At 69.8% G+C, this 48,482-nt stretch carries 40 protein-coding genes; 23 read left to right on the top strand and 17 right to left on the bottom strand.

Annotation, left to right across the window (positions count from 1 at the left end; translation table 11 throughout):
* Positions 1-143: 143 nt before the first annotated feature.
* The 5 genes from ACFWDI_RS36035 to ACFWDI_RS36015 form a co-directional block, all read right to left on the bottom strand.
* A complete protein-coding gene (locus ACFWDI_RS36035; protein ID WP_385310688.1) occupies positions 144-3,275 on the bottom strand; it encodes an efflux RND transporter permease subunit in 3,132 nt (1,043 codons plus the stop codon).
* 156 nt (positions 3,276-3,431) lie between these two features.
* Entirely contained in the window at positions 3,432-4,118 is a 687-nt protein-coding gene (locus ACFWDI_RS36030; RefSeq protein WP_385310686.1) for a response regulator, read from the bottom strand.
* Positions 4,115-5,335, bottom strand: coding sequence for a sensor histidine kinase (locus tag ACFWDI_RS36025; RefSeq protein ID WP_385310684.1), 1,221 nt, complete (start codon positions 5,333-5,335; stop codon positions 4,115-4,117). The genes ACFWDI_RS36030 and ACFWDI_RS36025 overlap by 4 nt, the downstream gene beginning before the upstream one ends.
* Before the next feature lie 122 nt (positions 5,336-5,457).
* Positions 5,458-5,736 (bottom strand): hypothetical protein, encoded by a 279-nt coding sequence (locus ACFWDI_RS36020; protein WP_385310681.1) that lies wholly within the window; start codon positions 5,734-5,736, stop codon positions 5,458-5,460.
* Between the two features lie 9 nt (positions 5,737-5,745).
* Entirely contained in the window at positions 5,746-6,528 is a 783-nt protein-coding gene (locus ACFWDI_RS36015; protein WP_385310679.1) for a PspA/IM30 family protein, read from the bottom strand.
* A gap of 305 nt (positions 6,529-6,833) precedes the next feature.
* Between ACFWDI_RS36015 and ACFWDI_RS36010 the strand changes: the two genes are divergently transcribed.
* Both ACFWDI_RS36010 and ACFWDI_RS36005 read left to right on the top strand, forming a co-directional pair.
* Positions 6,834-7,433, top strand: a complete 600-nt coding sequence (locus ACFWDI_RS36010; RefSeq protein ID WP_385310677.1) for a DUF3043 domain-containing protein — start codon at positions 6,834-6,836, stop codon at positions 7,431-7,433.
* A 41-nt stretch (positions 7,434-7,474) separates the two neighbouring features.
* A complete protein-coding gene (locus ACFWDI_RS36005) occupies positions 7,475-8,227 on the top strand; it encodes a methyltransferase domain-containing protein (RefSeq protein WP_327323105.1) in 753 nt (250 codons plus the stop codon).
* A 579-nt stretch (positions 8,228-8,806) separates the two neighbouring features.
* Here the strand turns inward: ACFWDI_RS36005 and ACFWDI_RS36000 are convergent.
* On the bottom strand, positions 8,807-9,016 hold the full coding sequence (locus ACFWDI_RS36000) for a hypothetical protein (RefSeq protein ID WP_326649434.1): 210 nt from the start codon (positions 9,014-9,016) through the stop codon (positions 8,807-8,809).
* 91 nt (positions 9,017-9,107) lie between these two features.
* Here ACFWDI_RS36000 and ACFWDI_RS35995 point away from each other — a divergent pair, with 91 nt between their 5' ends.
* The 4 genes from ACFWDI_RS35995 to ACFWDI_RS35980 all read left to right on the top strand — a co-directional run bounded on the left by ACFWDI_RS35995 (position 9,108) and on the right by ACFWDI_RS35980 (position 14,253).
* Entirely contained in the window at positions 9,108-10,307 is a 1,200-nt protein-coding gene (locus tag ACFWDI_RS35995) for a bifunctional adenosylcobinamide kinase/adenosylcobinamide-phosphate guanylyltransferase (protein ID WP_385310673.1), read from the top strand.
* Positions 10,308-10,622: 315 nt separating this feature from the next.
* Positions 10,623-11,684 carry a nicotinate-nucleotide--dimethylbenzimidazole phosphoribosyltransferase gene (gene cobT, locus ACFWDI_RS35990; RefSeq protein ID WP_327328283.1) on the top strand — a complete coding sequence of 354 codons (1,062 nt, stop codon included), beginning with the start codon at positions 10,623-10,625 and terminating at the stop codon, positions 11,682-11,684.
* An 80-nt stretch (positions 11,685-11,764) separates the two neighbouring features.
* On the top strand, positions 11,765-13,540 hold the full coding sequence (locus ACFWDI_RS35985) for a phosphatidylglycerol lysyltransferase domain-containing protein (protein ID WP_385310670.1): 1,776 nt from the start codon (positions 11,765-11,767) through the stop codon (positions 13,538-13,540).
* The gene (locus ACFWDI_RS35980; protein ID WP_385310669.1) at positions 13,537-14,253 is read left to right on the top strand and encodes a hypothetical protein; all 717 of its coding nucleotides are present in this window, start codon (positions 13,537-13,539) and stop codon (positions 14,251-14,253) included. The genes ACFWDI_RS35985 and ACFWDI_RS35980 overlap by 4 nt, the downstream gene beginning before the upstream one ends.
* Here ACFWDI_RS35980 and ACFWDI_RS35975 read toward each other — a convergent pair.
* Positions 14,202-14,957 carry a hypothetical protein gene (locus ACFWDI_RS35975; RefSeq protein ID WP_385310667.1) on the bottom strand — a complete coding sequence of 252 codons (756 nt, stop codon included), beginning with the start codon at positions 14,955-14,957 and terminating at the stop codon, positions 14,202-14,204. The two genes, ACFWDI_RS35980 and ACFWDI_RS35975, sit on opposite strands and share 52 nt — an antisense overlap.
* A 117-nt stretch (positions 14,958-15,074) precedes the next feature.
* Between ACFWDI_RS35975 and ACFWDI_RS35970 the strand changes: the two genes are divergently transcribed.
* Positions 15,075-15,848 (top strand): adenosylcobinamide-GDP ribazoletransferase, encoded by a 774-nt coding sequence (locus ACFWDI_RS35970; protein ID WP_385310690.1) that lies wholly within the window; start codon positions 15,075-15,077, stop codon positions 15,846-15,848.
* Here ACFWDI_RS35970 and ACFWDI_RS35965 read toward each other — a convergent pair.
* Genes ACFWDI_RS35965 through ACFWDI_RS35945 form a run of 5 tightly spaced genes read right to left on the bottom strand, consistent with a single transcriptional unit; the run spans position 15,845 to position 22,379 of the window.
* The gene (locus tag ACFWDI_RS35965) at positions 15,845-16,651 is read right to left on the bottom strand and encodes an endo alpha-1,4 polygalactosaminidase (RefSeq protein WP_385310665.1); all 807 of its coding nucleotides are present in this window, start codon (positions 16,649-16,651) and stop codon (positions 15,845-15,847) included. The genes ACFWDI_RS35970 and ACFWDI_RS35965 overlap by 4 nt on opposite strands.
* Complete coding sequence (locus ACFWDI_RS35960) at positions 16,648-17,280, bottom strand: spherulation-specific family 4 protein (RefSeq protein ID WP_385310664.1); 633 nt, start codon at positions 17,278-17,280, stop codon at positions 16,648-16,650. Before ACFWDI_RS35960 ends, ACFWDI_RS35965 begins: the two co-directional genes overlap by 4 nt.
* A gap of 11 nt (positions 17,281-17,291) precedes the next feature.
* Positions 17,292-18,803 (bottom strand): hypothetical protein, encoded by a 1,512-nt coding sequence (locus ACFWDI_RS35955; RefSeq protein ID WP_385310662.1) that lies wholly within the window; start codon positions 18,801-18,803, stop codon positions 17,292-17,294.
* Complete coding sequence (pelF, locus tag ACFWDI_RS35950) at positions 18,800-20,275, bottom strand: GT4 family glycosyltransferase PelF (RefSeq protein ID WP_385310661.1); 1,476 nt, start codon at positions 20,273-20,275, stop codon at positions 18,800-18,802. The genes ACFWDI_RS35955 and pelF overlap by 4 nt, the downstream gene beginning before the upstream one ends.
* Before the next feature lie 37 nt (positions 20,276-20,312).
* On the bottom strand, positions 20,313-22,379 hold the full coding sequence (locus ACFWDI_RS35945; protein WP_385310660.1) for a hypothetical protein: 2,067 nt from the start codon (positions 22,377-22,379) through the stop codon (positions 20,313-20,315).
* 277 nt (positions 22,380-22,656) lie between these two features.
* Here ACFWDI_RS35945 and ACFWDI_RS35940 point away from each other — a divergent pair, with 277 nt between their 5' ends.
* From ACFWDI_RS35940 to ACFWDI_RS35910, 7 genes are all read left to right on the top strand, one after another.
* A complete protein-coding gene (locus ACFWDI_RS35940; protein ID WP_385310658.1) occupies positions 22,657-24,186 on the top strand; it encodes a leucyl aminopeptidase in 1,530 nt (509 codons plus the stop codon).
* A 284-nt stretch (positions 24,187-24,470) separates the two neighbouring features.
* On the top strand, positions 24,471-25,859 hold the full coding sequence (lpdA, locus tag ACFWDI_RS35935) for a dihydrolipoyl dehydrogenase (protein WP_385310657.1): 1,389 nt from the start codon (positions 24,471-24,473) through the stop codon (positions 25,857-25,859).
* A gap of 53 nt (positions 25,860-25,912) precedes the next feature.
* Positions 25,913-27,685, top strand: a complete 1,773-nt coding sequence (sucB, locus tag ACFWDI_RS35930; RefSeq protein WP_385310655.1) for a 2-oxoglutarate dehydrogenase, E2 component, dihydrolipoamide succinyltransferase — start codon at positions 25,913-25,915, stop codon at positions 27,683-27,685.
* 169 nt (positions 27,686-27,854) lie between these two features.
* A complete protein-coding gene (locus tag ACFWDI_RS35925) occupies positions 27,855-28,478 on the top strand; it encodes a GntR family transcriptional regulator (protein ID WP_385310653.1) in 624 nt (207 codons plus the stop codon).
* 358 nt (positions 28,479-28,836) lie between these two features.
* The gene (gene aceE, locus ACFWDI_RS35920; protein ID WP_385310652.1) at positions 28,837-31,506 is read left to right on the top strand and encodes a pyruvate dehydrogenase (acetyl-transferring), homodimeric type; all 2,670 of its coding nucleotides are present in this window, start codon (positions 28,837-28,839) and stop codon (positions 31,504-31,506) included.
* A gap of 108 nt (positions 31,507-31,614) precedes the next feature.
* Positions 31,615-32,433 (top strand): MerR family transcriptional regulator, encoded by an 819-nt coding sequence (locus ACFWDI_RS35915; RefSeq protein WP_385310650.1) that lies wholly within the window; start codon positions 31,615-31,617, stop codon positions 32,431-32,433.
* Between the two features lie 46 nt (positions 32,434-32,479).
* Positions 32,480-33,445: a helix-turn-helix transcriptional regulator gene (locus tag ACFWDI_RS35910; protein ID WP_385310647.1), complete on the top strand. Its 966-nt coding sequence runs from the start codon at positions 32,480-32,482 to the stop codon at positions 33,443-33,445.
* A gap of 5 nt (positions 33,446-33,450) precedes the next feature.
* Here ACFWDI_RS35910 and ACFWDI_RS35905 read toward each other — a convergent pair whose 3' ends face one another.
* Complete coding sequence (locus tag ACFWDI_RS35905; protein WP_385310646.1) at positions 33,451-34,380, bottom strand: SDR family oxidoreductase; 930 nt, start codon at positions 34,378-34,380, stop codon at positions 33,451-33,453.
* Between the two features lie 111 nt (positions 34,381-34,491).
* On the opposite strand from ACFWDI_RS35905, the gene ACFWDI_RS35900 reads away from it, so the two are divergent.
* Positions 34,492-35,013, top strand: coding sequence for a DUF4240 domain-containing protein (locus tag ACFWDI_RS35900; RefSeq protein ID WP_362676359.1), 522 nt, complete (start codon positions 34,492-34,494; stop codon positions 35,011-35,013).
* Positions 35,014-35,068: 55 nt separating this feature from the next.
* Here the strand turns inward: ACFWDI_RS35900 and ACFWDI_RS35895 are convergent, their stop codons facing one another.
* Positions 35,069-35,590 carry a GNAT family N-acetyltransferase gene (locus tag ACFWDI_RS35895; protein WP_385310644.1) on the bottom strand — a complete coding sequence of 174 codons (522 nt, stop codon included), beginning with the start codon at positions 35,588-35,590 and terminating at the stop codon, positions 35,069-35,071.
* Between the two features lie 36 nt (positions 35,591-35,626).
* Here ACFWDI_RS35895 and ACFWDI_RS35890 point away from each other — a divergent pair, with 36 nt between their 5' ends.
* Positions 35,627-36,526 carry a TIGR01777 family oxidoreductase gene (locus ACFWDI_RS35890; protein WP_385310642.1) on the top strand — a complete coding sequence of 300 codons (900 nt, stop codon included), beginning with the start codon at positions 35,627-35,629 and terminating at the stop codon, positions 36,524-36,526.
* A gap of 192 nt (positions 36,527-36,718) precedes the next feature.
* Positions 36,719-38,032, top strand: a complete 1,314-nt coding sequence (locus ACFWDI_RS35885) for an NAD(P)/FAD-dependent oxidoreductase (protein ID WP_385310640.1) — start codon at positions 36,719-36,721, stop codon at positions 38,030-38,032.
* A gap of 100 nt (positions 38,033-38,132) precedes the next feature.
* Here ACFWDI_RS35885 and ACFWDI_RS35880 read toward each other — a convergent pair whose 3' ends face one another.
* Positions 38,133-39,578, bottom strand: coding sequence for a regulator (locus tag ACFWDI_RS35880; RefSeq protein WP_385310639.1), 1,446 nt, complete (start codon positions 39,576-39,578; stop codon positions 38,133-38,135).
* Positions 39,579-39,852: 274 nt separating this feature from the next.
* On the opposite strand from ACFWDI_RS35880, the gene lipB reads away from it, so the two are divergent.
* The 4 genes from lipB to ACFWDI_RS35860 all read left to right on the top strand — a co-directional run bounded on the left by lipB (position 39,853) and on the right by ACFWDI_RS35860 (position 42,940).
* Positions 39,853-40,647, top strand: coding sequence for a lipoyl(octanoyl) transferase LipB (lipB, locus tag ACFWDI_RS35875; RefSeq protein ID WP_385310637.1), 795 nt, complete (start codon positions 39,853-39,855; stop codon positions 40,645-40,647).
* A gap of 102 nt (positions 40,648-40,749) precedes the next feature.
* A complete protein-coding gene (lipA, locus tag ACFWDI_RS35870; protein ID WP_385310636.1) occupies positions 40,750-41,715 on the top strand; it encodes a lipoyl synthase in 966 nt (321 codons plus the stop codon).
* Between the two features lie 285 nt (positions 41,716-42,000).
* Positions 42,001-42,210 (top strand): hypothetical protein, encoded by a 210-nt coding sequence (locus tag ACFWDI_RS35865; protein WP_385310634.1) that lies wholly within the window; start codon positions 42,001-42,003, stop codon positions 42,208-42,210.
* Between the two features lie 19 nt (positions 42,211-42,229).
* Positions 42,230-42,940, top strand: coding sequence for a DUF4191 domain-containing protein (locus ACFWDI_RS35860; protein ID WP_385310632.1), 711 nt, complete (start codon positions 42,230-42,232; stop codon positions 42,938-42,940).
* On the opposite strand, the gene ACFWDI_RS35855 is transcribed toward ACFWDI_RS35860, so the two are convergent.
* Positions 42,822-44,936 carry a recombinase family protein gene (locus ACFWDI_RS35855; protein WP_385310630.1) on the bottom strand — a complete coding sequence of 705 codons (2,115 nt, stop codon included), beginning with the start codon at positions 44,934-44,936 and terminating at the stop codon, positions 42,822-42,824. The two genes, ACFWDI_RS35860 and ACFWDI_RS35855, sit on opposite strands and share 119 nt — an antisense overlap.
* Before the next feature lie 731 nt (positions 44,937-45,667).
* Positions 45,668-45,895, bottom strand: coding sequence for a hypothetical protein (locus ACFWDI_RS35850; RefSeq protein ID WP_385310629.1), 228 nt, complete (start codon positions 45,893-45,895; stop codon positions 45,668-45,670).
* Positions 45,896-46,144: 249 nt separating this feature from the next.
* Between ACFWDI_RS35850 and ACFWDI_RS35845 the strand changes: the two genes are divergently transcribed.
* Together ACFWDI_RS35845 and ACFWDI_RS35840 are read left to right on the top strand one after the other, a co-directional pair.
* A complete protein-coding gene (locus ACFWDI_RS35845; protein WP_327323132.1) occupies positions 46,145-46,348 on the top strand; it encodes a cold-shock protein in 204 nt (67 codons plus the stop codon).
* A 528-nt stretch (positions 46,349-46,876) separates the two neighbouring features.
* A complete protein-coding gene (locus tag ACFWDI_RS35840; RefSeq protein WP_385310626.1) occupies positions 46,877-47,863 on the top strand; it encodes an IS481 family transposase in 987 nt (328 codons plus the stop codon).
* The last annotated feature ends 619 nt before the right edge of the window (positions 47,864-48,482 follow it).

Genomic DNA, 48,482 nt, shown 5'->3' with positions numbered 1-48,482 from the left:
CTTCTCTCTTGGTTGTGGGTTGTGGCGGTGAGGGGGGGGCGGTGGTGCCGGGGGGGGCGGCGGTGGGGGGGGCCCCCCACCACCCCCGGGGGGCCCCCGGGGCGGGGGGGGGGGCCCCACCCCTGTGTCGCGTCCGGAACGGCTCAGACCTGGGCCGGCTCCTGGGCCGCGTGCTCCGAGTCCGCCTCGCTCTGCGGGGCGGGGAACTTGGACGCGCGCTTCGCTGCCTTCTTCTTGGCGCGGCGCTCCTTGCGGAGTTCCACCATCGCGTACAGCGTCGGGACCAGCAGCAGCGTCAGCAGCGTCGAGGTGATCAGACCACCGATCACCACCACCGCCAGCGGCTTGGCGATGAAGCCGCCCTCTCCCGTGACGCCCAGGGCCATCGGGAGCAGCGCGAAGATCGTCGCCAGGGCCGTCATCAGGATCGGGCGCAGCCGGTGGCGGCCGCCCTCGACGACCGCTTCCACCACGCCCAGGCCCTGGGCCCGGTACTGGTTGATCAGGTCGATCAGCACGATCGCGTTGGTGACCACGATGCCGATGAGCATCAGCATGCCGATCATCGCCGGGACACCCATCGGTGTACCCGTGACGATCAGCAGGCCGATCGCGCCCGTCGCCGCGAAGGGGATCGAGACGAGCAGGATCAGCGGCTGGACCAGCGAGCGGAACGTCGCGACCAGCAGCATGAAGACGATCGCGATCGCCGCCAGCATCGCCAGGCCCAGCGAGGCGAAGGCATCGTCCTGGTCGGAGGAGACACCACCGATGGTGGCCGTGGCACCGTCCGGGAGGTCCAGCGACTTGAGCTTGCTCTGGAGCGACGCGCTCACCGCGCCCGTGTTGTCACCGGTCGGCTTCGCCGTGATCGTCGCGGCCCGCGAGCCGTCGATCCGCGTCATCGAGACCGGTCCCGGGACCAGCTTCACATCGGCGATGTCACCGAGCTTGACCGGACCCAGGGCGAGGTTACGAAGGTCCGACAGCGTCTTCGCCGGCTTCGCCGAGGTGATCACGACATCGCGCTCGGTGTCGTCCAGGATCGCCTTGGCCGACGGAGTGCCGCGCACCGCCTGGCCGACGGCCAGACCCAGCGTGGTCTCGTTGAAGCCCGCTTCCGCCGCCTTCTCGTTCGCCTTGACCGAGATCCGCGGGATGCTCTGCGCCAGGTCGCTCTGTACGTCGGTGACGTCGTCAAGCTTCGCCACCTCGGCCCGTACCGCCTCGGACGCCTTCTTCAGCGTGTCCGCGTCGGACGCCTTCACCACGACGCTCAGGTTCTGGTTGCCGAAGCCGTCGCCCGCCGCGATCGTCGTGTCGCCGATGCCGTCGAGCTTGCCGAGCTCCTCGTCGATACGGTCGCGGGTCTTCTCGTACGACGACGCGTCCTTCAGGGTCAGCTGGTAGGAAGCCTGGTTGGCACCCGTACCGCCGCCGAAGGCCGCCATGAAGCCGGAGGAGCCGACCGTGACCTGGTAGTCCTTGATCTCGTCGATTCCGTCGAGGACCTTCTCGACCTTCTTCGCGGAGGCGTCCGCCGCCTCCAGGCTGGTGCCGGGGGCCAGCTCCTGCTTGACGGACATGACCTCCTGCTCGCCCTGGTCGAAGAAGTTCGTCTTCAGCAGCCCGGCCATGCCGAAGGTGCCGAAGAGCACGACGAGCGCGAGGACGACGCTGGTGAGGCGGCGGCGGGTCGCGAAACGCAGCACCGGGACGTACATCCGCTGCAGCGGGCTGCGCGCCTCCTTCTCCTCCGCCTTGCGCCGGGCCTCGTCCGGGTCGATGCCCCGTACGGCCTTCGGGGCGCGCAGGAACCAGTACGACAGGACGGGGACGACGGTCAGCGAGACCAGCAGTGAGGCCAGCAGGGCCGCGGTGATGGTCAGCGAGAACGAGCCGAAGAGCTCGCCGACCATGCCGCCCACCAGGCCGATGGGCAGGAACACGGCGACGGTCGTCAGCGTCGAGGAGGTGACGGCGCCCGCCACTTCCTTCACCGCGGTGATGATCGCCGCCTGCCGCTCCTCGCCGTAGCCGAGGTGCCGCTTGATGTTCTCCAGAACCACGATCGAGTCGTCGACGACCCGGCCGATCGCGATGGTCAGCGCGCCCAGGGTGAGCATGTTGAGCGACAGGTCACGCGTCCACAGCACGATCAGCGCGAGGACGACCGAGAGCGGGATGGAGACCGCCGTGACCAGCGTGGAGCGGAGCGAGGCCAGGAAGACCAGGATCACGATGACCGCGAAGAGCAGTCCGAGCGCGCCCTCGGTGGTCAGACCGGAGATCGACTTGGAGACGGCAGGGCCCTGGTCGGAGACGACGGTCAGCTGAGCCCCGGAGCCGAGGTCCTTGCGGAGCTCGGGCAGCTTGTCCTTGACCGCGTCGGAGATGGCGACGGCACTGCCGTCCTTGTCCATGGTGGCGAGGACGGCGAGGCTCGGCTTGCCGTCCGTACGGGTGATGGAGACCCGCTGGGACTCCTCCTGCTTCACCGTGGCGATGTCACCGAGGCGTACCGGCTTGCCCTTCTCGGGGGACACGCGCAGGTCCTCGATCTGCTTCAGCGTGGTGAAACCGCCGCCGACCTGGACCGTACGGCTCTTGCCGTCCTCGGAGAAGGAGCCGGCCGGCAGCGTCGCGCCGCCCGCCTTGAGCGCCTCGGCGAGCGCCATGCTGTTCAGCCCGGCCGAGGCGAGCTTCTTGTCGTCGGGGGTGACGGAGACCTGGAGGTCCTGGACGCCGTCGACGGTGACCTGGCCGACGCCGTCGATGTCCTCGATCGCCGGGACGACGGTGCGCTCCAGCTGGTCGTTGAGCGCCTGCTGGTCCTTGTCGGAGGTGATGGCGAGGACGACGGTCGGGATGTCGTCCGTCGAACCGGCGACGACCTGCGGGTCGACGTCGTCGGGCAGCTGGGTACGGGCCCGGTTCACGGCCTGCTGCACATCGGCGACGAGTTGCTTGGTGCCGTCCCCGTAGTCGAAGCTGGCCATGATCACGGCGTTGCCCTCGCTCGCCGTGGAGGTGATGCCCTTGATTCCGTCGACGGCCTTGATGGTGCTCTCGAGCGGTTCGACGACCTGCTTCTCGACCACATCGGGGGACGCGCCCTGGTACGGGGCCAGCACCGACACCATCGGCAGTTCGATGGAGGGCAGCAGCTGCTGCTTGAGCTGCGGAATGGCGATCGCTCCGAAGGCGATCGCGACGATCGACATCAGGCCGATCAGGGCTCGTTGCGACAGGCTGAATCTGGACAGCCAGGACATGGGGTCTCTCTTCTGTGGCTTACGCGGCAGGAAGGACAAGAGGGCACAGCCGGGCTGCCCGTTTATACGATCAGCCATCGAGGAGGCCCAACCCTCGACCCCAGGTCCAGTTCCTTGTCGCGCGCATACCGCAGCTGGAGTACGCGAGACTCCGGCTCACTCCACCCTTGGACGTACCAGGCCCGATTCGTATGCGATTACCACCAATTGGGCACGGTCGCGGGCGCCGAGTTTCGCCATCGCACGGTTCACATGCGTCTTGACGGTCAGCGGGCTGACCTCGAGCCGTTCGGCGATCTCGTCGTTGGAGTGGCCGCCGGCGACCAGGACGAGGACTTCGCGCTCGCGCACGGTGAGCGCCGAGAGCCGCTCGGAGTGCGCCCGGGACTCCTGCCCGTCGTCCGAAGTGCCGCCCTGCGCGAGGAACTTGGCGATCAGGCCCTTGGTGGCGACCGGCGAGAGCAGCGCCTCCCCCGCAGCGGCGATACGGATGGCATTGAGCAGTTCGTCCGGTTCCGCTCCCTTGCCGAGGAAGCCCGATGCGCCTGCCCGCAGCGACTGCACGACGTACTCGTCCACCTCGAAGGTGGTGAGCATGACGACGCGTACGTTCGCGAGTTCGGGGTCGGCGCTGATCATTCGGGTGGCGGCGAGCCCGTCCGTCCCGGGCATCCGGATGTCCATCAGGACGACATCGGCCTTGGCGGAACGGGCGAGTGCCACCGCCTCGGCGCCGTCCGCCGCCTCCGCGACAACATTCATGTCGGGTTCGGAGTCCACCAGGACCCGGAACGCGCTGCGCAGCAGCGCCTGGTCGTCGGCGAGCAGCACCCTGATCGTCATCTGTCCTCCCCCGTGCCGGTCTTGACCGGCAGTATGGCCTGCACCCGGAAGCCGCCGCCGTAGCGGGGGGCCGCGGTGAGGGTGCCGCCGAGTGCGGTGACCCGCTCGCGCATACCGAGCAGACCGTGGCCGCCGCCGTCCGCCGGCCCTTCGGCCCCGGCGCCGTTGTCCAGCACGGTGACCTCCACGGTGTGGCCGACCCGCACCACGCTCACCTCGGCCTTCGCATCCGTGCCCGCGTGCTTGCGCACATTGGTCAGCGCCTCCTGGATGATCCGGTACACCGCGAGGTCGACGGCCGCGGGCAGCCGGATCCCGTCGTCGGCACGGGCCACTTCGACCGGCAGACCGGCCTGCCGGAAGGTGATGACCAGCTCATCGAGGACATCGAGGCCGGGAGCCGGTTCGGTGGGGGCCTCCGGATCGCCGGACTGGCGGAGCAGACCGACCGTGGCGCGCAGTTCGTTGAGTGCGGAGCGGCTGGCCTCGCGCACATGGGCGAGGGCCTCCTTGGCCTGGTCCGGCCGTCTGTCCATGACATGCGCGGCGACGCCGGCCTGGACGTTGACCAGGGCGATGTGGTGCGCGACCACATCGTGGAGATCGCGGGCGATCCGCAGGCGCTCCTCCGCGACCCGGCGGCGGGCCTCCTCTTCGCGGGTGCGTTCGGCGCGCTCGGCCCGCTCACGTATCGCGTCAACGAAGGCCCGACGGCTGCGTACGGCGTCTCCCGCGGCGCCCGCCATCCCGGTCCAGGCGAAGATGCCGAGGTTCTCCTGCGTGTACCAGGGGGTCGAGCCGAAGAACATCGCGGCGCCGGTCAGCACGGCCATGGTCAACAGGCCGACGCGCCAGGTGGTGGGGCGGTCGGTGCGGGAGGCGACGGTGTAGAGGGCGATCACGGCACTCATCGCGACCGGTGCGGCCGGATCGCCCACGACGAGCTCGACGACCGAGACCGCGGTGGTGAACACGAGCACGGGCATCGGGTTGCGCCGGCGGAAGACGAGAGCCCCCGCGACCAGGACCATCAGCACCAGGCTGCGCGGCTCGGGCGTACGGCTGCCGAAGGCCGGACCGTGCGGCCCGTTCGGATCGGCGAAGGAGCCGACGACCATGCAGATCAGTACGGCCAGGGCGAGCGCTCCGTCGAACGCCAGCGGATGCGCGCGAAGCCAGCGCCGGGTACGGGCGAACCCGGTGGCGAGTGAGGTCACATCCAGCAACGGTACGGCGTGCCGCGACAGCCGCGAACACCCGCGGGCACAGCGGAAGAGAGCAGAATGCCCCGCCCCGGATCGATCCGGGGCGGGGCGTTCGGCTGTTGGAGTGCGAGCGGTCAGCCGGGGATGAGACCGTCGTCGCTGAGCATCTCCCGTACGTCCTCAAGAGTGGCGTCCGAAGCCGGCAGGATCAGCTCGGACGGCTCCAGCGCGTCGTCCGGCAGGGGTTCGCCGAGCTCGCGGACCCGGTCCAGGAGCGCGTTGAGAGTCCTGCGGAAGCCCTCGTCGTCACCACGCACCATTTCGGCCATCAGCTCGTCGTCGAGCTTGTTGAGTTCGGCGAAGTGGCTGTCCGCCAGCTTCACCTGGCCCTCCCCCATGATCCGTACGATCATGACGAGTCCCTACTGCTTGTCGAACTTGTTCGGGGTGTTCTGCTGCGGCGCGGCGTCCTGCTTGCCCGAACCGCCTTCGATCGCCTGCTGCGAACTTGAGCCGCCCGCGAGCTCGGCCTTCATCCGCTGCAGTTCCAGCTCTACATCTGTACCACCGGAAATCCGGTCCAGCTCGGCGGCGATGTCGTCCTTCGCCATCCCGGACTGGTCGTCCAGGGCGCCGGAGGCGAGCAGCTCGTCGATCGCGCCGGCCCGTGCCTGCAACTGCGCGGTCTTGTCCTCGGCCCGCTGGATCGCCAGGCCGACGTCGCCCATCTCCTCGGAGATGCCGGAGAAGGCCTCGCCGATCCTGGTCTGCGCCTGGGCCGCGGTGTAGGTGGCCTTGATGGTCTCCTTCTTCGTACGGAAGGCGTCGACCTTGGCCTGCAGCCGCTGGGCGGCGAGAGTGAGCTTCTCCTCCTCGCCCTGCAGCGTGGTGTGCTGTGTCTCCAGGTCGCTGACCTGCTGCTGCAGGGACGCGCGGCGGGACAGCGCCTCGCGTGCCAGGTCCTCGCGGCCGAGCGCCAGCGCCTTGCGGCCCTGGTCCTCCAGCTTGGACGACTGTCCCTGCAACTGGTTCAGCTGCAGCTCGAGCCGCTTGCGGGAGGTCGCCACATCGGCGACTCCGCGGCGCACCTTCTGCAGCAGTTCGAGCTGCTTCTGGTACGAGTAATCGAGGGTCTCGCGCGGATCCTCGGCCCTGTCGAGGGCCTTGTTTGCCTTCGCGCGGAAGATCATCCCCATACGCTTCATGACACCGCTCATGGGCTTCGCGCGCCCCCTTCTGACGGACTCAGCTTCAGCACTCCAACAGAACCCACATTACGGGCCCTGCATCCATTACCGCACTGTTCCAGCGCGGATACGCTCCTCCCCAAGGACGACTGCGTACGGCTTCGATCCGGCGCAAGGAGTAGGTGGCCGTCAGGGAAACCACGGGCGACGTCCGCTCTGTCCGGCTTGTGGCCGGCTTCTGTCCCCTACAGACGCACGGTGTTGCGGGATCGTTCCCCACCGGCGTTCGGTCCCCGCATTTTCACCCCGTACCCTTGGGCTTTGTGTTTGGTAGCCGTTCCAAGGAAGAGAAGTCCCCCACCGGCAAGGTGCAGGCAGACCTCTCCAAGCAGCCCCGCGACCCCGAGGCCCCGAAGGGCCGCCCCACGCCCAAGCGGAGTGAGGCCCAGACCCAGCGTCGCCGTGCCTCCAGCACGGCGCCGACCGACCGCAAGGAGGCCGCGAAGCGCCAGCGTGAGGCCCGCCGCGTGGACATGGCCAAGCAGCGCGAGGCCCTCGCCAGTGGCGACGAGCGCTATCTGCCGGCCCGTGACAAGGGACCGGTCCGCCGCTTTGTGCGCGACTTCGTCGACTCCCGCTTCTGCATCGCCGAGTTCTTCCTGCCGCTCGCGGTGGTGATCCTGGTGCTGAGCATGGTCAGGATCGGCTCGCTGCAGAACATCGCGCTGCTGCTCTGGCTCGGCGTCATCGTGCTGATCGTCATCGACTCGATCGGTCTGGCGATCCGCCTGAGGAAGCAGCTGAACGAGCGCTTCCCGAACGCGTCCAAGCGCGGCGCGATCGCCTATGGCCTGATGCGTACGCTCCAGATGCGCCGACTGCGTCTGCCGAAGCCGCAGGTCAAGCGCGGAGAGCGGCCCTGAGCACGGAGGTCTCCGGCTTCGGAGGCGCTTCGGCCGACTGGTTGGCCGGGCTCGGCGGACTGCGCAACACCGTCCGCCAGGAGCTTGTCGCCCGTCAGCTCGACGAACAGATCGCCGCCCGCTACCCGGTCGGGCAGCGGCTGCGCATCCTCGATGTGGGGATGGGGCAGGGCACCCAGGCGCTGCGTCTCGCCCGGGCCGGGCACACGGTGACCGGTCTGGAGTCCGATCCCGCGATGCTGAAGGCGGCACACAACTCGCTGGCCACCGAGCCGGCCGGAATCCGTGAGCGGGTCCGGCTGATCGAGGGCGACGGCCGGGACACCGGGGTGCATTTCCTGCCCGGCAGCTTCGACGTGGTGCTCTGCCACGGGGTGCTGATGTACGTCACGGAGCCGGACGCAATGCTGGCCGGCATGGCCAGGATGCTGGCGCCGGGCGGTCTTCTCTCGCTGCTCGTACGGAACGCGGACGCGCTGGCCATGCGGTCGGGGCTGGCCGGGGACTGGTCGGCCGCGCTGACCGCGTTCGACACCGATGCGTACACCAACCGGCTCGGGCTTCCGGTGCGCGCGGACCGGCTCGAGGCGCTGACGGCGACGCTGGCGGGGATCGCGGCGCCGCTGCACGCCTGGTACGGGGTGCGGGTCTTCACCGACAACGTCCCCAATGAGGCCGAGCTGCCGGCCGCCGAGGAGCTGGAGCGGTTGCTGGCGGCGGAGGACCGCGCGGGACGTACGGAGCCGTACCGCGGTGTGGCCGCGCTGCTGCATCTGTGCGGCGTACGCGGCTGAGCCGTGGCCCCAGGCCCCTGGGGCACGTGGGGGCCGACGCCCCCACACCACCCGAGCGGCAGCTCCGCGCCGCAAACAACACTCGCGGAGCCCACTCCCCGAGCCGACAGCTCCGCGCCACAGGCGCAGGCGGCCCACCCGGGCGGCAGCACCGCAAACCACAAGCGCTGGGGCCCAGCCCCAGGCAGCGGGCGAGAGCGTTGCGGGCTGCCCCCAGAGCACCGGCTCCGCGTCGCGGCCCTTCACGCCCCCGGCACCGGGCGCCCGAGAGGCCCGGTGCCCGGGCCTGGCAGGCGGACGCGCGGGGGTCGTTCGGGACGTAAAGCATCGCAACTCGCGCGAAGCGCGGTGACCACGCGGCGGGCCGCATATCGGATGCAGCGCGGTCCAGGACACGAGCCCCGGAGCGGACCCCGGACGGCCACCGGCCCAAGACCGGGCACGCCCAAGCACCCAAAACCCGCACCCCGCAGGGGACCTGCGCCCCGGGACCACGGCGCCCCCGTCAAGGGACCCGCCCCTCGAGGACCCGCACCCCGGGCCCAGGACCCGACCCGCCCCCCGCAGGAGACCCGCGGGCTACGCCTCGTTCGCGTGCAGGCTCATCGGACCGTAGATCTTCGTCGAGTCCTCCGAAAGGATCACCTGGTCCGCCCCGCCCTCCAGCAGGTCCTTCCAGAACTCACCGATCCACGACTCCGCGTCCCCCTGCGTCGTGAACTCCTCCGGCTGCACCGCCGGCTGGACCTCCGTCCCGTCGGACTTCTCGAAACGCCACGTCCATGCCATGTCCGCCTCCCAGGGCCCACCAGTGATCTCGTTGCTGCCCGCAGCGTAGCCGGGCGCGCACGCCCCGCGGTGACGCGGGAGGATCGTGAGCGTGGAACTCACTCTGCTCGGCACCGGCGCCCCCGCCGGACTCCCCCGGCCCGACTGCCCGTGCGCCGTCTGCGCCACCGCTCGCGGCCCGCTCGCCCGCGCGGCCACCGCGCTGCTCGTCGACAGCGCGCTGCTGCTCGACCTCACCCCGGGCGCCGCCATGGCCGCCGCGCGGGCCGGGCACTCGCTCGTCGGCGTACGGCAGGTGCTGCTGACGCATCCGCACGACGGGCCCCCCGTGGATCTGCCCGCCGGGCTGCCGACGGCGGGGCGGGTCCCGGACGGACAGGAGTTGACGCTGATCAGCGGGCACCGGGTGCGTGCCGTGTCGATGGACAACCCCGGTACGGGGTACGAGGTGACCTCTCCGGAGGGCGAGCGGCTTCTCTATCTGCCGCCCGGCGGAGCGCCTGCCGGTCTCGCCGAAGGGCTGGCCGCGTACGACATGGTCGTCGCCGACGTGGTGGGGCGGCCCGACGCGATCGCCCGGCTGCGCGCCGCCGGGGCGATCGGGTCGACCACTGACGTCATCGCCGTCCACCTCGACCACGACGTACCCGGCGGCCCCGAACTGGCCCGGCGGCTCGCGGCCGCGGGCGCGCGTGCCGTGCCCGACGGGACGACGCTGACCATCGGCGAGTACCACGCCGTACCGGATGTGCCCCGCCGCACCCTCGTCACCGGCGGCGCCCGCTCCGGCAAGTCCCTGGAGGCCGAGCGCCGGCTCGAGACCTTCGCCGAGGTGCTGTACGTCGCGACAAGCGGGAGCAGGGACGGCGACCCGGAATGGGCGTCCCGGGTCTCCCTGCACCGCGAGCGCCGCCCCGGGGCCTGGGACACCGCCGAGACCTGCGATCTCGTACCGCTGCTGGCCGAGGACGGGCCGCCGATGCTGATCGACTGTCTCTCGCTCTGGCTCACCGACGCGATGGACCGGGTGGACGCGTGGGACGACGCGAAGTGGGCGGCGGACGGTGAGCACGCGCTGCACGCGCGCGTGGCCGAACTGGTCGCCGCGGTACGGCAGACCCCGCGCACGGTCGTCGCCGTGACGAACGAGGTCGGCAGCGGCGTCGTCCCGGCCACCGCGTCGGGCCGCCGCTTCCGCGACGAACTGGGCCGTCTCAACGCCGCCTTCGCCGCCGAGTGCGAACACGTCCTGCTGGTCGTCGCCGGCCAGGCCCTGGTCCTCCGCGGCTGACCACCCCAACTCGGCAAGCCCTCACCCCGGTCGTCGGGGCGCCCCCCGGATGCCCACGAGGAAACCCACCACCAGGTGCCGCGGCGCCTCCCGGATGCCCACGAGGAACCCACCACCACGTCCCCAGGCGCCTCCCGGGTGCCCACGAGGAAACCCACCACGGACAGCAACCACCCACGCCACCGGCCCACCTGAGCCACATGACCGGGTAACCAACGCCACCGGCCCACCTGAGCCACATGACCGGGTAACCAACGCCACCGGCCCACCCGCACCCCAAGACCGGGTAACGGTACTGTTCGGCGAATGAGCAGGCTGAATCTCGATGACTTCTCCGACCTGATCGAGCGCCCCGACAACGGTATGCGGCGTGACGCCGAAGAACGCCGGGAGCGGCTGATCGTTCCGCCCGGTTCCCTCGGCCGTCTCGACGAGCTGGGCGAGTGGCTTTCGGCCGCGCAGGCCGCCGTGCCGGTCAAGGCCATCGACCAGCCGCGCGTCGTACTGTTCGCCGGTGATCACGGGGTCGCCGAACTGGGCGTCTCCGGCCGGGAGTCCGGCTCCGCGCACCAGCTGGTACGTGCCGCGCTGGAGGGCGCGAGCCCCGTCGCCGTACTGGCCCGCCGGATGGGTGTGCCGGTACGGATCGTCGACGCCGGTCTGGACTGCGAGCCGGAGCTGCTGCCGGACGAGGTCGTACGTCACCGGGTGCGCCGCGGCAGCGGACGTATCGACGTCGAGGACGCGCTGACGATCGAGGAGGCCGAGCAGGCCGTACGCCTCGGTATGGCGATCGCCGACGAGGAGGCCGACTCCGGCACCGATCTGGTCGTACTCGGCGATCTGAGTGTCGGCGGCACCACGCCCGCCGCCACGCTGATCGCCGCACTGTGCGGCACCGACGCCTCCGTGGTCACCGGCCGCGGCGGCGCAGGCATCGACGATCTGGCCTGGATGCGCAAGTGCGCGGCGATCCGGGACGCGTTGCGGCGCGCCCGGCCGGTGCTCGGCGATCAGCTGGAGCTGCTGGCGACGGTGGGCGGCGCGGATCTGGCCGCGACAACCGGATTCCTGCTGCAGAGTGCCGTACGGCGCATGCCGGTGATCCTCGATGGAGTGGTCTCGGCGGCGTGTGCGCTGGTCGGCCAGCGGGCGGCATTCCGGGCCCCGGACTGGTGGCTCGCGGGTCAGGTGAGCGGCGAACCCGCGCAGACGAAGGCGCTGGACCGGATGGCGCTCAACCCTCTGCTCGACCATGGCGTCACTGTGGGCGAAGGAACCGGGGCATTGCTCGCACTCCCCCTCGTGCAGGCTTCGGCCGTGCTCGCGGCCGAACTGCCGGAGCGTACGGAGTCGGTGGAGAGCGACACGGACTGACGCGTCGGTGCGGCCCGCCACCAATGGGCGGCCGCACTCTCGCCCACCTTGATGCGCGATGCCCCATATCATCGCGTTTCATGGGAGAGGTCCGCTTGTCCAGCGAAGAGGCGAGCCGTAGTACGAGCCGAAGCGCCGTCCGTTCGCGGCGCAGTGCGGCGTTCGCCGTCTGGTATCTGCGTGCCGTGGCGTTCATCAACCTCCTGAGTGCTGTGTGGGTCTCCCTCCTCCAGGACCTCCGGCGGCACAACGTCGATGACTACTTCACGCCGTATCTGCTCACCGCGGGCTTCGCCTCCGGAGCTTTCACGCTCTTCCTGGCGATCACCATGCGCCGCCGCAAGCGCGCCGCCTGGATCCTCAATTTCGTACTGGCCGGACTCTTTCTGCTGCTCTTCGTCCTCGCGATCGGCGTCGACCCCGAGGTCCGTGAACATGCGCAGAACTGGATCTCGCTCGTCCTGACCGCCGCCTTCGTACTCGCGCTGGCGCTCGGCCGACGGGAGTTCTACGCGAAGGGCGACCGCTCCAACCCCAGGCTGGCCGCGGCCGTCGCGGTCGGCGGGCTGCTGGTCACCTCGCTGCTCGCCGCGACACTCGTCACCGTCACCAATACCGCGGCCGGTCAGTCCACCTTTCTGCAGCGCTGGTACTACGGCCTGCTGCGGCTGATCTCGCTCGCCCCGGACGACTCCCGCCTCGCCGGCATCAGCACGCCCGGCTGGGTCAACGTCACCATCAACGTGCTGTCGACACTGCTGCTGTTCGCCGTGCTGTACGCGGCCTTCCGCTCCCGCCGGGCCGTCGACGCGCTCACCGAGGACGACGAGGAGAGGCTGCGCGTCCTGCTGCAGCGCCACGGCGACCGGGACTCGCTCGGCTACTTCTCACTGCGCCGCGAGAAGAGCGTCGTCTGGTCACCGACCGGGAAGGCCGCCGTCGTCTACCGCGTGGTGGGCGGCGTCTCGCTCGCCTCGGGCGACCCGATCGGCGACCCGGAGGCCTGGCCCGGCGCGATCGACCCCTGGCTGGCCGAGGCGCGTGAACACGGCTGGATCCCGGCGGTGATGGGCGCGAGCGAGGAGGCCGGGACGATCTACGCGCGGCACGGCCTGGACGCCCTGGAACTCGGCGACGAGGCGATCGTGGAGACCGACGACTTCACTCTGGACGGCCGCGCGATGCGGACCGTGCGCCAGGCCTACAACCGGGTCGGGCGCGCCGGCTACGAGGTGCGGATCCGCCGCCACGAGGACATCCCGCCCGAGGAGATGGCCGTACTGGTCGGGCGCGCCGACGACTGGCGCGACGGGGCCACCGAGCGCGGCTTCTCGATGGCGCTGGGGCGGCTCGGCGATCCCGGGGACGGCCGCTGCGTGATGCTCGAATGCACGGACGGCCAGGGCGAGTTGCGGGCGGTGCTGAGCTTTGCGCCGTGGGGCCCCAAGGGGCTCTCGCTCGATCTGATGCGGCGTGACCGGGACTCCGAGAACGGCCTGATGGAATTCATGGTCATCGAGCTCCTGCAGCGCGCGAAGGAGATCGGGATCACGCAGGTGTCATTGAACTTCGCGATGTTCAGATCGGTCTTCGAACGTGGCTCGAAGCTCGGCGCCGGTCCGGTGCTGAGACTGTGGCGCTCACTCCTCAGCTTCTTCTCCCGCTGGTGGCAGATCGAGTCGCTGTACCGCGCCAACGCCAAGTACCGACCTATCTGGGAGCCACGTTTCATGCTCTTCGAAAAGAGCGCCGACCTGCTGCGCATCGGCCTGGCGGCGGGCCGCGCCGAGGGCTTCCTCGAGGCGCCGGGACTGCCCAAGTGGCTGCACCGCAGGCACCTGGAGTCCAAGCGTTGAAGACGGTGATCGCGTTCGCGCGCCGTGAGTGGGGGCCTCTGTACGCGACCCTGCGGAGGGCACTCGTCACCAAGAAGTGGCGGGCGATCCCGATGACGCTCGGGGCGGTCTGCCTCACGGCACTGTTCCAGCTGGTGCAGAACCAGTCCTGGGGCTTCGGCCTCGTGCGCAACGTCGGCTTCGTGAAGGCCGAGGACCCGCTCTGGGTGGCGCTGCTGCGTACCCCGCTGTCGCTGTTCGTCCCGGCGCTGGATCTGCCGGTGTGGGGTGCGCTGGCGCAGGTCCTGCTGGTCTTCGGGATCGCGGAGATCTGTCTGGGCCGGTGGCGGACGCTGGTGATCGCGTATGTGTCGACGCTGGCCGGCACGACGTACGCACGGATCGGTGTCTCACTCGACCCTGAGAGCCTCTTCGGGCTGCCCGCGTCGGACGCCGTGGTCGTCGACACCGGCCCGTCGGCGGCGGTCGTCGGCCTCGCGGTCTTCGTCTGCTGGCGCTACCGGGCCTGGTGCACGGCGGCGCTGGTGGCCTTGTTGATGGTCGGCGAGGTGCTCTTCAAGAACAATCTCGCGGGCAAGGAGCATCTGGCGGCGATCGCGGCGGTGCTGGCGGTGTGCGGGCTCTCGGCGCTGCGCCGGCGGTGGCGGTCGCGGCTCAGGCGTCAGCGTTTGCGTACCGGCAGCCGGTCGGGCGCCCCGCCGATCAGATCCTGAAGTTTGCGGCGTGGCCGGTCCCAGCGGCGGTCGTGGTGGAAGGAGCGCAGCCCGGCCCTGGCGCGCGCCTTGGGCCGGTTGCGGTAGAAGCGGCGGGCCCAGGGCGAGCCGGGCCGGGCCAGCCGCATGGCACCGAAGAGCGCCACGAACGGGATCAGCGTGCCGAGGAGCGCCATCCGCAGCTTGCCTTTGAAGAGCGCGATGAGCACGAAGAGGAAGTTGAAGACCAGCGTCAGGATCAGCGAGGCGCGGTCCTGGCGTTCGTCGGGGGTGAGCTGGTCCACGCCGAGTGGCGAGAAGCCGCCGAGTACCAGCAGCGCCAGGGCCGAGGCGATCACCACGACCTCCACGCTCTGTCGGCCCTGCTCGGTCCAGTAGACGTCGTCGAGATGCAGGATGAGCGCGAACTCGTCGAGTACGAGGCCCGCGCCGATCCCGAAGAGGATCGCGCAGACCGCGGCGGCGGGGCCCTCCCTGCCGTTGCCGACCGCCCCGAAGCCGCCGATGACGATCAGGATGACGCCGGGGACCACATGGTGGATGTGCATGCCGCCGGGCGTGATGTTCTTGAACGGCCCCCGGCCCGCCCTGATCAGCCGGGTGACCGTGCGCGTCACCAGAAAGGTGAGCATGAAGGAGACCAGCGCGAGCAGCATGGGGAGCTTCCCCGGCTCCACGATGTTCCGGTAAAACCAGTGACTCATGCCACCCGCTCCCGATTCGCACGTAATGCGCAATTTACCGTCAGTCCGGCCGGGCTACCCTTCGCGCGATACTGCGCTCACCCGGTGGACAACCGCCGGACCCGGCCCAAGGACTCCATGGACGGCATACGTTTCGCCTTCGGCACGCTGACCGTGCTCCCGGTCCGCGTCACCCGCTGGGACCGTGCGGCGGCACGCGCCGGAATGCTCTGCGCGCCGCTGGCCGGACTGGTCGTCGGCCTGTTCGCGGCGGCACTCGGCGGGGTGCTGATGCTGCTGGGCTCGGGCCCGCTGCTCGCCGCGGTGGCCACGGCCGCCGTCCCCGCCGCACTCACCCGCGGCCTCCATCTGGACGGTCTCGCGGACACCGCCGACGGCCTCGGCAGCGGCAAGCCGGCCGATGACGCACTGCGGATCATGAAGCAGTCGGACATCGGGCCGTTCGGGGTCATCACCCTGCTGTTCGTGCTGCTCGCCCAGGTCGCGGCGCTGACCGAGCTGTACGGGCAGGGCTGGGCGCAGGGCGCGGTCGCGGCCGTGGTCTCCGGGGTCGCCGCCCGCCTCGCCCTCACCCTCGCATCCCTCACGGGCGTCCCGGCGGCCCGCCCGGAAGGTCTCGGCGCGGCGGTCGCGGAAGTCGTTCCGGTACGCATCGGACTGGCCGTGGCCGCCGTGGTCACCGCGGTCTGCGCGGCGGCGGGTGCGCTCTTCGGCGCGTACGGCGCAGTGCATCACGCGCTGGCGGTGGCGGCCGGACTCGCAGTGGCGCACCTGCTGCTGCGCCACTGCGTACGCCGCTTCGGCGGGGTGAGCGGCGATGTGTTCGGCGCGCTGGCCGAAACGGCGGCGACGGCCTCACTCGTCGCGCTGGTGCTCGGCCAGGGCCGCTAGCAGGGCTTGCGCCACACCCCCAGGTCGTACTTCTTCAGCATCGAGCTGAACTTCAGCCGCCGGGACTGAGGACAGAAGTCTCTGGTCTCCAGCTCGTACTCGACATGGAAGACCGCTTTGCCCGCGTGGATGAACGGCGTCAGCGCCTCGCACTCGTCGTACTGCGCACACTGCTCGTTGACCGCGAAGTCGAAGTCCCCCACCAGCTGCGGAATCTGGTCGAGGTCGTTCTTGAGTCCGACGGCCAGGCCCCGGTCGTGGGCCAGGCGGGCGATCAGGCGGTTGTAGCGGAGCTGGTCGGCGGCGGTGAGAGGGAAGCCGGTGCGGTTGGCGTACCCGTCCATGTTGTCGGGCTCGACGGCTTGGAAGCCCTTGTCCCGGCACATGTCCATGCGCTTCGCCATGAGCGGTCCGAGGACATCCGTACGCCGGATGTCGAGCCAGCGCTCGCCGTCCCAGCCATTGCCCCGGCCGAGGACCCCCTTGGGGAATTTCGCGGCGTCCGGGCGGAAGTCCTCCCAGGCGCCGGTGGAGATGTAGCAGATCAATTTGCGGCCGCGGTGGTGCAGATCGGCGACGGCTGACTTCGGGTTCTCGAAGCCGTCGATGTCGTACACCGGTACGTCCACGGTCGGGTCGAGCCGGCCGCTGAGCTGCCACTGCCAGGCCAGTCCCGGCTGCGGCTGCCAGCGCCCGGCGGTCGGCTTCGGACCGGTCGGCTTCGGATCGGTCGTTTCCGGCCGGGTCGTGCAGCCCGCCAGTACGAGCAGGAGCAGCGCGAGCAGCAGGGGTGCCCGTCTCATCGGGCCGTTTCCAGGGCGTACGGGAGGGTGCCCCAGGGGTGGGCCCCGGCTCCCGGGACGAGGCAGTGGACGGCAGCAGTGGCGCGGGCTTCGGGCGGGGCCGCGTACACCAGATGGCAGAACCGCTCCGGCGGGTGGGCGGCCGTCCAGAGCGGGACGACCAGGCTGCGATAGGTGTCCCAGGGCCCCTCGAACGTGACCAGCAGCTCGGCGAGTTCAGCGTAGGCCGGGTCGGGGTGGACGCCGTGGTTGAGGACGAGCGTGCGGGCGCCTGCCGCGCGGGCGGCGACCGCGAGGCGGCGGTAGTGGGGCAGCGCGTCGGGGTCCGCGGACACCTGGTCGAGGAAGGCACCGTCGGCGCCGTACCAGTCGCGGTGGCGCAGCAGATCCCGCACGACGGCGGCGTGCGGGCGGCGTGCGTAGTCGGTGTCGACGTAGCCGAGGACCCGGACCCCGGCCCCGCGCAGCCGCTCCGCGACCGCCGCGAAGTCCGGGTCGGGGGCCGGGCCGGGGCCGTCGGCGGGGTTGAGCACCACGCCGTGGAGCCGGGACGCGGCGGCGACGAGCGCGTCCCAGGCTTCGGGCTGCTCGGCGGGATGCTCGTAATACGGCACCAGCAGTGTCTTCACGGAACCGTTCCTCAAACGCGGTGGGCGGTCGCACGGCCCAGCAGAACACAGACCAGCCCGGCCAGCAGCCCGGCCGCCACGGCCGCGACACCGAGACCGACGAGCCGCGGGGCGCCCGTGCCGGTGAGCAGGGCCAGGGTCTGCGCGAGGGCCGCCGCCGCGCACACCGCGGCCGCGCTGAGCACTGCGCCGAACGACTGGAGCAGCAATCCGGTCCACAGCACGGTCCCGATGAGCAGCAGGGTGGCGAGGCGCACGCCGCCGAGCGCGGGGGCGTCGGGCCACAGCAGCGTCCCCGCGTTGGCGAGGACGAACAGGACCGTGAGATATCCGGCGAGGCATTCGGCGAGTACGGCGGCGGCGCCGCGCCAGAAGGCGCGTGACGTGGTGCTCGCGCGCAGCCCGGCGAGGCTCCCGCTGCGGAAGCGGTGCAGCAGCCATTCGGCGGGCCCCATGCTGAGCGTCAGCGCGACGGCGGAGGGCGCGGAGACGACCGCGCCGGAGCCGCCGGCGAGGACGTCGCCGAGGGCGGTGTAGAGGACGAGGACGCCGGTTCCGAGCCCGAAGAGCCCGTACGGGAGGGAGGCGGCGACGCGCGGAGCGGCCCGCGTGTCCCGGCTCGGACGGCGGGAGAACAAGCCCTTCCGGCGACGGAGGAGCGGGGTTCGGGGCAGAGCCCCGACAAGGCGCTTGCGCAGACCCGGGACGCCCGGCACCAGCGTGCCCGCCGCCAGGCACACCGCCACCGCCGGCGAAGCCACCAGCAGGCCCGCCCGCAGCGGCACCACGAGGTCGTACGGGATTGCCAGCACCGCACCCGCCGTCATCGGTAACAGCGCGCAGAGCAGCGCCCGTTCGCGGTCCAGGACCAGCAGGACCGTCGCTGCCGACAGATAGAGCGCCTGGGCCGACGCGAACGCCGCCGCGGGCCACTGGCCGGGACCTGATGACACCGTCGCCGCGGCGGCCGCCGTCGCCGCGCCCAGCAGCGCGCCCGCCGGAGCGCCCTTCAGCAGTGCGCGGGTGGCCGCCTCACGGTCGCCCAGGCCCAGCCAGGAGTAGGCGCGGTGCGAGAGCGCCTGGTTCCACACCCAGCCGGTCAGCGCGCCCGCGAGCAGCGGGGCCAGGCCCGCGCCCCGCAGCAGCGGCGCTCCCAGCACGTAGGCAAGGCCGGGCAGCGCGAAGACGAGGCCGCGCAGCAGGCAGCCGAGCAGGCCCACGTGCCAGGGGTCGACGGGCGGGCCCGGCGGCTCGGGGTGGCGGCGCGGGATCCGGGCGTACAGCTCTTCGGCGAGCGTGAAGGAGTCCTCGCGGCCGTACGTGAGGCGGATGTGGTCGTCCGTCATACCGTCCGACTCGAGGATCGCGGCGATCTCGTCCGGATGGACGGCCGCCGCGACCACCTCCTCGAGTCGGACCGCGAGTTCGTCCAGCGGATCGGCGGCACGGCCGTCCCGCTGCCGGGGCAGCAGCGGCAGCGTGTCGACCTTCTGCCCGGGCCCCTGCCAGAGCGGCCCGCTCATCCGGCCGCCAACTCGGTGGCCGGCCGGACGTCCGTGTCCTCAGCCTCGGGCAGGCCCGCCAGCTCGAGGTAGATACCCCGGAAACCATCCACCGAGCGGCGCAGCGTGAACTGGTCCACGACCCGCTGCCGCGCCCGCCCGCCCAGATTTGTCCGCCGTTCCGGGTCCCGCAGCAGCCCCAGCGTCGCCTCCGCCATCAGCGCGGGCTCGCGGGGCGGCACCACAAGCCCTGTGTCGCCGACCGCTTCCCGTACGCCGCCCACGTCCGTGGAGACGGTGGCGCGGCCGCACGACATCGCCTCGATCAGTGAGAAGGGGAAGCCTTCGCTGATACTGGAGAGCAGCACCACGCTCCCCGAGGCATAGGCGCGCGACACATCGCTGACGCGCCCCTCCCAGCTGATGCCGTCCACGACGCCCAGTTCCGCGGCGAGTTTCTCCAGCCGCGTCCGGTACGCCTCGCCGCCCGCGGGCACCCCGCCGAACAACCGCAGCCGCACCTCGGGCAGTTCGGCACGGACCATGGCGTAGGCACGGATCAGCGTCTGAAGGTCCTTGATCGGGTCGATCCGTCCGGCCCAGGAGATCGTCGGTACGTCCGGTTCCGGGCCTGCCTGCGGGAAGGCGTGCGGGTCGACGCCGTTGTAGACGGTGCGGATACGGTCCGCGGGCGCCCCACCCCGCTCTTCCCACCGCCGGTTGTACTGATTGCAGGGCGTGATCAGATCGGCGCGCCGGTAGCCCAGCGAGTTGAGCTCCCGGTAGAAGCCCAGCATCAGCGCCTTGACCGGGGCGCGCTGTGCCTCGGCGCGGTAGCCGAGGTAGCGCTCGCGCAGATAGATGCCGTGCTCGGTGAGCAGGAACGGCACGCCCTCGAAGCGCTGGGCGGCCAGCGCGGGCAGCGTGGCGAGCCCCGCACTGACGGCGTGCGCGATCGAGTCGTCCGGTATCCGTACCGCCAGCGGCCGCAGCGCGTGCTCCAGCAGGTCGGTGGCGGTCAGCGCGTCGTGCACGGTCGGTCGGGACGCGGATATCTCCAGATGCGGCATGGTCCAGATCCACATCAGCGAACGCAGTACGGACTCCGAGCGCAGTGCCGCCGACAGTTGTCCCGCGCGGGCCATCAGCGCCAGTTCGTAGAGCCCCTCGCCGAAGTCGCAGCCCGCCGACGGGTCGAGTACCGACAGCAGAAGGCGTTCGTAGATGTCGGTGAAGCGGCGCCGCTTCCGCCCGAGGAGGGGCCGCCGCCGCCCCGGCACCGGCCCCCAGAGCGGGAAGGCCGAGTGCCGGTAGACGTTGGACGGCAGCTCCCAGGTGACCGGCTCACGGCCGGTGCCGGTGAGGGCGACCACATTGAAGTCGACCTCCGGCATGCCGCGGACGAGCTGGTCGCACCAGGTCGACACACCACCGTGGACATGTGGATAGGTGCCCTCGGTGAGCATGGTGACATGACGCCCGCGGCTCAGCATGGTGTCCCCCCTGGACTGCGATGACGGTCGGCGGCGCTCAGGCCGGGAGCTTGAGCGTGACCGCCGACTGGAGCAGCTCGGGCGAGGTCCAGGTCGAGCGGGCTCCCGCGTACGGAGTCCCGAACACGGCGGTGCCCAGGAACAGTTGCTTACGGGTGCCTTCGGGCGCGGTGACCGGTGCGGTCACTCCAGAGGGCGCCTGGACGGTGACGGTGGTGCCGATGCGGTACGCGGTCACCTTGCCGTCCGCGAGCGCCTTGTTCCAGGCTGCGCGGCGCTGAAGTTCCGTACCGATGTCGCGCTGGCGGGGGTTGACGAGCGGGGTGCTGTCGGCGAACAGGGCGCGGTAGTCGGCCAGCACCTTGTCGAGCACCGGGTAGAGGATGCGCTCCTCGGCGAGGTTGGACTGGTGGACGTAGTGCGGCCGCGGGTCGTTGGCGACGACATGGCTGAGCGCGGTGCGGGCCTCCTGCGGCACGATGTACGACCCGTAGCCGGTGGCGGTGTCGAGCGGCTCGGCCAGGCAGGTGGATGCGGGGTTGGACTCGCAGATGCCGCTGCCGCCGTCGCCCTCGGCGGTGTAGAGCCAGTTGTACTCGTCGGCCATCTCGGCGGCGGTGCCGACGTTGTAGTACACGTTCATCGGGTGGCGCGGCACGGTCAGCGCCGCTCCGGCCTTCCGCTGCTGCGGCTCGCGGGAGTTGTCGCCGGCGACCCACTTCACGCCGTTGTCGGCCAGCGCGCCGGCGAGGTTCGGATTGTCCTCGGGCTGCTGCGGCAGGGTCTTCAGACCGGAGTGCTCGCCGGTGACCAGTTCGGTGCGGTCGGTCGAGACGCCCTTGCCGACGGCCCAGTTGTAGTTGTCGCGGATCTGCGCGGAGATGTCGGCGCGGCTCGTCCACCTGGTGTTGCCGGCGGTGTCCTCGGCGCACTCCCACGGCACGACCGAGACGTTCTGGACACAGCCGAGGAAGAGGTGGGTGTAGGTGTGGTTGACCCAGCGGTACTGCGCGCGGTCGGCCAGCAGCTGTGCGGCGAGCGCGTCGGAGCCGCCGTGCTCGGTCTTCCACTCCTCGCCGGCGCCCGCGTTGTAGACCATGTCGAGAGTGAAGCCGCTTGTCTGCTGCCACTGCCTGGCGTACTGCGCGTCGGCGGCGGTCATCCGGATGTCGGTGGTGGTCTCCTCGCCCCCGTCGCCGCAGTCGATGTCGCCGGGCGTGCAGTTGCGGTCCTTGTCCCAGCGGGCGTCGGGCGCGAAGACGTCGTCGACGTGCACGGCGAAGTAACTGCGGCTCTGGCCGAGGTGGATGCCCTGGGTGAGCCATTCGACGATGCCGCGGGCCAGTACCCGGAACTGCCGCTGGTACTGGTTGTAGGCGAAGGTGACGACCAGCTCGCTGCGTCCGTCGTGGGTGTACTCGCCGACCAGGCTGCCGCGGGCGCCGCCGTCGCCGACCGGGGTGTCGAGATAGCTGGTGAAACCTGCTCTCGGCTTGCCCGCGAAGCCGTAACTCTCGGCGACCAGCGCGGAGTTGTCCTCGAACTGGACCGGCCCGTCGAGATAGCCGAAGGGACCTGTACGCCCGGCGGCGGTGACCGCGCTCTGCGCGCCGTCCAGCACACCCGCGTAGCCGCCGTTGTCGACGTACTCGAGGCCGACGCCCGGATGGGACCAGGTGTAGGCGTCGACCTGGCGGATGCCGAAGGTCTGCTCGTACGCGAAGAGCGCGGCGTTCTCGGCGGCTCCGGCGGCCTGGTCCGCGCCGAACGGGTCCTCGTCGGGGACCACGATGCCCTGGTACTTGGCGCGCGGCCGGCCGCTCACGGTGTCGCTGAGGAACGCGGCGTTGACGACAGGACGCCCCGGGTCGTCGAGGCGCACCGTCCGGTACGGCACCCCGGTGTCCTTCAGCTCCGAGACGATCGCGCCGACCGCGCCGCCTCCGTCGTCCACGACGAGTACCGTCAGATCGATGCGCGGCGCCGTCGCCTCGGCAGCCGTCTCGGCAGCAGCCGCGACCGACGACGGTACGGCCGTCGCCAGCACTCCGGCGGCCAGCGCCAGCGCGGCCGATCTGCCCGCGCGCAGTCTGTAGAACCCCATGGCTTCCCCCCTCGCACGATCCCTCGGCACACAGAAAGCATGCGGAGGACCTGTGGAGATGATGCAAAGAAGCCCCTCGCTCCCTTGCCTGAACGACGTGAGTGTGACTGAGGTCTCGCCAGAGTTGGCGGAAAACGTGAAAGAGACGCCACGTACGAGTGAATTGCCGCCGCCGTGAGCGAAACATGTGACCGCGCGTAGGCTCTTGTCCGGCGTGGGATGTCGATCCATCCCCTTCTACGGCCCTGGAACTTAACGGAAGCGAGATTTCACCACCGTGACTGCTCTCACTCTCAGCACTGCCGGAGCGGCGACGCTGCGCGCGGACGCCCTCGTCGTCGGCGTCGCGAAGGGCGCCAAGGGGCCGGTCGTCGCGCCGGGCGCCGAGGCCGTGGACAAAGCGTTCGACGGAAAGCTCGCCTCCGTCCTGGAGACCCTCGGCGCCACCGGTGCCGAGGGCGAAGTGACCAAGGTCCCCGCGCCGTCCGGCCTGAAGACCCCGGTCGTCCTCGCGGTCGGGCTCGGCGCGGTCCCGGAGAAGGACGAGACGTACGACGCCGAGACCCTGCGCCGTGCCGCGGGTGCCGCGGCCCGTGCGCTGACCGGTTCGAAGAAGGCCGCCTTCGCCCTGCCGGTCGAGGCGGCCGAGGACGCGGAGGCCATCGCGGAGGGCGCTCTGCTCGGCGCCTACGCCTTCACCGCGTACCAGGGCGGCGAGAAGGACGCGAAGAACGGCAATGGCGCGAAGCTGCCGCTCGCCGAGATCGCCCTGCTCGGCGCGAAGCCGCGCGACAAGGCGTACAAGGCCGCGGCCGACCGAGCGATCGCGCTGACCGAGGAGATCAACCGCGCCCGCGACCTGGTCAACACCCCGCCGAACGACCTCTACCCCGAGTCCTTCGCCGCCGTGGCCACCGCCGCCGGCAAGGAGCACGGCATCAAGGTGCAGGTCTTCGACGAGAAGGCGCTGGCCAAGGGCGGCTTCGGCGGCATCCTCGGCGTCGGCCAGGGTTCGCAGAACCCGCCGCGTCTGGTGAAGCTCTCCTACACCCACTCCAAGGCGGCCAAGAACCTGGCGCTGGTGGGCAAGGGCATCACCTACGACTCGGGCGGCATCTCCCTGAAGCCGGCCGGCCACAACGAGACGATGAAGTGCGACATGAGCGGCGCGGCCGCCGTCTTCGCCGCCGTCGTCGCGGCCGCCCGGCTGGGCCTCGCGGTCAATGTCACCGGCTGGCTGGCGCTCGCCGAGAACATGCCGTCCGGTTCGGCCACCCGCCCGGGTGACGTACTTCGCATGTACAGCGGCAAGACGGTCGAGGTGCTCAACACCGACGCCGAGGGCCGCCTGGTGCTCGGCGACGCGCTCACCAAGGCGTCCGAGGAGAACCCGGACGCGATCGTCGATGTGGCGACTCTCACCGGCGCGATGGTGATGGCGCTGGGCAACCGCACCTTCGGCATCATGTCGAACGACGACGCGTTCCGTACCTCGATCCACGAGATCGCGGAGGAGGTCGGCGAGCAGTCCTGGCCGATGCCGCTCCCCAGCGAGCTGCGCAAGGGCATGGACTCCCCGACCGCCGACATCGCCAACATGGGCGAGCGGATGGGCGGCGGCCTGGTGGCCGGTCTGTTCCTGCAGGAGTTCGTGGGCGAGGGCATCACCTGGGCACACCTGGACATCGCGGGCCCGGCCTTCCACGAGGGTGCGCCGTACGGCTACACCCCCAAGGGCGGCACCGGCTCCGCCATCCGCACCCTGGTCAAGCTCGCCGAGCGCACCGCCGCCGGCGACCTGGGCTGAGGACGGGCCTTCGACGGCCCCGGGCATACGCCCGGGGCCGTCGTTGCTTGCCCCCTTGGCTCTCAACGAAATCCGTACATTCGTACGGGCCAGTAACCCCTTGGGGCGGTCGTTCGTCCGTCCCAGACCCAGGCCCCGCGTCCCGCCTTCCGTCAACAAGTGCGAAGATGGGTTCTCGGCAGGACAGGGCCCCCACCACAGGGCCGAAAAAACAGCGGCCGAACACCAGCCGCCGCCCGGTCGTCGACGACCGGCGAACGGCGCACATGCATGGAGGACGTGACGTGGCGAACGACGCCAGCACCGTTTTCGACCTAGTGATCCTCGGCGGTGGTAGCGGCGGTTACGCTGCGGCGCTGCGTGGAGCTCAGCTGGGCCTGGACGTCGCCCTGATCGAGAAGGGCAAGGTCGGCGGTACCTGCCTGCACAACGGATGCATCCCGACGAAGGCACTGCTGCACGCCGGCGAGATCGCCGACCAGGCACGTGAGGCCGACCAGTTCGGTGTCAAGGCCACCTTCGAGGGCATCGACATGGCGGCCGTCCACAAGTACAAGGACGAGGTGATCTCGGGCCTGTACAAGGGTCTCCAGGGTCTGATCGCCTCCCGCAAGGTCACCTACATCGCGGGTGAGGGACAGCTGTCCTCCCCCACCTCCGTCGACGTCAACGGCCAGCGTGTGCAGGGCCGCCATGTCCTCCTCGCCACCGGCTCGGTACCGAAGTCGCTGCCCGGTCTGGAGATCGACGGCAACCGCATCATCTCCTCGGACCACGCGCTGGTGCTGGACCGCGTCCCGCAGTCCGCGATCGTGCTGGGCGGCGGCGTCATCGGCGTCGAGTTCGCCTCGGCGTGGAAGTCCTTCGGCTCCGACGTGACCGTCATCGAGGGTCTGAAGCACCTCGTCCCGGTCGAGGACGAGAGCAGCTCAAAGCTTCTTGAGCGCGCGTTCCGCAAGCGCGGCATCAAGTTCAACCTGGGCACCTTCTTCGAGAAGGCCGAGTACACCCAGGACGGTATCCGCGTCACCCTCGCCGACGGCAAGACCTTCGAGGCCGAGGTGCTGCTCGTCGCCGTCGGCCGCGGCCCGGTCTCCGCCGGTCTCGGTTACGAGGAGCAGGGCGTCGCGATCGACCGCGGCTATGTCCTGGTCGACGAGTACATGCAGACCAACGTGCCGACGATCTCGGCGGTCGGCGACCTCGTCCCGACGCTCCAGCTCGCGCACGTCGGCTTCGCCGAGGGCATCCTGGTCGCAGAGCGGCTCGCCGGTCTGAAGACCGTTCCGATCGACTACGACGGTGTGCCGCGGGTGACGTACTGCCACCCGGAGGTCGCCTCCGTCGGTATCACCGAGGCCAAGGCCAAGGAGATCTACGGCGCCGACAAGGTCGTCGCTCTGAAGTACAACCTCGCGGGCAACGGCAAGAGCAAGATCCTCAAGACCGCGGGCGAGATCAAGCTCGTCCAGGTCAAGGACGGTGCCGTGGTCGGCGTCCACATGGTCGGTGACCGTATGGGCGAGCAGGTCGGCGAGGCTCAGCTGATCTACAACTGGGAGGCTCTGCCGGCCGAGGTCGCGCAGCTCATCCACGCGCACCCGACGCAGAGCGAGGCGCTCGGCGAGGCCCACCTGGCCCTGGCCGGCAAGCCCCTGCACTCCCACGACTAGTAGTCCCGGGCGCGACGACCACTTCCGCACATTCGTAAGGAGCAACTGAAACCATGGCGGTTTCCGTAACCCTTCCGGCGCTCGGCGAGAGCGTCACCGAGGGCACTGTCACCCGCTGGCTGAAGGCCGAGGGAGAGCGCGTCGAGGCCGACGAGCCACTGCTCGAGGTGTCGACCGACAAGGTCGACACCGAGATCCCCGCCCCGGCTGCCGGCATCCTCGCGTCCATCAAGGTCGCCGAGGACGAGACCGTTGAGGTCGGCGCCGAGCTGGCCATCATCGACGACGGCTCGGGCGCGCCCGCTGCCGCCCCGGCCCCGGCTGCTGCCGAGACCGCGGTGGCCGAGACCCCCGCCGCTCCGGCGCCGGCCGCGGAGGCCCCCGCGGCTCCGGCTCCGGCCGCCGAGCCCGCTCCGGCCCCTGCTCCCGCGGGCGGCGCCACCGGTACCGACGTCGTCCTTCCCGCGCTCGGCGAGAGCGTCACCGAGGGCACCGTCACCCGCTGGCTCAAGGAGGTCGGCGAGTCCGTCGAGGCCGACGAGCCACTGCTCGAGGTCTCCACGGACAAGGTCGACACCGAGATCCCGGCCCCGACGTCCGGCGTGCTGCTGGAGATCGTGGTGGGCGAGGACGAGACCGCCGAGGTCGGCGCCAAGCTGGCAGTGATCGGCGCCCCGGGTGCCGCGCCTGCCGCCGCGCCCGCTCCGGCCGCCCCGGCCCCCGCCGCCGCTCCGGCCCCGGCTCCGGCCGCGCCTGCTCCCGCGGCCCCGGCTGCGGCCGCGCCTGCTGCTCCGGCTCCGGCGCCCGCTCCGGTCGCTCCGGCTCCGGCTCCGGCTGCCGCTCCCGCCCCGGCCCCCGTCGCTCCGGCTCCGGTGGCTCCGGCCGCCCCCGCCGGTGACGACGGCGCCTACGTGACCCCCCTGGTCCGTAAGCTCGCCGCCGAGAACGGCGTGGACCTGTCCGCGGTCAAGGGCACCGGCGTCGGTGGCCGTATCCGCAAGCAGGACGTCATCGCCGCCGCGGAGGCCGCCAAGGCCACCACCCCGGCCCCGGCCGCCGCCGCTCCGGCCGCCGTCTCGAAGGCCCCGGCCCTCGAGACGTCGCCGCTGCGCGGTCAGACGGTCAAGATGACCCGCATGCGCAAGGTCATCGGCGACAACATGATGAAGGCGCTGCACTCGCAGGCCCAGCTGACCTCGGTCGTCGAGGTCGACATCACCAAGCTGATGAAGCTGCGCAACCAGGCCAAGGACGCGTTCGCCGCCCGCGAGGGCGTCAAGCTCTCCCCGATGCCGTTCTTCGTGAAGGCCGCGGCCCAGGCGCTGAAGGCCTACCCGGTCGTCAACGCCCGGATCAACGAGGACGAGGGCACCATCACCTACTTCGACACCGAGAACATCGGTATCGCGGTGGACTCCGAAAAGGGTCTGATGACACCGGTCATCAAGGGTGCCGGTGACCTCAACCTCGCCGGTATCTCCAAGAAGACCGCGGAGCTGGCGGGCAAGGTCCGCAGCAACAAGATCACTCCGGACGAGCTCTCCGGTGCGACCTTCACCATCAGCAACACCGGTTCGCGCGGTGCGCTGTTCGACACGGTCATCGTGCCGCCGAACCAGGTCGCCATCCTGGGCATCGGCGCCACCGTCAAGCGCCCGGCGGTCATCGAGACCGCCGAGGGCACCGTCATCGGCATCCGCGACATGACGTACCTGGCTCTCTCCTACGACCACCGTCTGGTGGACGGCGCCGACGCGGCCCGCTACCTGACGGCCGTCAAGGCGATCCTGGAGGCGGGCGAGTTCGAGGTCGAGCTCGGCCTGTAAGGCTCACCAGCAGTACGGCAGTGCCCCGTCCGGAACACTCCGGGCGGGGCACTGCCGTGCTCAGCAGGACTCACCGGACTCATCAGGCCTGCTCCGGCGCACCCTTGGGCAGCCTGCCGAGACCGGTCGCCGTATTGTCAGGGGTGCCTGTCGCCCCGGAGGAGCCCTCATGACCCCGCCCGTCATCCACTCGCTGCGCGAACAGATCCGCGAGCACATCGTGGAGGGGATCGTCAGCGGCCGCTGGAAGCCCGGCGAGCGGATCGTCGAGCGGCGGATCGCGACCGAGCTGGAGGTCTCCCAGACGCCGGTGCGCGAGGCGCTGCGCGAGCTGGAGAGTCTGCGGCTGATCGAGTCGGCGCCCAACAAGGGCGTACGCGTACGGAATCTCACCGCCGCCGATCTCGAGGAGAGCTATCCGGTGCGGGCCGGTCTCGAGCAGATCGCCGCCGAACTGGCGGCCGCGCGGCTGGCCCAGGACTGTTCCGCGCTGGAGCCGCATGTGACGGCGCTGTACGAGGCGGACCTGGCCGGGGACTCGGCCGCACAGGTGCGGCACACCGTCGGCTTCCACCGGGAGCTGGTGCGGGCCGCCGGGAACAGCGTGCTGCTGCACACCTGGGAGGGGCTCGGCATCGAGGTGTTCACGGCGCTCTCGATCCGCTGGCTCGGCACGGTGCAGAAGTCGTACGCCGAGGAGCACCAGGCTCTGGTCGAGGCGTTCCGGCGCCAGGACCCGGAGATCGGCCCGCTGGTGAAGGCCCACGTCCTGGGCTGCGCCCCCCGCGCCTGACCCGGAACTCTGCTGACCCGCGGCCCGGCTGCGGCGGATCCGGGCACCACCCGGGCTCGATCCCGACGCGCACACGGATCCGGGCACCACCCGGGCTCGATCCCGACGCGCACAGGTGACGTCGCCCCCGCTCCGAGGTGCACGCGGCGCCCGATTCACCCCACTTTAGCCCGGCACCCCGTGCCCCTTTTCGCGGCACCGAATGCCAATTTCTTCAGATTGAGAAGTTTCCCGCTCCAAGCTTTGATCGATCATCGATCAGCGACTTACAGTTGTCGCCGGGTTCACCAACCCCTCGCCCTGTCCTGCCAGACAAGGCTCCTTTCTCCACCCCCCTCCTGTCCGGAAGGCGGCGATCATGACCGACCCCGTAGGCAAGCTTCCGAGCGAGCTCGACCAGCTCCCGGACCGTGATGCCGAGGAAACCGCCGAGTGGGCGGCGTCCCTCGACGCCGTCACCGAGCACGCAGGACCGCACCGCGCCGCGTATCTGATGCGCCGTACCCTTCAGCACGCCGAGACGGCCGGAGTTCCCGTGCCCCGGCTGCTGGAGACGGACTACGTCAACACCATCCCCACCTCCGCCGAGCCCGCCTTCGACGGCGACGAGGCGATGGAAGCCCGCATCACCGCGTGGAACCGCTGGAACGCGGCCGCCATGGTCACCCGTGGCTCCCGCTTCGGCGTCGGCGGCCACATCGCCACCTTCGCCTCCGCCGCCTGGCTCTACGAGACCGGCTTCAACCACTTCTTCCGCGGCAAGGAGGGTGACGGCTCCGGCGACCAGCTCTACATCCAGGGCCACGCCTCGCCCGGCATCTACGCCCGCGCCTTCCTCGACGGCCGCCTGTCCGAGCAGCAGCTCGACAACTTCCGGCAGGAGGCGGCCGGCAACGGACTGCCGTCCTACCCGCACCCGCGCCGGCTGCCCTGGCTGTGGGAGTTCCCCACCGTCTCCATGGGCCTCGGCCCGCTCTCCGCGATCTACCAGGCGCGCTTCAACCGCTACCTGGCCAACCGCAGCATCAAGGACACCGCGGGCTCGCACGTCTGGGCCTTCCTCGGCGACGGCGAGATGGACGAGCCCGAGTCGACCGCCGCACTCGCCCTCGCGGCCCGTGAGCGTCTCGACAACCTGACCTTCGTCATCAACTGCAATCTGCAGCGCCTCGACGGTCCGGTCCGCGCCAACTTCCGTGTGGTGCAGGAGCTGGAGGCCCAGTTCCGCGGCGCGGGCTGGAATGTCATCAAGACGCTGTGGGGCTCCGCCTGGGACGAGCTGTTCCAGCTCGACACCACGGGCGCGCTGGTACGCCGGCTGCGCGAGGTGCCGGACGCCCAGTTCCAGACGTATGCGACGCGTGATGTGGCGTACATCCGCGAGCACTTCTTCGGCGCCGAGCCCGCGCTCGTCGAGCTGGCGAAGCTGATCAGCGACGCGAAGATCGCCGAGTGCTTCTACGCCTCCCGCGGCGGCCACGAGGCCCGGAAGGTGTACGCGGCGTACAAGGCGGCCGTCGAGCACAAGGGCGCGCCGACCGTGATCCTCGCGCAGACGGTGAAGGGCTACACGCTCGGCAAGGGCTTCGAGTCGAAGAACGCCAACCACCAGATGAAGAAGCTGACCATCGACGAGTTCAAGGGCATGCGTGACCTGCTCGGACTCCCGATCCCGGACAGTGCCTTCGCCGACGGCCTGGTGCCCTACGGCCACCCCGGCGCCGACTCCCCCGAGGTCCGCTACCTCCAGGAGCGCCGCGCGGCCCTCGGTGGCCCGGCCCCGGCCCGCCGCGTACAGGCGGTGGCGCTGCCCGCGCCCGAGGAGCGTGCGTTCAAGGCTCTCGAAAAGGGCTCCGGCAAGCAGGAGATGGCCACCACCATGGCCTTCGTGCGCCTGGTGAAGGACCTGATGCGGGACAAGGAGACCGGCAAGCGCTGGGTTCCCATCGTCCCTGACGAGGCCCGCACCTTCGGTATGGAGTCGCTCTTCCCCTCGGCCGGCATCTACTCCCCGCTGGGCCAGACGTACGAGCCGGTCGACCGCGACCAGTTGATGTACTACAAGGAGGCCAAGGACGGCCAGATCCTCAACGAGGGGATCACCGAGGCCGGCGCCATGGCCGACTTCATCGCCGCCGCCACGTCGTACGCGACGCACGGCGAGCCGATGATCCCGTTCTACATCTTCTACTCGATGTTCGGCTGGCAGCGCACGGCCGACCAGATGTGGCAGCTCGCCGACCAGCTCGGCAAGGGCTTCATCGTCGGCGCGACCGCCGGCCGTACGACGCTGACCGGCGAGGGCCTGCAGCACGCGGACGGCCACTCGCAGCTGATCGCGGCCACGAACCCGGCGTCGCTCAACTACGACCCGGCCTTCGCGTACGAGATCGCCGTCATCGTCAAGGACGGTCTGCGCCGGATGTACGGCCCCGAGGCCGAGAACGTCTTCTACTACTTGACCGTCTACAACGAGCCGAAGCCGCAGCCCGCGATGCCGGAGGGTGTCGAGGAGGGGATCCTGCGCGGTCTCTACCGCTTCAAGGAGGGTGTGGCCCAGGCCGCGGACTCCCCGCGGCTGCAGCTGCTGGCCTCCGGCACGGCGATCCACTGGGCCCTCGAGGCGCAGCGACTGCTCAGCTCCGACTGGGGAGTTACGGCCGATGTCTGGTCCGCGACCTCGTGGGGCGAGCTGCGCCGTGACGCGCTGGAGTGCGACGAGGCACTGCTGCGCGGCGAGCAGCGCATTCCGTACGTCACCCAGGCGCTGGAGGGGGCTCCGGGCCCGGTGCTCGCGGTCAGCGACTGGATGCGCCAGGTTCCGGACCAGATCAGCCAGTGGGTCGAGCAGGACTACTCCTCGCTCGGCACGGACGGTTTCGGTCTCTCGGACACGCGTGACGCGGCCCGCCGTCACTTCGGCGTCGACGCCCCGTCGATCACGGTCGCGGCGCTGGCCCAGCTGGCCAGGCGCGGCGAGGTCCCGGCCTCGGCTGTGAAGGAAGCACGCGAGCGCTACGGCCTCTGACCTCTGCCGACGTACGACGAACCCCCGGTGGCCGCTCGGCCGCCGGGGGTTCTGTCGTAGGTGATCCTTGACCCTGACACCGTGTGAAGCCGTGCACTAGGGGGCGTCATGTTCACCATCGGAGATTTCGCCAGGCACGGCCGTGTGTCGGCCCGCATGCTGCGTCACTACGACGCGATCGGGCTGCTGCGTCCCGCGCGTACTGATCCGTTCAGCGGCTACCGCCACTACGCGGCGGCCCAGCTCGCGCAGCTCAACCGCATCATCGCCCTGAAGGATCTCGGCTTCACGCTGCAACAGGTGCAGGAGATCCTGGAGGACCGGGTGAGTACGGAGGAGCTGCGCGGGATGCTCACCCTGCGGCAGGCGGAGCTGGAAGCGGCGATGGCCGCGTCGGCCGCGCGGCTGGCCCAGGTCGAGGCGAGGCTCCGGTCGATCGAGAGCGAGGGGCACATGCCCAGTCAGGACGTCATCGTCAAGAGCATCCCCGCGGTACGGGTGGCCGAGCTGACCGCCACCGCGGCAGGTTACGAACCCGAGCACATCAGCCCGGTCATCAGCCCTCTCTACGACGAGCTGTTCAAGCGTCTGGAGGCGGCCGGCGTGACTCCGACGGGACCCGGCATCGCCTACTACGAGGACGCGCCCGAGGGCGACGGCGCGATCCTGGTGCACGCGGGAGTGACGGTCGCGGCGGGTCCGCAGCCCGGCCAGGACTTCGAGATCGTCGATCTGCCGGCCATCGAGCGGGCCGCGACGATCGTGCACCGCGGCCCGATGGACGCGATCGTGCCGACGGCCCAGAACCTGGCCCGCTGGATCGACGCGGGCGACCACCGCTCGGCGGGGTATGCGCGCGAGGTCAACCTCGAATGCCCGGCGGACCGCGAGAAGTGGGTGACCGAGCTGCAGGAGCCGCTGGCCTGACCTCTGTCGGCGCCCGTGGCCCGAGTGCCTCCGTCATCATGGGGGCATGCGTGCTGCCCGGCTGATCAAGATGGTGCTGCTCCTCCAGGCCAGGCCCTCCATGACCGGCGCCGAGCTGGCGCGGGAACTGGAAGTGTCGGAGCGGACCATCACCCGGGACGCCCTCGCGCTGTCTGAGGCCGGTGTCCCGGTCTACGCCGACCGGGGCCGGGCCGGCGGCTACCGGCTGGTCGGCGGCTACCGCACCCGGCTCACCGGGCTCGGGCGCAGTGAGGCCGAGGCCCTCTTCCTCTCCGGGCTCCCGGGCGCGCTGCGGGAGATGGGGCTCGAGGACGCGGCGTCCGCGGCACGCCTGAAGGTGTCCGCGGCGCTGTTGCCCTCGCTGAGGGGCGCTTCCGATTCGGCGGCGCAGCGGTTCCATCTGGACGCGCCCGGCTGGTACCAGGAGCCCGAGACGCCGGAGCTGCTGCCCGCGGTCGCCGAGGCGGTGTGGGACGACCGCCGTATCAAGGCCCGCTATCGACGCCGGGACGCCGAGGTGGAGCGGGAGTTGGAGCCGTACGGACTCGTGCTCAAGGCGGGCGTCTGGTACCTGTGCGCCCGCGCCCGCACGGCCTACCGGGTGTACCGGATCGACCGGTTCACGGCGGTGGACGTGGAGGGCGAACTCTTCGACCGCGACGAGGACTTCGACCTGCCCGCCTTCTGGGAGGAGCGCGCGGCCCAGTTCGTACGCTCCATCCTCCGTGCCGAAGTGGTGGTCCGGGTCACGGAGGTGGGCGCGCGGCGGCTGCCGTACGTCACGGACCGGGCGGCGGCCCGCGAGGCGCTGGCGGCGGCGGAAGGGCCGGACGGGCAGGGCCGGATGACGCTCACTCTGCCGGTGGAGTCCCATGAGGTCGCGTACGGGCAGTTGTTCGCGCTGGGACCGGAGGTGGAGCTGCTGGAGCCGCCGGAGCTGCGTGCTCTGTTCGCCGAGTCGGCGGAGCGGGCGGCCCAGCTCTACAGATAGCCGCGCTACCTGTAATCAGCCAAGGAGGGCTCCGCCCCCGCCGTCTCCTGGAGCATGAAGGCCCAGACGTCCGGCCGACTGCCGTCCGTGTCCGTGACGCCGTACTCCTTGGCCAGCGCTCCGCTGGAGAGCGACTGTCCGTTCCAGCGGGCCCGCTCCGGGTCGGAGGCGAGCGCCGCGACTCCCCGGCCGAGATAGACCGGCGACTCGGAGAGCGCCCAGTGCGGCTGCTTCTCGATCCCGTCGCGCCAGGTCACTTCGGTGAGGCCGAAGATGTCGAGCATCTCCTCGGAACGGATGAAGCCCGGGGTGACCGCCACCGCCGTGCAGCCCACGCTCTTCAGCTCCTCGCCCAGAATGAAGGCCATCCGGATCGGGGCGTTCTTGGCGAGGTCGTAGTAGAAGTTCTCGCGGAAGCCCTTGTTCGTCTCGGCCGTGCCGTCCGTGACCTCGATGACCAGGCCGCCGGGCTCCCGCACCAGCAGGGGAAGCGCGATGCTGCTGGTGATGATGTGGCTCTTCGCGCCGAGTTCGAGCATCCGCAGCCCGCGGTCCAGGTCGACGTCCCACATCTTTGTGTTGAAGTCGAGCAGATGATTGCCGCCCCAGATGTCGTTGACCAGGATGTCGAGCCGGCTGTGGTCCCTCTCGATCCGCCCGACGAGCGCCCGCACCTGCTCCGGCTCCAGATGGTCCGTCGGTACGGCGATGGCCTCGCCGCCCGCCGCCGTGACCAGTTCCGCCGTCTCCTCGATGGTCTCGGTCGCCCGGCCGACCTCGCTGACCTGCGCTCGGGTGGTCCGTCCCGTCACATACACGGTCGCGCCTGCGGCGCCCAGCCGTACGGCGATGGCGCGGCCCGCGCCCCGGGTCGCGCCCGCGACCAGTGCGATCTTCCCTGCCAGTGGCTTCCCTGCCGGTGGTGTGTCCGTCATACGCCGACCGTCGCACGGATACCCGACATCCTCTGTCCGCCATTCAAAAGAGTCAGCATTTCGGCGGCTCCGCGTGCGCCGCCCCCCGCCAACCACGATGCTTGTCCCGTGATGGACGAGACGGAGTTCTGGGAGATCATCGACAGCACCCGCGAGGCTGCCGAGGGTGACCCCGAGGATCATGCCGATCTGATGGTCGAGCGGCTGCTGCAGCTCGACCCCGACTCCGTGCTGGACTTCGCCCGGCACTTCGAGGCCCGCTACAACCGCGCGTACCACTGGGATCTGTGGGGTGCGGCTGCCGTGCTGCTCGGCGGTGCCAGCGACGACGCCTTCGACTACTTCCGCTGCTGGCTGATCGGGCAGGGCCGGGAGATCTTCGAGGGCGCGCTGCACGACCCGGACTCGCTCGCCGAGCTGCTGGACGAGTTCGACGAGGACATCGACGGGGACGGCGAGGAGCTGGGGTACGCGGCGGACGAGGCGTACGAGCAGCTCACCGGCGTGGTGGCACCGGATCTGGGAATCCCGCCGCAGACCGCCGAGCCGCTGGGCACGCCGTTCGACTTCGACGACGACGCGGCTCTGGCGCAACGTTTCCCCAGGCTCTGGGAGCGCTTCGGAAACGTGTGAGAACGGTCCTCACGAGAAGGTTCCTCACGAGACCGGCTCTCACGAGAGGTGGTTCTCAGACGGTGAGGCTGCGGCCCATCATCACGTCGTCGACGTACCGCCCGTCCAGACAGAACTCCCCCGGCAGTACGCCCTCGACCGCGAAGCCCTCCGACTCGTACAGCGTGCGGGCCGGCAGGTTGTGTCCGAGCACCCGCAGCGTCATCCGGACCGCGCCCTGGCGGCGCGCCTCGTCGAACGACGCCCGCAGCAGCGCTCGTGCGATCCCGCGGCCGCGCGCCCGGTCGGCCACGGCGAGGCCCTGGATCTGCCGCACATGCTGGTTGCAGGCGAGCGGGGTGGGCGGGATCAGCCGGATGAAGCCGGTGATCGTGCCGTCACCGTCCTCGGCTATGTCCTCGGAGATGTCCTCGGCGACCAGGAAGTCCTCGGGCCGGTGGTTCGCGTCGAAAAAGGGGTCGTACGGCGGCTTCGGCCTCGGCTGCACGGCATGCAGCGGCGACCAGGTGTCCCGGTCGAGCGCACCGAGCGCTGCTTCGTCGGTGTGACGTGCGGGGCGTATGTGCGACCGGGGCATGGTCGTCACTGTGCCACGGGGCCGCGCGGGGGCAGGATGGGGGCCATGCGGATCGCGGTCACCGGTTCCACCGGACTCATCGGTACGGCACTCGTGCGCTCGCTGCGCACCGACGGGCACGAGGTGGTGCGCCTGGTGCGGCGGCCCGCGCGGGCCGGCGACGAGGTGGAGTGGGACCCGCACCGGCAGTACGTCGACGTGGCCGGACTGGTCGGCTGCGAGGGCGTGGTGAATCTCGCCGGCGCCGGGGTCGGTGCGCGCCGCTGGACGGATGCGTACCGCAAGGAGATCCGGGACAGCCGGGTGCTCGGCACGGCGGCGATCGCGGAGGCCGTCGCCGGCCTCGACGTACCGCCGCGGGTGCTGGTCTGCGGGAGTGCCATCGGCTACTACGGCGACACCGGGGAGCGTGCGGTGGACGAGGGTGCGCCGCCCGGGGACGGGTTCCTGGCGAAGATGTGCGTGGAGTGGGAGGAGGCGGCGGCCCCGGCCGAGGAGGCGGGCGTGCGGACCGCTTTCGCGCGTACCGGACTTGTGGTGGCCCGCAAGGGCGGTGCGTGGGGCCGGATGTTCCCGCTCTTCAAGGCGGGCCTCGGCGGGCGCCTGGGCAACGGCCGGCAGTACTGGAGCTTCATCGCCCTGCACGACGAGGTCGCGGCGCTGCGGCACATCCTCGACACGGAGTCGCTGGCGGGGCCGGTGAACCTCACGGCGCCGGACCCGGTCACCAATCGCGAGGTAACCGCGGCGATGGGCCGGGCGCTGCACCGTCCGACGGTGTTCGCGGTCCCGGCGCCCGCGCTGCGGATCGCGCTGGGCGAGCTGGCCGGGGACATTCTGAGCAGCCAGCGGGTGCTGCCGGCCCGACTGCTGGAGTCGGGCTTCTCGTTCGCCTTTCCGAGCGTCAACGAGGCGGTCGGCGCGGCTCTGCGGTAGGGCGCGTCTGAGAAGCCCCGCCGCCCGGCGGACGGCCGGGGGCCGTGTGCGCCCCCGCGCTCCGGTGCTCCACGGCATGCGCGACTGGCGGTACGGCGACGGCTCCCTAGTCTCGGTCCGCACTCGGGTATTCCCGGGGCCTGTTGGGGGCATGAGCCTCCCACCAGCCGCGCCGACCTCGGGGAGGGGCACGTGCTCAGCAGCGCTCACCATGCGGATGTCGTCATCGTCGGGGCCGGGATCGCCGGTCTCTCGGCGGCTCATCAACTGACCAGCGCAGGCGTCTCGGTCAGCGTTCTGGAGGCCGCCCCTCATGTGGGCGGCCGGATGGCCACCCAGCAGATCGACGGTTTCCGGCTCGACCGCATAGGCCAGTTGCTCAACACCTCGTATCCGGAGCTGCGTCGCACGGCAGGGCTCGGTGATGTCGTCCTGCGGCCCTTCTCGCCCGGTGTACTCGTGCACAGCCAAGGACGGCTCCAGCGGACCGGCGAAGCAGTCCGGCGGACCGGTGAAGCGGGGAGCGCACGGGGCGCATTTACCGTGGCGCGCGCCCTCGCGAGCGCCCCCCGGCCGCTCGACCAGGCCCGGCTCGGCGCATCTCTCGCCCGCCTCGCCGCCACTCCGGTGGAGCGGCTCCTCACCCGCCCCGAGCGGCCCACCGCGGGCTCGCTCTGCGCCCGCGGCCTTCCGGCGCGTACGGTCCACGGCTTCCTGCGCCCGCTGCTGTCGGCGCTGCTCTGCGACCCGGCGCTGGCCACCTCGAGCCGGTGCGCCGATCTGGCGCTGCGCGGCTTCGCGCGCGGCCGACTGTGCGTCCCTGCGGGCGGTGCGGCGGCGCTGCCCGAGCAGTTGGCAGCCTCGCTGCCGTCCGGCACCGTGCACACCGGGGTGCGGGTCACCGACGCCTCGATCACCCGGGTCACGACCAAGGAGTACGGCGACATCGGCTGCCGCGCCCTGGTGCTGGCCACCGGTGCCCGCGCGGCCGCGGAGCTCCTGCCGGGCCTGCGCGTACCGTCCTTCCACCCCGTGACGGTCCTTCACCACACGGCGTCCGCGCCGCCGCTGACGGACCCGGCGCTCCTGCTGGACGCGGACCGCGGCGGCCCCGTCTCGCACACGGCGGTGATGAGCGAGGTCGATCCGTCGCGCGCTCCGAACGGCCGCGTACTGATCTCGTCGACCGTGCTCGGGACTCCTCCGCCGGATCTGGACCGCAGCGTCCGTACCCACCTCGCCACGCTGTACGGCACGCCCACGGACGACTGGGAGCTGCTCGCCGTCCACCACGACCCGGAGGCGGTGCCCGCGATGCCCCCGCCGCACGATCTGCGCCGTCCGGTGCGGCTGCTGTCCGGCCTCTATGTCTGCGGCGACCACCGCGACACGAGTACGGTCCAGGGCGCGCTCTTCTCGGGCCGCCGGGCCGCGGACGCGATCCTGCGCGACTTCGGCCTCCAGCAGCCCGGGTACGAAACCGTCGCGCTCTCGGCGGTGGCCTAGGGCGATTGAGGTCCCGGAGTCAGGGGCCCCGGGATCCCTGGGTCAGGGGTCCCGGAGTCAGGTCCGGGGTCCGGGTCATAGGTCCACCCGGGCCCCGGGTTCAGCCCAGCGCGGCCACCCGGTCGCGATAGTTCCGTACCGCCGCTGCGTCCCGGTACGGCTCCAGCCGCCGCTCGAATTCGCGTACGTACTCCACCGCCCGCGCCGACCGCATCTCCGACACCTGCAGGGCCGCCTCCGCCCCCAGCGCGCATGCCTGGTCGAGCTCGCCCAGTCCGAGCCGGGCGGAGGCCAGCACCACCCGGCAGAAGAGGCGGCTGCGCGCGTACGCCGGGGCGCGCAGCTGGAGCGAGCGCTCCGCGTGCTGCACCGCCGGCCGGTACTGCTGGAGATCCCGGTGGCAGTGCCCGAACTCGTCGGCGAGCTGCGCCTCGTCGAAGAAGCGCGCCCAGTGCGGCACATCGTCGCCGGGCCGCGCCGTCTCGAGCGCCCGCTCGGCCCGTACGAGCGAGGCCGTGCACGCCCGTACCTCGCCCAGCACGCCGTGCCCGCGCGCCTCGACGGAATGCAGCATCGCCTGCACCACGGGCGGAGCCGACGAGCCGACCCCCTGCTGGGCGACGCGCGTCAGCTGCACCGCCTCACGTCCATGCCCCAGATAGACCGCCTGCCGGCTCATGGTCACCAGCACATACGCGCCGTACGCCCGGTCGCCCGCCGCCTGGGAGAGCCGCAGGGCCTGGACGAAGTAACGCTGGGCGAGGCCGTGGGCCGCGATGTCGTACGACGTCCAGCCGGCCAGCCGGGTCAGATCGGCCGCCGCGGCGAACAGCCGCCGCCCGGCCACCTCCCCGTAGGTGCCGCGCAGCATCGGCTCGGCCTCGTGCTCGAGATAGCGCACCAGCGCCTGCCTGGCGTGCCCGCCGCCATAGGCGTGGTCGAGGGTGCGGAACAGCTCACCGACCGAGCGCAGTGCCGCGATGTCGCCGCCGGTGACCCTCTGGCCGGGACCCCGGTCCGTGCCACGCTGGCGCGGGAGGGCGGCCCGGCCCTGGGCCGGGATACGGGCGGTCCCGTTCTGGACCGCGTCCGCCCGGCTCACCCGCTCGTCGGCCCGCCCGATCAGCCAGTCCCTGCTGGGCACCACGAGCCCGGCCGGAGTGAAGGCGATCTTGCGCAGCTCCGCATGGCTGCCGGAGTCCTTGCGCCACAGCCCGCTCACGATGTCCACGGCCTCCTCGGGCGTGGCGGCGAACTCCAGACCGGCGTAGACGGGCGCACAGGCGTCCAGACCGAGGTCCTGCGCCGAGAGCCGCCGGCCGAGCCGCCGTGTGAACACCTCGGCGATCAGGGCGGGGGTCGTGCCGCGCGGCTGCTGACCGCGCAGCCAGCGGGTCACGGAGGTCTTGTCGTAGCGCAGATCCAGGCCGTGCTCGAGGCCGAGCTGGTCCACTCGGCGGGCAAGGCCTGCGTTGGAGAATCCGGCTTCTGCGATGAGCGCGGCGAGCTGTCGGTTGGGGATGCGCTGCGAGGGTCGTTCCGTCATCAGCTGTGCGGTCTCCTGCCTTCCGGGCCGGGAGCAGCCCTCATGGAACGGCGCGAATTTAGCTGCCCCTACCGCTCGAACCGCGAGCTTCGCCCCACATTCATCCGATCGTGTGAGGATTGGGGACGTCGCTGACGGGCGACGCGTGACCCGGAACTGCCCCCGGCACCCGCCCGGCACCTGCCCAGCACCTGCCCGGCCGCCTTTTCCGGAGCCGCCGTACAGTGGCAAGGGCGCGATGAGTGCAGGGTGAAGGTTCTAGGGAGGCACAGCCGTGAGTGAGCTGCGGTTCGTCCAACTGGGGTTCGGCGAGCAAGCCGTCGAGTACCAGGAGGCGTGGCAGAAGCAGCGCGAGGTCCACGCCGCCCGCTTCGCCGACGAGATCGATGACACCTGCCTGCTCCTTGAGCACCCGCCCGTCTATACGGCGGGCCGGCGCACGGCAGACAGCGAACGCCCCCTGGACGGCACTCCCGTCGTCGACGTCGACCGCGGCGGCAAGATCACCTGGCACGGCCCCGGCCAGCTGGTCGGCTACCCGATCCTGAAGCTGCCGCGCCCGGTGGACGTCATCGCACATGTGCGCCGGCTCGAGGACGCGCTGATCCTCACCTGCGCGGAGTTCGGCCTGGAGACCAGCCGGGTCGAGGGCCGCAGCGGTGTGTGGGTGCTCGGCGACCCGGTCGAACAGCGTCCGGCGATCGGCGGTCTTTCGCTCGACTTCGACCCGCGGCTGCAGGACGAGGAGTTCGACCCACGGCTGAACGGCCCGGAGTACGCTCCCTCCAATGCCGGCCAGCGCCGCGAGGACCGCAAGCTCGCCGCGATCGGCATCCGTATCGCCAAGGGCGTCTCGATGCACGGCTTCGCGATCAATGTGAACCCGGACAACACCTGGTTCGACCGGATCGTGCCCTGCGGCATCCGGGACGCGGGTGTGACCTCGCTCTCGTACGAACTGGGCCGCGAGATCACCATCGCCGAGGTGCTCCCGGTCATCGAGAAGCATCTGCGGGACGTCCTGGAGAACGCCGAACTGCGGCCGCGGGCCGTCGAGGCCGCCGTCTAGGGAATGCGGCCCTCTGGCCAAGGGTTGGCCAGACGTAAGGCCACACAAATAACGGGCGTACCCTGGTGTCCGCCGAAGAATCGAAGTCGTAGGGAGCCGGACGTGTCCGCAGTCGCACCCGACGGACGCAAGATGCTGCGCCTTGAGGTCCGGAACAGCCAGACCCCCATCGAGCGCAAGCCCGAGTGGATCAAGACCCGGGCGAAGATGGGCCCCGAGTACACCCAGATGCAGAAGCTCGTGAAGAGCGAGGGTCTGCACACGGTGTGCCAGGAGGCCGGCTGTCCGAATATCTACGAGTGCTGGGAGGACCGCGAGGCGACCTTCCTCATCGGCGGCGACCAGTGCACCCGGCGCTGTGACTTCTGCCAGATCGACACCGGTAAGCCTGCCGCGCTCGATCTGGACGAGCCGCGCCGTGTGGGCGAGTCGGTCGTCACGATGGACCTGAACTACGCCACCATCACCGGCGTCGCGCGCGACGACCTGGAGGACGGCGGCGCCTGGCTGTACGCGGAGACGGTGCGCCAGATCCACACGATGACGTCGGAGCGCGAGGCGGGCCGTACCAAGGTCGAGCTCCTCATCCCCGACTTCAACGCGGTGCCCGAGCAGCTGGCCGAGGTCTTCTCCTCGCGTCCCGAGGTGCTCGCGCACAACGTCGAGACCGTGCCGCGGATCTTCAAGCGGATCCGCCCCGGTTTCCGTTACGAGCGCTCGCTCGAGGTCATCACACGCGCCCGCGAGGCGGGCCTGGTCACCAAGTCGAACCTCATCCTGGGCATGGGCGAGGAGCGCGAAGAGGTCAGCGAGGCGCTGCAGCACCTGTACGACGCGGGCTGCGAGCTGATCACGATCACGCAGTATCTGCGTCCTTCGGTACGCCACCACCCGGTCGAGCGCTGGGTGAAGCCGCACGAGTTCGTGGAGCTGAAGGAGGAGGCCGAGGAGATCGGCTTCTCCGGTGTGATGTCGGGACCGCTGGTCCGTTCCTCGTACCGCGCGGGCCGGCTGTACCAGCAGGCGATGGAGCGACGGGGTGCCGCGGCCACCCCGCAGACTGTGTGAATTCAGGCACAAGTAATTACCGCTGAGTAATGGCCGGTTTGACGCGGCTCGCACCCTCCCCGCAGGTCGGGGCGGCGTACGGGCCGCGTCAACGTTTGCGGGCGGCGCATAAAGGTTTCATCGGTGTTTGACCGCTCGGTCATGCACTGGTAACACCAATCAGTGACATTGGGTCTACGCACAGCTCTCAAAGCTCACCGCACCGCACGCTCCACCGCACCGCCCCGCACTGCACTGCGCACCGCTCCCACTCGTCGTCGACGCTCCCTTAGGGGGACCTCAACCATGCAGGCCGCGCCGGTACGCCCCGTACTCGCTACCGCCCTTCCGTCCGTCACCGATGCTCTGCGCGCCATGGAGTCGCTGCTCCTGGGCAGTGGACAGCGCACCGCCCGCCGGAACGCATGGACGGCGGTCCTCGAAGACCGGCGCCGAGCCAAGGACAGGGTCGAGGCGCAGCACGTACTGGAGGCCGTGGCCGACCGCACTTCCTAGGCCACGTAAACTTCCAGACATGGCGAGGAAGGCAAACTCAGACAGCACTGACGCTGCTGCGAACACTGGGCGACTGAAGCAGATCGCTCTGACGTACAAGATGACCCGGAAGGCCGACTCCAAGGTCGGCCTTGTCGTCGCGGCTGTGGGAATTGTCACCTTCGGTGTCTTCCTCGCGATCGGCTTCTTGATCGATCACCCCATCTATCTGGGCATCCTTGGCTTCCTGCTGGCCTTCCTCGCGATGGCGATCGTCTTCGGACGCCGCGCCGAGCGAGCGGCCTTCGGGCAGATGGAGGGCCAGCCGGGCGCGGCGGCCGCGGTGCTGCAGAACGTGGGACGCGGCTGGAGCACGACCCCGGCGGTGGCGATGAACCGCAGCCAGGACGTGGTGCACCGGGCGGTCGGCAAGGCCGGCATCGTGCTGGTGGCGGAAGGCAACCCGAACCGGTTGAAGACGCTGCTGGCGGCCGAGAAGAAGAAGATGGCGCGCATTGTCGTGGACGTACCGGTGCACGACATCATCGTCGGCGACGGCGAAGGCCAGGTGCCGCTGAAGAAGGTGCGCACCACGATGCTGAAGCTGCCGCGGGTGCTCAGCGGACCGCAGGTCACGGCGGCCAACGACCGGCTGCGGGCGATGGGCGACCTGATGAGCAATATGCCGCTTCCGAAGGGTCCGATTCCTGGGCGTGGTGCTCGCGGACAGTCCCGCCCACCGCGAGGATGACGCCAGGCCGCACCTTCCCTGTCATCTCCAACTTGGGAAGCGGATGACGGGGGGCGACAGGCCCCCCGTCACAGCCCTTCATGGCGTCCATGACGCGCTCCCACCGACCTGACGCACTCCAACGCTTCCAGTGGCCAATCAGGCCCGTCGAACCGTTCTCCGCGTCCAACTCCGGCCAGGCAACGCCGGTGCGGGCCTTCTTCAGGAACGCCTCCAGGACCGTCCTGGGGGCGAGCCCGCCCCGCTGGCGAGGCGCAACCCCACCGTTCGGGAACCCCTCCAGCTCAACAACCTGCTCCCAGGTGCAGTCACAGAGGGTCGGTACCTGCCGCTCGTTTGCCCTGAACCACGTACCGATGGGGCAGGCCAAGCCGCGATGCATGTGGGGTGGGGTTTCGAGAACCTTCACTTCAATGTCGAGCAGCGCAACCCACTCCGCTTGCTGCTCCTTCGTGAAGGTGTCCAGACGCTCAGAGGCTGTCTGAGCCAGCGCTTGAAGATCCTTCGCACGCTGATCAGCCTTTGTTGCCTCCGACTGCCAGACCTCAATTTCGGCCCGCTCGCGTCGAAGCTGATCAAGCTCCTCATAGAGAGGCTTGAGCTCTTTCTCTACAGCCTCCTCGGCCGCAGCACCTGTGAGACCTTGTCTTGTCACCTTCTTCGCAGCGACCGCCATCATGAGATCAATCGTGTCGTCCTTCTCGGCAATCTTCTGGTCCAAGGACGCCAGGCGGGAGGAGTAATCAACCTGCTGCTTAGCGGTCGTTCCGACCCACTCATCGGCCAATGTCCTGAGCCGGTCACCGTCGCCGAGCAGATCGCAAATGCTCTTCCAAGCCCACTCTTCGACTCCCTGCGCGTAGATCTGCGGGCAGGAGCACGACCCGCCGCCGGCATAGTCCTCAGCCTTGCCGCTACAGCGGTAGTGCAGTGTCTCGGAGTCGGCAGGGCTGCCGCCCACGTAGCGCTGTCCGCAGGGGCTGACGAGTCGGCCAGAGAGGGTGTACGTCCGACCCACGACAGGAGACTTCCGCTGTGGCTTAGCGGTAGCCGCTCGCAGCTCTGCCACCTCCGCCTCAGTGAAGATCCTCGGCAGTTCGAGCGTGGTTGACGCCCCCCAAACAGGAGTGCCGTCCGCGCGGAGTTGAGCGTTCTTTGCGCTACGGAAGATGTACCGGGCGTTCAGCAGGTCCTCATCCGTGAGGCGAGCTCGGATGTTGGCGTGAGTCCAGGGAATTCCGGAGCGCGTCGCGAAGCCCTCGGCGTTGAGGTAGAGGGCGACCTTCCGCCAATTGCCCTTCTCCCTCACTGCAATCTGTCGAGCAGAACGGAGGACCGGAGCCTCATGCAGGGTTTCGCACGGGTCGGTGCGTGAGCACGCGTCCCCGCCGTCACAGTCGTCAATGACTAGCTGCTGCTCACCCTTGAGTCCCTTGTTCGCGATCCGGTACCCGTAGCGGGCCTGCCCACCAGGGAAGCCGCCCATCTCTGCCTTCTCCTGGATGCCGCCCTGAGTGCGCTTCCGGATACGGGCAAGCTCCTTGAACGCCTCGTTCGCCTTCTCGCGCATGCGCGCTTCGCCGTCTTCAGTGGTGTTGTCGATGTCTTCGTCCACAACGGCGACGAAGATTCCGAGGTCTTGGAGCTTCCAGACCCATTCCCAGAAGACGCGGTTCTGGCGGCCGATGGCCCGTGTCTCGTAGACGCAGACCAGATCGAACGGACGCGGCTCCTGGACGGCAAGATCCATGATCTCCGATGCGCCCGGCCGCTTCTCCCAAGGGAGTGTCCCCGACTCGCCCTCATCCGTGTAGGTGCCTACGTGGTTCCAGCCCTTACGCGAGATGTGGGCGGTGGTTCGCTTCCCCGTGTAGGCAATGCCGTAGCCCTTTGTCTGGTCCTCGGTAGAAACGCGTAGATAGTCAACGGCTCGGAGTGCCGAAGCATTCATTACCCGAGCGGCGGCGCCGATTGCAGATATGACAGACTTACCCATGTCAGTCCCTTCATGACTGGCGAGGCGGCCCCGGGAGGGCCTGAGAAACGCTCCCGGGGTCGTCGTATGGCTCACCTGATCATACGTCAGCACCCCGCAGCTCTCGCGAGAACAACAGTTAGAGCATGCGACGGTGTGACCCATGGAGCCAATCGCCTCAGTCACAACCCATGTGACTGTCCTTCCCTCTGAGTCTGTCTCAGATATGCGCAGGTCGGGGGGCGTTGCGCCCTGGTCCTGGCTCACGGCTTCGCCCCCAGTCCAGCACCCCGCCCTGGATCGGCGTGTTCGGGCTCTGCCTGACTGAGCCACAAGGGAGGTTGGAACCGCGGCCACCTACCAGGCTCGAAACGCGGGGGAACATTTCGATTGGCTCATCCGGTAGGAGGCCACGGGGCTATAGGGGCTTGGCTAGAGTCACGCCAAGGACGAATCCGACTGAGCCGGAAATCATCATGATTAACAGGGGATTCGTGAAGGCCGCTAACCGACTGATTATCGCTCCTCACGGCTCCTCGTGTTGAGCACTGTCAACTTCACTTGCATCCGCTCTTGCGGAGGGCACTCCCTGATTTGAGGCGGATTCACGTCCCATTCCGTGCCTCAACCAATGGGGCGGAGGTGGCACTTACCGAGCGTCTCGCCCATGTACTCGCCGAGGTTGCCTTTGGCGTCCTTTACGATCTCGTGAAGTTGGGGCCTGTAGATCGCCTGAGGCTGCTCCTGGTGGCTCATGTCGGGTCCTTGGTGAGCGCCGCCGTCCGCAGTCGGGCGGTCTCCAAGTTGCAGCGACTCAGCTCAATGAGAGCCGGTGCCTTGCCGACACAGGACACCGGATCGATCCGGAGCGAAGGGAGGACGTTGCCCGCAGCCTTGAGGGCCGCTGTCAGTTCGTCACGAACCTGCTCAGCTTCACTGATCGTGTCGGCTGCCATCCGTCGGCGCTCTGTCGTCGCCATGTCGCGTCCTCCATTGCCAGGTGCCGGCTGGTGACGACCAGCCGTTGGCGATGCCTACCTGCTGGCCGACCGCATCTCACCTCGGGGGAGAACCGTGACGCGGCGGGTTCATCCCCACGGGTGAGGTACAGGGAGGATCGCGGATTTCGCCGCGGCGAAAGGAAATGATCAAGTGCCGAAGTCTGCTCGATCGGACTGCGGCCGGGGCGTCAAGATCGCGCCGTGGCACCGAATGAAGGACAGGGTCCGATGGCAACAGGCACTGTGAAGTGGTTCAACTCCGACAAGGGGTATGGCTACATCAGCCAGGACGATGGCGGCGCGGACGTGTTCGTGCACTTCTCAGCCATCCAGACCAACGGATACAGAAGCTTGGAAGAGAACCAGCGGGTGGAGTTCGAGGTCACCCAGGGGCAGAAGGGGCCGCAAGCGGAAATGGTCCGCCCCTTGTAACCCCTTCCTCGTTCTGCCTGCGCTCTGTTCCACGCGATGGCCAGTGGAACAGAGTGCAGTCCCGGATTCACCAACAGGATCTCGCAAGGAGGGCGGGGCCCGCGTGGGGCTCCCCGCGGCTGCCCGGGCGCAGCAACGCGGAGGTCTGTGCCTACCGCTCGGAGTGTGAGCGACGAGACGATCCCTGAGCCGACGGAAGCGCGCCCGTGCGCCCCCAGAACGGGCCGGAGCCGAAGGTGACGGTGTGACCGAAGGGCGACCGTCCGGCGCTGAGGGTGTGGTCACACGGGAGGTGGCGGTACGCAGTGGTGGAGGCTCGGCAGGACTGGCCTGACGGGAGGGTGGTCTATCAGGTGTCCGTGGACCTGCGCGGGGATACCTCGGTGACGTCTCGGCTGTACCAGTGGCCGCAGCGGGGCCTACGGGTGGCCCACGGCAGCCGCCCGGCGCCTGTTCGCCCACTGATCTAGCTATAAAACTGCCGGACGTTGTTGACACCTGGGTCTCCTACCACTACGGAGATCTGGCATGCCCCCTTCAGTCAGACTGCAGCAGGACCGTCAGGCCCAGCGACGCCTGGCGGTCCTGCGTCACGCCGAGGAAGTCACCGGAAACGTCTCACTGACCTGCCGGTACTACGGGATCAGCCGCAATTGCTTCTACAAGTGGCAGCGGCGTTACCAGGAAGAAGGCCTTGACGGCCTGCGCGACCGCTCCAGCAGGCCCCACCACTGCCCCCACGCCACCCAGACCGATGTGGTCAACAAGATCGTCTATCTGCGGCAGAACTACCACTTCGGGCCAATGAAGATCAAGATGTACCTCAAGCGGTACCACGACATCGAGATCGCCTGCTCTGCGGTCTACCGCATCCTCAAAAAACTGGGCATGAATCGGCTGCCTGCCTCCCAGCGCTACAAGCGCCACGACAAGCGCTACACCCGCTACGAGAAGCAGCTGCCCGGCAACCGGGTCCAGGTCGATGTCAAGTTCATCGAACCGGTCGGCGTCCCGGCCGAGACCTCCGCCCCGGCCCCGGTCACCGGCAAGCTTCCGAAGGCACGGCGCCGAGCCAAGTACTACCAGTTCACCGCCATAGACGACTGCACCCGGCTGCGGGTGCTGCGTATCTACCCGCGGTGCGACCAGAAGGCCGCCATTCAGTTCCTCGACTACCTCCTGGAGCGCTTGCCGTTCCGGGTCGAGGTGATCCAGACCGACAACGGCGCGGAGTTCCAGTCCGCCTTCCACTGGCACGTGCTGGACAAGGGCATCGCCCACACCTACATCAAACCGGCGTCCCCGCACCTCAACGGCAAGGTCGAACGCTCCCACCGCATCGATGCCGAGGAGTTCTACCGCATGCTCGCCGGCATCGTCATCGATGACACCGGCGTCTTCAACGACAAACTCCGCGAGTGGGAGGACTACTACAACTACCATCGCCCGCACGGCGCTCTCGGTGGCCAAACTCCCTACGAACGCCTCAAGCAGAAGACCCAGACCCGGGTGTAACCCAGCTCCGGCAGATGCACATCTAGCGCCTGGAAGGGTCGGATAAGCCCACCCTTCGGGGACGGGACGTACCACATGTTCCCAACGCCAGCGGATGCCTTCAGGTGCAGGGCGGGAGCCACCAGGACGGCGCACGCATTATCAAGAACGACTGCCACAGCCCGGCCGCCCGGTTCACCTTGGTCCGTCGCTCATGAGCCCCGTCACCAGCAGTGACGGGCTTCCCCATATCCAGAGGCATCCCATCACCTCGCACGCTGCATTTCGTCGGTAACCCTCACCGCTTCAGCGGTGCCGGAAGTCTTGTTGATCTCTTAGGGAGACTCCTCCCCCCTCATTCTGCTGGCTCTCGTCCTTGCAGCCTTCCGGCTTCGCGATCATCGGATGCAAGGCGTTTGGGGTCTGCCACAGACCGCCACACAGCAGAAGAGGCCCCTCCGAGCGGAGAGGGCCCCTGTTACCCCAGGTCAGGGCGCTACAGACAGAGTGAACGGATAGGCAACCTGAGAGAACTGGACCGAAAGGGCCGATGCCGAAGGGCATGCGGATGCCGCGCGGCGGAAAGCAGCGCTGACCTACGACAGACAGAGAGAGGCGGCCCGGTGACGCCATGCGTCCC

This window comes from Streptomyces sp. NPDC060064 (genome assembly GCF_042736455.1).
Lineage (GTDB): Bacteria > Actinomycetota > Actinomycetes > Streptomycetales > Streptomycetaceae > Streptomyces.
This window is presented reverse-complemented; position numbering and strand designations above follow the sequence as displayed.

Bases quoted from the DNA above. Each gene is read 5' to 3' on its own strand.
- ACFWDI_RS36035 (WP_385310688.1), bottom strand. From the start codon at position 3,275: ATGTCCTGGCTGTCCAGATTCAGCCTGTCGCAACGAGCCCTGATCGGC.
- ACFWDI_RS36030 (WP_385310686.1), bottom strand. From the start codon at position 4,118: ATGACGATCAGGGTGCTGCTCGCCGACGACCAGGCGCTGCTGCGCAGC.
- ACFWDI_RS36020 (WP_385310681.1), bottom strand. From the start codon at position 5,736: ATGATCGTACGGATCATGGGGGAGGGCCAGGTGAAGCTGGCGGACAGC.
- ACFWDI_RS36015 (WP_385310679.1), bottom strand. From the start codon at position 6,528: ATGAAGCGTATGGGGATGATCTTCCGCGCGAAGGCAAACAAGGCCCTC.
- ACFWDI_RS36000 (WP_326649434.1), bottom strand. From the start codon at position 9,016: ATGGCATGGACGTGGCGTTTCGAGAAGTCCGACGGGACGGAGGTCCAG.
- ACFWDI_RS35985 (WP_385310670.1), top strand. From the start codon at position 11,765: ATGGGAGAGGTCCGCTTGTCCAGCGAAGAGGCGAGCCGTAGTACGAGC.
- ACFWDI_RS35975 (WP_385310667.1), bottom strand. From the start codon at position 14,957: ATGAGTCACTGGTTTTACCGGAACATCGTGGAGCCGGGGAAGCTCCCC.
- ACFWDI_RS35970 (WP_385310690.1), top strand. From the start codon at position 15,075: ATGGACGGCATACGTTTCGCCTTCGGCACGCTGACCGTGCTCCCGGTC.
- ACFWDI_RS35965 (WP_385310665.1), bottom strand. From the start codon at position 16,651: ATGAGACGGGCACCCCTGCTGCTCGCGCTGCTCCTGCTCGTACTGGCG.
- ACFWDI_RS35955 (WP_385310662.1), bottom strand. From the start codon at position 18,803: ATGAGCGGGCCGCTCTGGCAGGGGCCCGGGCAGAAGGTCGACACGCTG.
- pelF (WP_385310661.1), bottom strand. From the start codon at position 20,275: ATGCTGAGCCGCGGGCGTCATGTCACCATGCTCACCGAGGGCACCTAT.
- ACFWDI_RS35945 (WP_385310660.1), bottom strand. From the start codon at position 22,379: ATGGGGTTCTACAGACTGCGCGCGGGCAGATCGGCCGCGCTGGCGCTG.
- sucB (WP_385310655.1), top strand. From the start codon at position 25,913: ATGGCGGTTTCCGTAACCCTTCCGGCGCTCGGCGAGAGCGTCACCGAG.
- ACFWDI_RS35925 (WP_385310653.1), top strand. From the start codon at position 27,855: ATGACCCCGCCCGTCATCCACTCGCTGCGCGAACAGATCCGCGAGCAC.
- aceE (WP_385310652.1), top strand. From the start codon at position 28,837: ATGACCGACCCCGTAGGCAAGCTTCCGAGCGAGCTCGACCAGCTCCCG.
- ACFWDI_RS35915 (WP_385310650.1), top strand. From the start codon at position 31,615: ATGTTCACCATCGGAGATTTCGCCAGGCACGGCCGTGTGTCGGCCCGC.
- ACFWDI_RS35910 (WP_385310647.1), top strand. From the start codon at position 32,480: ATGCGTGCTGCCCGGCTGATCAAGATGGTGCTGCTCCTCCAGGCCAGG.
- ACFWDI_RS35905 (WP_385310646.1), bottom strand. From the start codon at position 34,380: ATGACGGACACACCACCGGCAGGGAAGCCACTGGCAGGGAAGATCGCA.
- ACFWDI_RS35900 (WP_362676359.1), top strand. From the start codon at position 34,492: ATGGACGAGACGGAGTTCTGGGAGATCATCGACAGCACCCGCGAGGCT.
- ACFWDI_RS35895 (WP_385310644.1), bottom strand. From the start codon at position 35,590: ATGCCCCGGTCGCACATACGCCCCGCACGTCACACCGACGAAGCAGCG.
- ACFWDI_RS35890 (WP_385310642.1), top strand. From the start codon at position 35,627: ATGGGGGCCATGCGGATCGCGGTCACCGGTTCCACCGGACTCATCGGT.
- ACFWDI_RS35880 (WP_385310639.1), bottom strand. From the start codon at position 39,578: ATGACGGAACGACCCTCGCAGCGCATCCCCAACCGACAGCTCGCCGCG.
- ACFWDI_RS35865 (WP_385310634.1), top strand. From the start codon at position 42,001: ATGCAGGCCGCGCCGGTACGCCCCGTACTCGCTACCGCCCTTCCGTCC.
- ACFWDI_RS35860 (WP_385310632.1), top strand. From the start codon at position 42,230: ATGGCGAGGAAGGCAAACTCAGACAGCACTGACGCTGCTGCGAACACT.
- ACFWDI_RS35855 (WP_385310630.1), bottom strand. From the start codon at position 44,936: ATGGGTAAGTCTGTCATATCTGCAATCGGCGCCGCCGCTCGGGTAATG.
- ACFWDI_RS35850 (WP_385310629.1), bottom strand. From the start codon at position 45,895: ATGGCGACGACAGAGCGCCGACGGATGGCAGCCGACACGATCAGTGAA.
- ACFWDI_RS35845 (WP_327323132.1), top strand. From the start codon at position 46,145: ATGGCAACAGGCACTGTGAAGTGGTTCAACTCCGACAAGGGGTATGGC.
- ACFWDI_RS35840 (WP_385310626.1), top strand. From the start codon at position 46,877: ATGCCCCCTTCAGTCAGACTGCAGCAGGACCGTCAGGCCCAGCGACGC.